Origin of the sequence: Cupriavidus sp. SIMBA_020, from assembly GCF_046535395.1 — a bacterium.
Classification (GTDB): Bacteria; Pseudomonadota; Gammaproteobacteria; order Burkholderiales; family Burkholderiaceae; genus Cupriavidus; species Cupriavidus campinensis.
In genome coordinates this window covers 453505-509959 of sequence record NZ_JAWRWU010000001.1, presented here as the reverse complement: position 1 = coordinate 509959, position 56455 = coordinate 453505, and the positions used below count along the sequence as shown (strand labels likewise).

The following is a 56455-nucleotide window of genomic DNA, read 5'->3' as shown; positions in this document are numbered from 1 at the left end:
GAAAGAAGTGCGGGACCGCATGCTGTCGGTCCTCGCCCATATCGAGGTTATCGCCCCCGGGCCGCTGCCCGACTGGCACAAGACCGCCGCCGAGGCCATGCGGAACAAGGAAGTGGTGGGGGCGGCGCCCTACGTGGCCGCCCAGGCCATGCTCACCCGTGAAGACGCGGTGCGCGGCGTGCTGCTGCGCGGCGTGGACCCGGCGGAGGAGCCAAAGGTCTCCGACGTTGGCAACCAGTTCCGCGCCGGCAGCATGAACGCCCTGGTGCCGGGCGGCTTCGGCATCGCGCTCGGCAACGAACTGGCCAACGCCATGGGCGTGCGCGTCGGCGACAAGGTGACGCTGGTGGCGCCGCAGGGCACCATCACGCCGGCCGGCGTACTGCCGCGGCTCAAGCAGTTCACGGTGGTCGGCGTGTTTTCGTCTGGCCACTACGAGTTTGACAGCGCCCTGGCCCTGATCGACATCAAGGACGCCGAGACGCTGTTCCGCCAGTCCGGTCCTACCGGCGTGCGGCTCAAACTGTCCGACATGCAGCAGGCACCCCAGGTGGCCCAGGAACTGGCCGGCACGATGAGCGGCGAACTGTACCTGCGCGACTGGTCCAAGCAGAACCGCAACTGGTTCGCTGCCGTCCAGACAGAGAAGCGCATGATGTTCATCATCCTGACGCTGATCATCGCCGTGGCGGCGTTCAACCTCGTTTCTACGTTGGTCATGACCGTCACCGACAAGCAGGCTGACATCGCCATCCTGCGCACGATGGGCGCCCAGCCGCGCTCGATCATGAAGATCTTCATCGTCCAGGGCGTGGCCATTGGTTTCATCGGCACCGTGCTCGGCGTGCTTGGCGGCACGCTGATCGCGACCAATATCGACGTGATCGTGCCCTTTATCGAGCGGGTATTGCATGTGCAGTTCCTGCCACGTGACATCTATTTCATCAGCGAACTGCCTTCGGACCCCCGCGTGAACGACATCGCCACCATCGGCATCATCTCCTTCGTGCTGGCCACCCTGGCCACGATCTATCCCAGCTGGCGCGCCGCGCGCGTGAACCCGGCGGAGGCGCTGCGCTATGAGTGACACCTCCCTGCTCCAGGAAGCCGCCGCCATGCCGGCAGTTCCCGGCCTCGCCGTGCAGTCCGGCACGCCGGTGCTGGTGGCCGAGGGCCTGTCCAAGCGTTTCCGCCAGGGCGGCCTCGATGTGGACGTCCTGCGCGGCGTGGATGTACGCGTGGACGCCGGCGAGAAGGTTGCCATCGTCGGCGCGTCAGGCTCCGGCAAGTCCACGCTGCTGCATGTGCTGGGCGGGCTGGACAACCCCGACGCCGGCCGCGTTGCACTGCTCGGCAAGCCGTTCACCTCGTTGCGCGAGAGCGAGCGGAACGCCGTCCGCAACCGCGCGCTCGGCTTCGTCTACCAGTTCCACCATCTGCTGCCCGAGTTCACCGCGCTGGACAACGTCGCCATGCCGATGCGCATCCGCGGCCTCAAGGAACGCGAGGCGCGTGCCGCCGCGCAGGCTATGCTCGAACGCGTGGGCCTGGGCGGGCGGGCGAAGCACCGTCCCGGCGAGCTGTCCGGCGGCGAGCGCCAGCGCGTGGCCATCGCCCGTGCACTGGTCGGCCAGCCGGCCTGCGTGCTGGCCGACGAGCCCACCGGCAACCTCGACGATCACACCGCCGGCGGCGTGTACGACCTGATGCTCGAGCTGTCACGCACGCTAGGCACGAGCTTCGTCATCGTCACGCATGACACGGACCTCGCTGGCCGCTGTGACCGCGTGCTGCGCCTGCGTGACGGGCACTTGCACCGCGAACGCTGATCGGTCATCGATCCCTACCCCAACCGACCTGCCGCCCCCGCCCCGCCATGTGGATCGATACCCACTGCCACCTCGACGCCAGCGAGTTCGATAGCGATCGCACGGACGTCACGCGCGCGGCGGCCGAGGCCGGCGTCTCGGGCATCGTACTGCCGGCCGTGGCGGTGTCCAACTTCGGTGCCGTGCGCGCGCTGGCGCATGCCGGCACCGAGGCGGGCGGCGGCGCCCTCTGCGTCTACGCGCTCGGCATCCATCCCCTCTGTACACCCGGCGCCGGGCAGCCGGATCTGGACGAATTGCGACGCCAGGTGGCTGCGTCGATGGACGACCCGCGCTTCGTCGCCATCGGCGAAATCGGCCTCGACTTCTTCGTCCCGGGGCTGGACGCCGCCCACCAGACGTGGCTCTACTCCGAGCAGGTGAAGATCGCGCGCGATTTCGATCTTCCGGTGCTGCTGCATGTACGCAAGTCGCAGGATCAGGTCTATGCGCAACTGCGCCGCGTGGGCGTGCGGCAGGGCATTGCACACGCCTTCAACGGCAGTCACGAGCAGGCGCGCCGCTACGTCGAGCACGGCATGAAGCTCGGTTTCGGCGGCAACCTGACCTTCTCCCGCGCCAGACAGATCCGCCGGCTCGCGGCGGAATTGCCGCTCGAGGCCATCGTGCTCGAGACCGATGCGCCTGACATCGCGCCGGCCTGGCTCTCCGACGACCAGTTCGGCGAGCAGCACAAGGCGCGCAACACGCCCGGCGAGGTGGTGGGCGTGGCACGCGTGCTCGGCGAACTGCGCGGCGTGCCGGAACCTGAGCTGGCGCAGGCCATGTGGCGCAACTCGGTGGCAGCGCTGCCGCGTCTGGCGGCGTTTGCAGACATCATGGCGCCGCGCTGAACGCGTGGCAATACGCCAGCCGCCGTTTTAACAATCTTCCACAAAAACACATCATTCGTTAACGTTTTGGCGCCATCGCGCACAGTACAAATACGCCATTGGAAAGCGTTGTCCCGGAGGTGTGATGCGAGCTGTGCTGATGGCGTTCGTCGCGGGTTGCTGGTGGCTCCAGCAGCAGGCCGGATTGCCGTCGGCGTGGCGGTGGTGGTGGCAGGCGCTGGCGGGGGCCATCGGCGTGGTGGCGTTGACATATGTCGCGCGTTGTCGTCATGGGCGCATGGTGGGCGAGGGAAGTGCGTCCGTTCTCAGGATGTGGATGTGGCGCGGGGTCGTGGTGGCGCTTGCGTGCGGGGCGGGGTTCGGGTGGGCGGCATGGCGCGCCGACAGCAGGATGGCAGACTGGCTGGACCCAGCCCTGGCGGGGCGCGACATCGAGCTACACGGCATGGTCGCCGGGCTGCCCGATGTGGCAAGCCAGGGCACGCGCTTTCTGTTCGCGGTAACCGGGTTGCATGAGGCGCGCCTGCCACCACGGCTCCTGCTGACCTGGCGGGATCCGCCGGAGGCGCTGCAGCCGGGGGAGCGCTATCGGCTGACGGTCAGGCTGCGCAGGCCACGCGGGCTGGCCAATCCACATGGATTCGACTACGCGTACTGGCTGCTGGGCGAGGGTATCGGTGCAACTGGCTATGTGCGCGCCGGCGCGCCGTCGGAGGAGGCGGGGCCGCTGCCATGGGCAATTCGCGTACAGGCGTGGCGGGCGGGCTTGCGCGACCGGCTTCGCGCGGCGCTGCCGCCGGACGCGCGCTTTGGGGCTGTGCTCGTGGCGCTGGTGATTGGCGACCAGCGCGGCATCGCCACCGAGGACTGGGAGGTGTTCCGACGGACCGGCATCGCGCATCTGGTCAGCATTTCGGGCCTGCACATCACGATGATCTCGGGCGCGGCTGGCGCCCTGGTGCTGGCGTTGTGGCGGCGGTCGTTCGGGCTGGGGCGGCGGCTGCGCCGGCCCTTGCCGCTGATCTGGCCGGCGCAGCAGGCGGCGCTCGTGGTGGCGGTACTGACTGCCTTGGGCTACGGACTGATCGCCGGGATGCAGGTGCCGGCGATGCGTACCGTGAGCATGCTGGCCGTGGCGGCGCTGGCATTGTGGAGTGGCCGGGCGCCACCGGCATCGGTCGTGCTCGCGTGGGCGGCAGGTGTGGCGGTGATGATCGACCCATGGGCCGTGATGTCGCCCGGCTTCTGGCTGTCCTTCGGCGCCGTGGCGGCGATCTTCCTTGCCGCGCGCGAGCCGGTTCGGCACGCAAGGGCGGAGGGGCGGTGGCAGAGGGCGAGGGCGGTCGTGGCGGCGGCGCTGGCGGGCGCCGCACGCACGCAGTGGGCGGTGACGGTTGGTCTCGTGCCGCTGACGCTACTGCTGTTCGGACAGGTGTCTGTAGTGTCTTGCCTTGCCAACGCTGTCGCCATTCCGGTGGTGAGCCTGCTTGTGACACCGTTGGCGCTGGCGGGCGCCGTGCTGCCGGCGATCTTGGCCGGGCCGTTGCTGGCGATTGCGCATACAGCGATGGCTTGGCTGTCCGGGGCGCTCTCCTGGCTTGCGGCGCCAGCGTGGGCCATCTGGGAGGCGGCGCAGCCGGGGCCCGTCTGGATGGTGCTGGCGTCTGCCGGGGTGGTGCTCGTGCTGATGCCGCGCAAACGGGCGGCGGATCTCCGGGCAGCAACGCCCTCAGGCGGCCCGCGGCCCGCCCGGCGGCCCATGCGTCCCTCGGTGCGTGCGCCGCCACGCTGGTGTGGGGCGTTGCTGATGATGCCGATGCTGCTGGCGGGCCGGACGCCTGTGCCGGCCGGGGAGTTCCGTGTCACGGCACTCGATGTTGGGCAGGGCACGGCGGTACTGGTCGAGACCAAGGCCCATGCACTGCTGTATGACACGGGGCCGGGATACCCGTCAGGGGCAAGTGCGGGTGGGCAGGTGATCGTGCCATGGCTGCGGGCGATGGGCGTGCGGCGGCTCGATACGCTGATGGTCAGTCACGAGGATGCGGATCATGCCGGGGGCGTGCGCGAGGTGCTGGCGGCAGTGCCGGTGGGGCGCCGGCTGACGGGGGCGCCGCTCGATCACGGGCTCCTGATTGAGGCAGCGGCGATCGAAGGTAGCGCGTTGGGCAGCGCAGTGCCGTGGCAGCCGTGTGAGGCTGGCGCGGCGTGGACGTGGAATGGCGTGCGCTTCACTATCCTGCATCCGTCGGCGTCGGACCTCGGCAGCGCGCGGTTGGCAAGCAATGCGCGCAGTTGTGTGCTGCGGGTGGCCACGGCGCACCGCAGCCTCTTGCTGACCGGGGATATCGGCGTGCGCGAGGAACTGGGTTTGGTTGCCACGGTGCCGCCGGAAGACCTGCGTGCCGATGTCCTGCTGGTGCCGCACCACGGCAGCGGCACGTCTTCAGGCGCGGCGTTCCTGCGCGCGGTGCAGCCGGAGGCGGCGGTGTTCCAGCTGGGATTCGGCAATCGCTACCGGCATCCGCGCGCCGATGTCTGGCGGCGGTATGGGCGTGAGGGCATCGCGCGGTATCGGACGGATGAAACGGGCGCGGTGTCGATCGTCACGGCGGGGTCGCTCCTGAAGATATCGTCATACCGGCAGCGAGAGCGGCGGTACTGGCGCGATGCACCGGCCGCGCCGCGCTAGGCGTCGGCGCCGGTCCCGGAGGGGTGCGAGAAAGAGGGCGTCAACTGCGCGAACCTGCGCGCGCGGCCTTTGGTGACTTGGCGGCCGGTGCCTTGGCGGTGCCGCCCGTGGCGGCCGCCACGGCTTCGCGGGACGCCGGCGCCTCCGGCGCGGCGCCGCCGATGCGGCGCTCGCGCAGGTGCGCCTTGGCACGTTGCAGGCCAGCCGCGACGGTGTCCGCGCGTTCCAGCGCCACGCCGGCGGCAAGCACGTCGCCGAGCACGAGGTGGCTGATGCGGGAGGTCATCGGCGTGTAGACCTCGCTGTCCTCCTCGACGTCGGAGAACACGCAGACGTCGGCCAGCCGGGCCAGGGGCGAGCCGCTGTGGGTCAGCGCCAGCACGCTTGCGCCGCTGGCGCGGGCGAGCGTGGCGGCGGTCAGCATGTCCCAGGTGCGGCCGCTGTTGGAGACCAGCACCGCCACGTCGCCAGGTTGCAGTAGTGCGGCGGACATGCTGAAGACGTGCGGATCGGAGTAGGCCGTGGTGGGAATGCCGAGGCGGAAAAACTTGTGCTGGATGTCGAGCGCGACGATGCCCGAGTTGCCGCAGCCGTAGAACTCGATGCGGCGCGCGCTGGCCAGTAGCCGGATGCCGTGCTCGATCTGGTCGGCCGACAGGGCGTTCCGGACGGCCATCAGCGTGGCGATGGTGCGGTCGAAGACCTTGCCGGCGATGTCGGCGGGGCGGTCGTCGGCCTCCACGTCCTGGTGGACGAACGGCGTGCCACCGCCCAGGTTCTGGGCGAACTGGAGTTTGAACTCCTTGAAGCCGTCGTAGCCCAGCGCGGCGCAGAAGCGGGCGATGGTCGGCTGCGAAACGCCGGCGCGTTCGGCCAGTTCGGGCATCGACAGGCGGATCACGCTGGCGCCGTGGCGGGTGACGTAGTCAGCCAGGCGGCGTTCGGACGGACGGAGCGTGTCGTAGACGGCAAGGATTCGGTCGCGCATGGTGGTGCGGGTCTCGGCTGGCCATCGACGTGGCCATTCTGGATTGAAAGTGTAGAGATTCTACACAGAATGAAGTGAGGATCGATCGGGAATCGGGGCTGTGCCACCTTAGGGCTTTCCCGTATTTGCTTTGACAGAGCCATATTTCTGTCAGAAAGTGGCTTCCAGCAGGCTAAGGGCCAAGGCTATAATGTAGAAAATCTACAGATCAACGGGCGTTTTTTGCCCTGCGCTCCCCACGAGGAACATGTCCGCCATGACCCAATCCGTTCATGCCGAGGTGTCGGCCGTTACGCAACGCATTGTCGAGCGCAGCCGCGCGAGCCGCGCCGCCTATCTGGCGCGCTGCGAGCGCGCGCAGCGGGAACTCGGCCCGCTGCGCGGCATGTCGTGCGCGAATCTGGCGCACGGTTACGCCGCGCTGCCGGCTGACGACAAGCTCAAGCTGCGCGTCGAGCACGCGCCGAATCTCGGCATCGTTACCGCGTACAACGACATGCTGTCGGCCCACCAGCCCTACGAGCGGTATCCGAACGTGATTCGCGAGGCGGCGCGCGCGGTGGGTGGCGTGGCCCAGGTGGCCGGCGGCGTGCCGGCGATGTGCGACGGCATCACGCAGGGCAATGCCGGCATGGAGCTGTCGCTGTTCTCGCGCGACGCCATTGCCATGGGTACGGTGGTCGCGCTCTCGCACAACACCTTCGATGCGGCGCTGATGCTCGGCGTGTGCGACAAGATCGTGCCGGGCCTGCTGATGGGGGCGCTGCAGTTCGGGCACCTGCCCATCGTCTTCGTGCCGGCCGGCCCGATGGCGACCGGCCTCTCGAACAAGGAAAAGGCGCGCGTGCGCCAGCTCTACGCCACCGGTCAGGTCGGCCGCGACGCCTTGCTGGAGGCCGAATGCGCCGCCTACCACAGCGCCGGCACCTGCACCTTCTACGGCACGGCCAACAGCAACCAGTTCCTGATGGAAATCATGGGCTTGCACGTGCCGGGCTCGGCCTTCGTGCACCCGGACAGCGGCCTGCGCGATGCGCTGACGGCGGCCGCGGCGCAGCGCGCGCTGGCGCTGATTGCGCGCGGCAACGCGTACACGCCGCTCGCCCAGATCGTGGACGAGCGCGCCATCGTCAACGCCATGGTCGGCCTGCTGGCCACGGGCGGCTCCACGAACCATACGATCCACCTCGTCGCCATGGCGCGTGCCGCTGGCATCGTCATCGACTGGAATGACTTCGACCGCCTGTCGGCGGTCACGCCGCTGCTGGCGCGCGTCTATCCGAACGGCTCGGCCGATGTGAACCACTTCCACGCGGCCGGTGGCGTGGCCTATGTGATTGGCCAGCTACTCGAGGCGGGGTTGCTGCACGAGGATGTGCAGACCGTGATGGGGCAAGGGCTGGCGCGCTACACCGAGGAGCCGGTGATGACTGACGGCACGCTGCGTTGGCGCGATGGTCCGGCCACCAGCGGCGATGCAGCCGTGCTGGCCCCGGCGTCGGCGCCGTTCTCGAAGGAGGGCGGGCTGCGCCTGATGGCCGGCAACCTCGGCCGGGGCGTGATCAAGGTGTCGGCCGTGGCCGACGAGCATCGGATCGTGGAGGCCCCGGCCCGCGTGTTCGACTCCCAGGAGGCGCTGCAAGCCGCCTTCGAGGCCGACGAACTGAATCGCGACGTGGTGGCGGTAGTCCGCTTCCAGGGGCCGAATGCCAACGGCATGCCCGAGTTGCACCGCCTCACGCCGGCGCTCGGCGCGCTGCAGGATGCCGGCCACAAGGTGGCGCTGGTGACCGATGGCCGCATGTCGGGCGCGTCAGGCAAGGTGCCGGCAGTGATCCATGTGGGGCCGGAGGCGCTTGTCGGCGGACCGCTGGCGCGGGTGCGCGACGGCGACCGGATCCGCGTAGATGCCGTATCCGGCACATTGACCCTGGTTGGCGATGCCGGCGTGCAGGCCGAATTCGCTGCGCGCATCCCGGCGACCGCGCCGGACGACGAGTTTGCGCGCTTCAGCATGGGGCGCGGCCTGTTCGGACTGTTCCGGCGCCATGCCCGGATCGCCGAGGAAGGCGGCAGTGCCCTGGACTTGTCCGAGGCCGACGCCGCGCCCGCTGTCCAAACGGCCAGCGCGGTCGCACAATAGGCAAACGCTCACCTTGCCCTGCACGCACTTAGTCGTCGTTTAATCGTCGTTTAGTCGTTTTACGATTTTCAGCAATCGCCGCGGCCCGGTATCTCCATGCCGCGGTGCACCTTCGCGCCACGTTTTTCGCGCCCGAAGGCTACCGACAAGGATGGCCCGACCATCCGACCATGATCGACGGAGCAGACATGATCTATATCCTGATGGGCGTTTCCGGCAGCGGGAAAACCACGGTCGGCCAGCTGCTGGCCAGCCAGTTGCACTGCGGCTTCCACGATGCGGACGCCTTCCACAGCGAGGCCAACAAGGCCAAGATGCACAACGGCATTCCGCTGACCGACGAGGACCGCTGGCCCTGGCTGGCCGCGATGCGCGCCGCCATCGACACCGCTCGGGCCGAGGGCCGCACCCACGTTTTCACCTGCTCGGCGCTGCGCCAGACCTACCGCGACCGCCTGACCCCGCCGGACGGCGGCGTGACCTTCGTCTTCATGAAGGGCGACGCCGGCACCATCGGCAGCCGGCTGTCGGCGCGCACGGACCATTTCTTCAATCCGGCGCTGCTGCAAAGCCAGTTCGATACCCTCGAGGAGCCGCGCGACGCGCTGGTACTGGATATCCGCCGCACGCCCGAGGCACTGGTCCAGGACATTCTGGACAAGTGCCCGCCCGAGTCGGCCGCCTGCAGCGGGAAGCCCGCCGCCTGACTTGGACTGACCGGAGCTGACCTGACACCGCCAGCCCAGCCTCGGGGCGCCGTGCCTTCGGCGGCGCCTGGCTGGCAAGCATCTTGCTAAACCGAATTCACGTGCCGGCGCGCGTGACCCTTGCGGGTTTTGCCGGCGCGGATATGCTGAAAGAGCCAACTCGACAAGGCATCGACAAACGGGCGACCGGGGAGACGGCACGGCACGGTCAGTACGAGGCCGGCGCGGGCGCCCATTTCACGAAGGAGCGGCCATCATGGCGGCGCGGTTTTTCGACGAGATGCTGGAAGGGCGGGAGGACGGCGTGGTGGCGGCCATCGAGGCCGGACAGACGCTGCCGTCCGGGGCGGTCAGGGCCCACTATCGCAATTTTGCGGACTGGATCGGGCGGCAGTCCGCATCGACAATGGACAACAAGCGCGCCGAGGCGGACCTGATCTTCCGGCGCGTGGGCATTACCTTTGCCGTCTACGGCGACAAGGACGAGTCGAACAGCGGCACCGAACGGACTATTCCGTTCGATGTGATTCCGCGCATCTTTCCGGCTAGCGAGTGGGCCACGCTAGAGCGCGGCCTGCGCCAGCGCGTGGCCGCGCTGAACCGGTTCATCCACGATATCTACCACGGCCAGGACATCATCCGCGCCGGTGTGATTCCGCCCGACCAGATCTACAACAACGCGCAGTACCGGCCGGAGATGCTCGGCATCGACGTGCCGCGCGACATCTACGCCCACGTGGCCGGCATCGACGTGGTGCGCGCCGGCGAGGGCGAGTTCTACGTGCTGGAGGACAACCTCCGGGTGCCGTCCGGCGTCTCGTACATGCTTGAAAACCGCAAGATGATGATGCGGTTGTTCCCGGAGCTGTTCGCGCGCAACCGGGTGGCGCCGGTGGCGCACTATCCCGACCTGCTGCTGGACATGCTGCGCAGCGTGTCGCCCCAGAACATCGCCGATCCCACCGTGGTCGTGCTCACGCCGGGCATGTACAACTCGGCGTATTTCGAACATGCGTTCCTGGCCCAGCAGATGGGTGTGGAACTGGTGGAGGGCAGCGACCTGTTCGTCGAGGACGAGCACCTCTACATGCGCACCACGCAGGGGCCGCAGCGCATCGACGTGATCTACCGCCGCGTGGATGACGACTTCCTTGATCCCCTCGCATTTCGTCCAGATTCGGCGCTCGGTGCGGCCGGGCTGCTGTCGGTCTACCGGGCCGGCAATGTGACGATCAGCAACGCCATTGGCACGGGCGTGGCCGACGACAAGTCGATCTACCCCTACGTGCCGGACATGATCCGCTTCTACCTGGGCGAGGAGGCCATCCTCAACAACGTGCCGACCTATATGTGCCGGCGCCCGGACGATCTCCAGTTCGTGCTCGACCATATGGCCGACCTCGTGGTCAAGGAGACCCACGGCGCGGGCGGCTACGGCATGCTGGTCGGCCCGGCGGCCACGCGTGCCGAGATCGACCAGTTCCGCGAGGTGGTGAAGTCGCGTCCCGAGCAGTACATCGCCCAGCCGACGCTGGCGCTGTCCACCTGCCCGACCTATGTGGAGTCGGGCATCGCGCCGCGCCATATCGACCTGCGGCCGTTCGTGCTGTCGGGCAAGGAGGTGCGCATGGTGCCGGGCGGGCTGACCCGCGTGGCGCTGCGCGAAGGGTCGCTGGTGGTCAACTCCTCGCAGGGGGGCGGCACCAAGGACACCTGGGTGCTGGAGCGCTGAGCCATGGAATACGCCGATCGCCGGGAGAACCCATCATGTTGAGCCGCACCGCCGACCATCTGTTCTGGATGTCCCGCTATACCGAGCGCGCCGAGAACACCGCGCGCATGCTCGACGTCAACTACCAGACTTCGCTGCTGCCGCAGTCCGCCGAAGTGGCCGAGCAGGGCTGGTGGGCGATGCTCGATATTTCCGAGCTGACCAACGCCTTCGACCACAAGTACGGCCTGCTGCACCGGGACGACGTGATCGACTTCATGGTCCGCGACATGACCAATCCGTCGTCGATCATGAGCTGCCTGCGCGCGGCGCGCGAAAACGCCCGCGCGGTGCGCGGCTCGCTGACCACGGAGGTCTGGGAGACGCTGAACACCACCTGGCTGGACGTGCAGCGCATGATCGCCGATGGCGAACTGCGCGACGACCCGTCCCGCTTCTTCGAGTGGGTCAAGTTCCGCTCGCACCTGGCGCGCGGCGTGCAGTTCGGCACCATGCTCAAGGACGATGCCTTCCACTTCATGCGGCTCGGCACGTTCCTGGAGCGGGCCGACAACACCGCGCGGATCCTCGACGTCAAGTTCCAGGCGTCCGGCCGGCGCGACGAGGACGACCTTGCCTTCCAGGGCGGCCAATTGCAGAGTCAGAATCAGGGCGGGGGCTCCCAGAGCCAGTCCCAATCCCAATCCCAGGACGGCGGCGGGCAGTCCCAGAGCCAGTTGCAGAACGACGACCTGAATCGCGAGCAGAACGATTTCTATCACTGGGCGGCCGTGCTGCGCTCGGTGTCCGGCTTCGAGGTGTATCGCAAGATCTATCGCGCCGTGATCACGCCGCAACGCGTGGCGGAGCTGTTGATCTTGCGGCCGGACATGCCGCGCTCGCTGGTCTCGAGCATGGACGAGGTGGTCGCGATTCTCGCGCTGGTGGCCAACCAGCAGTCGTCGGAGACGGAGCGGCAGGCTGGTAAACTCCACGCCGACCTGAAATACGCGCGCATCGACGACATCTTCGCCGTTGGCCTGCACGCCTACCTGACCAGCTTCCTGGAGCGCATTGGCGATCTCGGCAACGGCATCAGCCGGGACTTCCTCGTCCCGCTGGCTGCCTGACGAGGTGCCGGGCTCGCCACACCGTTGCCGGATCGGGCGGGTGGCGGGCCGGGCACCGGTCGCCGCGGCGCGTGCCCTATCGTGAAATACAAGATCCACCACAAGACGGTCTACCGTTACACCGAGCCGGTGCGCCGCAGCGTGCACGAACTGCGGCTTGTGCCGCGTACGGGGCCGCTTCAGTCCGTGCAGGACTGGACCCTGACTGCACCGGGCAACCTGTCCGAGGCCCGCGACGGCTTTGGCAACATCGTCCATAACTTCACGCTGTCCGGCCCCGCCCAGACGATTTCGATCACGGCGACTGGCGAAGTGGAGGTGATGATTTCGCCTCTTGATGAGGCGGAGTCGCCCGGCCACCATGGCTTCCACGACCTGCCGGATGCCGGCGAGTCGCGCGTATCGCCGCTGTACTTTGCGGCCGCCACGCCGCTCACGCAGGCCCCGGCCGCGCTGCGCGCGTTCGCCGCGCCGTTCCTGGCCGCCGGCCACGACGTGCCGGCGCTGCTGGCGCTGGCCGATGGCATTGCGGACCGCGTGCGCTACAGCGCCAACACCACCCACGTCGGCACCAGCGCCGCCGATGCCTTCGCGCTCGGCAGCGGCGTCTGCCAGGACCAGGCGCAGGTGATGGTGGCCGCGTGCCGCGCCTTCGGCATTCCGGCACGCTATGTCAGTGGTTACTTCTATGACCCGGCTGCAACCTCGATGGCCAGCCACGCCTGGGCCGATGTCTGCCTGGACGCCGCCAGCGCGCTCTGGTGCAGCATAGACGTGACGCACCGCTGCCTCACCGATGGCCGCCACGTACGCCTTGCCGTGGGGCGCGACTACGCCTCCGCTGCACCAATTCGGGGCATTCTGGAGGGCGGGACTGGCGAGACAATGGAAGTCGAGATCGCCATCACGCCCATTCCGCCCATGGCGCCGGTGCCGGCTGCCGACTGACCTTCCCGCGCCGCGCGCCGGCCAATCAGACGGCCGTTCCAGATGGCCGATGCCACCCGAGGCGGCTCGCGTCGCGCCGGGGCGCTAGAATGCAAGCTTGCCCTGAGCGCGCCGCCGAACCGGCGCGCGGCCCAAAACCAACAAGATTCCCATGACGTACTGTGTAGCCATGCGGCTGGATGCCGGCCTGGTATTCCTGTCGGATTCCCGTACCAACGCCGGCGTGGACGCCATTTCCACGGCCCGCAAGATGACCGTGTTCGAAGAGCCGGGCGACCGCGTGATGGTGATGATGACCGCCGGCAACCTCGCCATCAGCCAGTCCGTGCGCCAGTGCCTGGCCGAGGGCCGCGACGAGAAGCGCTCGCTCTGGACCGCGCGGGACATGTTCGAGGCCGCCACCATCGTCGGCGACGCCGTGCGCGCCGTGCACAAGCGCGACGCCCATGCGCTGCGCGATGCCGGCATCGAATTTAACGTGAGTCTGGTCTTCGGTGGCCAGATCCGTGGCGAGCGGCCGCGGCTGTTCAATATCTATGCGGCCGGCAACTTCGTCGAATCGACACCGGAAAACTGCTATTTCCAGATTGGCGAGGCCAAGTACGGCAAGCCGATCATCGACCGCGTGGTGTCGCCGTCGCTGCCGCTGGGCGAGGCCGCCAAGTGCGCGCTGATTTCGATGGATTCCACGCTGAAATCGAATATCTCCGTGGGCCTGCCGCTGGACCTGCTGGTCTATGAGGCCGACGCGCTGCGCGTGACCCGCTTTGTCAATATCGACGAACGCAACGCCTACTTCCGCATGATCCGCGACACCTGGGGCCACCGCCTGCGCCAGGTGTTTGGCGAGATCTGCAACCCCGAGTGGGATGCGGCGGAGCCGGCGGAATTCCCGCTCGCGCGCGATGAGGCGGACCGCTGGGGCCAGCCCGTGCGGGCCCGCCGCGAACACTGATCTCCCCCATTGATCGCCCCCCACTGATCGCCGCTTCCCCGGCATTCCGACCTCCCAAGACGCCGCATGCGCGACATCCTGCTGTTTTCGCACGCCAACGGCTTTCCGGTGCGCACGTATCGCAAGCTGTTCAGCGCACTGGAAGACGAATTCGATATCCGCGCCGTGGAGCGCTACGGCCATGACCCGAAGTACCCGGTCACGCGCGAGTGGCCCCATCTGGTGGAGGAATTGCTAGACGAACTGGACCGCGCCACGCGTGACGGCACCGAGCGCCCGGTGTGGCTGGTCGGCCATTCGCTGGGCGGCTTCCTGTCCCTGATGGCCTCGCTGCGCCGGCCTGCCCGGGTGCGCGGGGTGGTCATGCTCGACTCGCCGGTGATTGCCGGCTGGCGCGCCGGGCTGCTGCGGTTCTCGCAGATATTCGGTCTCGACGAGAAGCCGGGCCCGGCGGCCGTGACGAAGAACCGCCGCACCCACTGGCCGGACGCCGAGGCGGTGCGCCATCACTTCCTCTCCAAGAAGAATTTCGCCATTTGGGATCCAGAGGTCCTGAGCGACTACGCCGAGCACGGCACCGAGCCGACCGGCCGCGCCGGCGAGCGGCGGCTGCGCTTCGATCGCGAGGTGGAATACAAGATCTACCGGACCCTGCCAACCAGCCTGGGCCGCAAGGTGTCCCGGGGCGCGCCGGTGCCGGTGGGCTTCGTCGCCGGCACGCGCTCGCGCGAGGTACGCCAGTGCGGGCTGGGCGCCACGCGCCGGCTGGTGGGCGAGCACTTGCGCTTTATCGAGGGCGGCCATCTCTATCCGATGGAAAAGCCCCTCGAAACCGCTGCGCTGGTGCGTGACCTGATCGGCAAGATCCGGCAGGAATCGCGCTAGGCGACAGTTGGCTCGCAGGCAGGGCGGCGCCAACCCGCGCCCGTGCGGCGCATTGGGCGCAAGGAGGCGCAGCGCGGCGCAACCGGGTAGCACCCGGCCCGGTTTTACCCCGGCTGTCACAATTTCCGGGGCCGCGCGGGACGGCCGCTCATGTATAATCCCGATTTCCCCGGCAAGCTCGGTTTATGACCAAATTCGTCTTCGTCACCGGTGGCGTCGTCTCTTCTCTCGGCAAGGGCATCGCTGCTGCTTCGCTCGCGGCCATTCTCGAGTCGCGCGGCCTCAAAGTCACCCTCCTCAAGCTCGATCCCTACATCAACGTCGATCCCGGCACGATGAGCCCCTTCCAGCACGGCGAGGTGTTCGTGACCGAAGATGGCGCGGAAACCGACCTCGACCTGGGGCACTATGAGCGCTTCGTTTCCGCCAAGATGCGGAAATCGAACAACTTCACGACCGGCCAGATCTATGAATCGGTGATCCGCAAGGAACGCCGGGGCGAGTACCTGGGCAAGACCGTGCAGGTCATCCCCCATATCACCAACGAGATCCAGGCATTTGTGGAGCGCGGCGCGGCCGCCTCGCACGAGGGCAAGGCCGACGTGGCGCTGGTGGAGATCGGCGGCACGGTGGGGGATATCGAATCCCTGCCGTTCCTCGAGGCCGCGCGCCAGATGAGCCTGCGCATGGGCCGCAACCACTGCGCCTTCGTGCACCTGACGCTGGTGCCGTTCATCGCCAGCGCGGGCGAGCTGAAGACCAAGCCGACCCAGCACTCGGTGCAGAAGCTGCGCGAAATCGGTATTTCGCCGACGGCGCTGCTGTGCCGCGCCGATCGCCCCATTCCGGACGACGAGCGCGCCAAGATCTCGCTGTTCGCCAATATCCCGCAGGAAGCCGTGATCTCGGTCTGGGATGCCGACAGCATCTACAAGATCCCGCAGATGCTCAACGAGCAGGGCCTGGACCGCCTGATCTGCGAGGAGCTGCGCCTGGATCCGAAGCCGGCCGACCTGTCGATGTGGCAGAAGCTGGTCAACGCGCAGGAAAACCCCGAGCACGAAATCACGATCGGCATGGTTGGCAAGTACGTCGACCTGACCGAGTCGTACAAGTCGCTGATCGAGGCGCTGCGCCACGCCGGCATGCATACCGCCACGCGCGTGAACATCGAATACATCGATTCCGAGGAACTGGAATCCGGCCACCTGGAAGTGCTCCAGCCGCTGGACGCCATCCTGGTGCCGGGCGGCTTCGGCAAGCGCGGCACGGAAGGCAAGATCCGCGCGATCCAGTACGCCCGCGAGAACAAGGTGCCTTACCTGGGCATCTGCCTGGGCATGCAGCTGGCCGTGATCGAGTTTGCCCGCCACGTGGCGAACATGGCCGATGCCAACTCGACCGAATTCAACCTCGAAACCGAGCATCCGGTGGTCGCGCTGATCACCGAATGGCTGGACCGCGAAGGCAAGGTCGAGCAGCGCTCGGCCGATTCCGACCTCGGCGGCACGATGCGCCTGGGCGCCCAGCGCGTACCGGTGAAGGCCGGCACCAAGGCTGCGCAGATCTATGGCGACGAAGTGAACGAGCGCCATCGCCATCGTTACGAAGTCAACAATCACTACGTGCCGCAGCTCGAGGGCGCCGGCATGGTGATTTCGGCCCGTACCCCGACGGAAAACCTGCCGGAGATGATGGAGTTGCCCGAGAGCCTGCACCCGTGGTTCGTTGGCGTGCAGTTCCACCCGGAATTCACGTCCACGCCGCGTGACGGCCATCCGCTGTTCAAGGCCTACGTGGAAGCCGCGCTGGCCAGCCAGCAGCGCAAGGGCAAGTCCGCCTGAGCGCGCGCAGAGAAGGAGCAGCCATGAAACTGTGTGGATTCGATGTCGGCCTCGACCAGCCGTTCTTCCTGATTTCCGGGCCGTGCGTGATCGAGTCCGAGCAGATGGCGCTGGACACGGCCGGCCAGCTCAAGGAAATCACCTCGGCGCTGGGCATTCCGTTCATCTACAAGTCGTCGTTCGACAAGGCCAACCGGTCGTCGGGCAAGTCGTTCCGCGGTCTCGGCATGGAAAAGGGTCTTGAGATCCTGGCCACCGTGAAGCGCGAGATCGGCGTGCCGGTGCTCACGGACATCCACGAGATCGACGAGATCAAGCCCGTCGCCGCCGTGGTGGACGTACTCCAGACGCCGGCCTTCCTGTGCCGCCAGACGGATTTCATCCGCGCCTGCGCCCAGAGCGGCAAGCCGGTGAACATCAAGAAGGGCCAGTTCCTGGCGCCGCACGACATGAAGAACGTGATCGATAAGGCGCGTGATGCGGCCCGTGAGGCTGGTCTGCCCGATGACGTGTTCATGGCCTGCGAGCGCGGTGTCTCCTTCGGCTACAACAACCTGGTCTCGGACATGCGCTCGCTGGCGATCATGCGCGAGACCGCCGCCCCGGTGGTGTTCGACGCCACGCACTCGGTGCAGTTGCCGGGCGGGCAGGGCACGAGTTCGGGCGGCCAGCGCGAGTTCGTGCCGGTGTTGTCGCGTGCCGCCGTGGCAACCGGCGTGGCCGGGCTGTTCATGGAAACGCACCCGGACCCGAGCAAGGCGATGTCGGACGGCCCCAACGCCGTGCCGCTGTCGCGCATGAAGGAATTGCTGTCGGTCCTGAAGGATCTCGATGCGCTGGTCAAGCGTAGCGGCTTCCTCGAGGACAACTTCAGCTGGCCGGCCTGCGCCTGAGCCAGTGTTGGTCGTGACCGCCCGCGCCTGTCGCGGGCGGAATCGTTTCCGGCCCGCATGGTCCATCCTGCACCGACCGTGACGCGCCGTATCGAAAGACAATACAAAAGATTCGGAGATCGCCCATGGCCGCCGGCTATATCATCGCGTACGTCGACGTGACAGACCCCCAGCAATACGAGCAGTACAAGGTGCTTTCCACACGCGCCATGCAGGCGCACGGGGCCGAGGTGCTCGTGCGCGGCGGCAAGACCGAGCCGCTCGAGGGGGAATGGGCGCCCACGCGTGTCGTGCTGCTGAAATTCCCGAGCTATGAGGCCGCCAAGACCTTCTACGCGAGCGAGGAGTACCTGGCCGCGCGGCAGTCGCGCGAGCACGCGGCGAAGATGAACATGATCGTTGTCGAGGGCGCCTGACCATCGTCGGCAACATTTGTCACGGTTGGCGGGCATTCTTGCGCAGTCACCAGATTCAACAGTCCAGAGAGGAAATATGAGTGCAATCGTAGATATCATCGGTCGCGAGGTTCTCGACTCGCGTGGCAATCCCACGGTCGAGTGCGACGTGCTGCTGGAATCCGGTGTGATGGGCCGTGCGGCCGTGCCGTCGGGCGCGTCCACGGGTTCGCGGGAGGCCATCGAGCTGCGTGACGGCGACAAGTCGCGCTACCTGGGCAAGGGCGTGCTGAAGGCCGTCGAGCACATCAACACCGAGATCTCCGAAGCCATCATGGGCCTGGACGCCTCCGAGCAGGCGTTCCTGGACCGCACCCTGATCGAGCTGGACGGCACCGAGAACAAGGGCCGCCTGGGCGCCAACGCCATGCTGGCCGTGTCGATGGCCGTGGCCAAGGCCGCCGCCGAGGAAGCCGGCCTGCCGCTGTACCGCTACTTCGGCGGTTCGGGCGCGATGCAGATGCCGGTGCCGATGATGAACATCGTCAACGGTGGCGCGCACGCCAACAACAGCCTGGACATCCAGGAATTCATGATCATGCCGGTCTCGCAGACCAGCTTCCGTGAAGCCCTGCGCTGCGGCGCCGAGGTATTCCACGCGCTCAAGAAGATCCTGGCCGACAAGGGCATGTCCACGGCCGTGGGCGACGAAGGCGGTTTCGCGCCGAATTTCTCGTCGAACGAGGAATGCCTGAACACGGTAGTGCAGGCCATCGAGAAGGCCGGCTACAAGGCGGGCGAGGACGTGCTGCTGGCGCTGGACTGCGCCGCCAGCGAGTTCTACCACGAGGCCGAGGACGTCTACCAGCTGGAAGGCGAGGGCCTGAAGCTGTCGTCGACGCAATTCGCCGACTACCTGGCCAACCTGTGCGACAAGTTCCCGATCGTCTCGATCGAGGACGGCATGGCCGAGGGCGACTGGGAAGGCTGGAAGACGCTGACCGAGAAGCTGGGCGAGCGCGTGCAGCTGGTGGGTGACGACCTGTTCGTGACCAACACGAAGATCCTGAAGGAAGGCATCGAGAAGGGCATCGGCAACTCGATCCTGATCAAGATCAACCAGATTGGCACGCTGACCGAGACCTTCGCCGCCATCGAGATGGCCAAGCGCGCCGGCTACACGGCCGTGATCTCGCACCGCTCGGGCGAGACCGAGGACAGCACGATCGCCGACATCGCGGTGGGCACCAACGCTGGCCAGATCAAGACCGGCTCGCTGTCGCGTTCGGACCGCATCTCGAAGTACAACCAGCTGCTGCGCATCGAGGAAGACCTCGGTGACATCGCTACGTACCCGGGCAAGAGCGCGTTCTACAACCTGCGCTAAGTCCCCGAGTCTCCCCCTCCCGCCCCGGGAGCGGGGAGATCTCCCCCGCCGCGACACGTTCGTGTTGCAGAGTGTTGCGTTTTTTCAGGCCGATAATTTTGCATTCTTCGGTCGCATAAGGGATCATTGGGGTGGTCGTCAATCTGACGATATCCAATTTGCCCCGATGCGTCTGATTTCCCTGCTGCTGTTCGTGCTGCTGCTCGCCATCCAGTATCCACTCTGGCTGGGCAAGGGCGGCTGGCTGCGCGTATGGGACCTGAACCGCCAGGTGCAGGAACAGACCACCCATAATCAGGCGCTCAAGCTGCGCAATGCCAAGCTGGAAGGGGAAGTCAGCGACCTCCAGGACGGCACCGGCGCAATCGAGGAGCGTGCCCGCTACGAGCTGGGCATGGTGAAGGAGAGCGAGGTGTTCGTGCAGTTCGTGGCCCCGGCCCCGAAGGTCAGCGCCACGCCACCGTTACCGCCGCCCCCGAATTCCGTTGCCGGCAAGGGCGGTCACTGAGCCGGCCTACCACCAGTACGGGTAGCCACCCCAGCCGCCACCCCAGTATCCCGGGCTGCTCACGCCCACGCCGCCGCCCCAGCGGCCACCACCCCACCCACCGTAGTACAGACTCCAGCTCGTGTTCGGATAGGCGTATGCCCATGCCTCGGCCTGCTGTTGCCGGGCGATGGCCGCCTCCTGGTCGCGCAGGATCTGCTGGTTCAGCTGCGTCAGCGACTGGCTTTCCTCGGGCGTGATCGGGGCTGGCGGCACGCCGTTGGGCATCAGCCGGGCCGTGGCCGGCGAGCCATTGATGTCCCGTGGCACGGGAGACGCGCAGCCGGCCAGCAGCGCCACGGCCAACATCGCCACAGCGCCTGCCGGCCCGAGGCGGGAACAGAAGGGGCGGGGGCGATGATCGGCTTGCATGGCGGTTTTCCTCAGGTCATGGATTCCAGGTGGGGGCGACTTGGTGCTCTCAGTGCTGTTGGTGTGCGCCGTCGCCGGCACCGGTGGCCACGGGCGCGGTGAACAGCTGGGCGCTGTCCACGGGGTCGAATTCATAGCGCTGGCCGCAGAAATCGCAGTGGATCTCCACGTGGCCGCGCTCGGCGATGATGCTTTCCACCTCGGCCTGGCCGAGCGACTGGAGCATGCCCGCCACCTTGGCGCGCGAGCACGAGCACTGGAAATGCGGTGTCATCGGCTCGAAGACACGCAGCCCGGTGGCCTGCAGGTCTTCCCAGAACAGGCGGCGCAGCAGCGTGTCCGGCGACTCCGCCAGCAATTCCTCGTCCTTGAGCGTGGCGCCGAGCTGGCAGGCGCGGTCCCAGGTGTCCAGGTCCTGCGCGCGGCCGGCTTCGTCAAGTGGCGCGCCGGTCTCACCCACTTCCATCGTGCCGCCGTACGACGGCAGCTTCTGCAGCAGCATGCCGGCGGCCACCTGGTCGTTCGAGGCGAGCCACAGGCGCGTGTCGAGCTGCTCGGACGCCTGCATGTAATGCTCCAGCACCGCACCGATCGACGACAGCGGGCCGTGCTCGTCCGACAGCGGCACGATGCCCTGGTAGGCCTGCTGGCCCGGTAGCTTGTCTTGCGGGTCGAGCGTGATCGCGAAGCGGCCCTGGCCGTGCACGTTCACCATCTGCTTGAGCGTGGCGTCGTCGGCAATCGCGGTGTCTTCGGCGATCTTGGCCGTGGCGCGCATCGAGAGGTCCGACAGGCATTCCACCACCAGCATCCGCACCGGGCCGTCGCCATGCAGCTGCATGACCAGCGCCCCGTTGAACTTGAGATTGGCCGACAGCAGCGCCGCCGCCGCCATCATCTCGCCCAGCAGGCGCCGCACCGGCGCCGGATAGGCATGGCGGTTGAGCACCTCTTGCCAGGTGGCCTCCATGCGGACCAGTTCGCCGCGCACCGGGGCGGCGTCGAACAGGAATTTCTGGAGGGTGTCGGGATTCGAGGTTGCGGTCACGTTCGTCATCTATCTAGCGGTAAGGCACGGGTTGCGGGCGCGCGGGTGGGGCCGCGCGCCGGTATGTCATCAGTCGATGCGCTTCAGGTCGGTCTTGTACATCGCCTGGCGCTTCGCGTAGGTCTCGGCGTTGCGGTAGAGGTTGGCCACGTCGGCATCGGTCAGCTCGCGCACGACCTTGGCCGGCGCGCCCAGGATCAGCGAGCGGTCCGGGAACACCTTGCCCTCGGTCACCACGGCGCCGGCGCCGACCAGGCATTCCTTGCCGATCACGGCACGGTTCAGCACCACGGCCTGGATGCCGATCAGCGATCCTTCGCCCACCGTGCAGCCGTGCAGCATGGCCTGATGGCCGACGGAGACCTTGTCACCCAGCGTCAGCGGCGCGCCCGGATCGGTATGGAGCACGGAGCCTTCCTGGATGTTGGTGTCCTCGCCCACCACGATCGGTTCGTTGTCGCCACGGATCACCACGCCGGGCCAGGCACTCGCGCGCGCCTTGAGCGTCACGTTGCCGATGATGGTGGCTTCGGCGGCCACGTAGGCATCGCTGTGGATGGTCGGGGCGAGGTCGCCGATCTGGTAAAGCGCCATGGGGTCTCCTGTGTCCTGCCTGAGGCAGTGGGGCTGGTGAGGCAATCCGGTGTAATTGGGGATGGCCGCCGCGATTAAAAGAGCACTGAAGGACGCGCGCACCCCGGGAAGCGGGGCGTGGCGACACGCCGTGACGCTCTACAATGGCGACTCCCCGGAATTTTACGCCTATGCCAGTCACAGCACCCGCCACCGGCCTTGATTTGCCGCATGCCCGCCTGCCGCGCCACCGCGCGCTGGAAGTGCTATGCATGACCGATGCCAGGGCGAAGGCCGATGCAGCCCGGGCGCTGTTCGAGGCCATGGTGGCCGCAGAAGCGGCCGGGCAGGGCATTGGCGATGCGGATACGGCACTCGCCCCCGCTGCCGGCGTGGCTCTGCCCGGCCGGCCCGCGCGCCCGGAACTGGTGCCGCCCCAGAAGGTGGAGCGCCGCCGCTCGCTGCGCACCCCGGCGGGGCGGGCGGCGATGATTCATGCGCTGTGCCATATCGAATTCAACGCGATCAACCTCGCGCTGGACGCCGCGTGGCGCTTTGCCGGCATGCCGCCGCGCTTCTATCGCGACTGGCTCCAGGTGGCGAGCGAGGAGGCCCTGCATTTCTCGCTGCTGGCCGACCATCTGGCCACGCTGGGCGCCGAGTACGGCGACTTCCCGGCGCACAACAGCCTGTGGGAGATGTGCGACAAGACCGCCGGCGATGTGCTCGCGCGCATGGCGCTGGTGCCGCGCACGCTCGAGGCACGCGGGCTGGACGCCTCGCCGCCAGTGCGGGCCAAGCTGGCCGAGGCCGGCGACGAGGCCGCCGCCGCGATCATCGACATCATCCTGCGTGACGAAGTGGGGCACGTGGCCATCGGCAATCACTGGTACCGCTGGCTGTGCGCGCAGCGCGGGCTGGACCCCGTGCCGACCTACGCCGCGCTGGCCGACCAGTACCGCGCCCCCCGGCTGCGCGGCCCGTTCAACCTCGACGCCCGCCGCGCGGCGGGGTTCGACGAGGACGAACTGGCCTGGCTGGAAGCCTCAGCCGGCTGAGGTGGGCGCTGGCGCGCCGCCGGCCACTTTCGTTTTCTCCGTAGCCTTCTCCTGTTCCTGCAGCCGCAGCACCCGCCGCTGGATCTTGCCGGTGGTCGTCATCGGCAGTTGATCGATAAATTCAATTGCCTTGGGATACTCATAGGGGGCCAGCTGCCCCCGCACGTGCTGCTGCAACTCGGCGATCAGCGCGGCGTCGTTGTCGAACGAGCGCGCCACGGCGGGCGTGAGCACGATGAACGCCTTGACGATGGCCCCGCGCTCGGGGTCCGGCGACGGCACCACGGCGCAGTTCGACACCGCCGGGTGCTTGAGCAGGCAGTTCTCGATCTCGCTCGGCCCGATGCGGTAGCCGGACGACTTGAACACGTCGTCCGCCCGGCCCTGGTACCAGAGATAACCGTCCGCATCCATGCGGGCGAGGTCGCCCGTGCGGCACCAGCGCAGGCCGTCCAGTTCGGTGTACTTGCCCGCCGTGGCAGCCTCGTTCTTCCAGTAGCCCAGGAAGAAAACCGGGTCCGGATGCCCGTGGATGTCGGTGGCGCAGACCGCCACCTCGCCGTCCTCGTCCGGCGGGCAGAGGCGGCCCTCGTCGTCGATCACCGCTACGCGGTGGCCCGGGTAGGGGCGGCCCATCGAGCCCGGCCGCGCCGGCCAGCCGAGCCGGTTGTCGTCGTACTGCGCGGTGCAGTTGCCGACGATGTAGTTGATCTCGGTCTGGCCGAACATCTCGTTGACGATGACCCCGAGGGCGTCGCGGCACCACGAGAACACGGTCTCGCCCACGGCTTCGCCGGCGCTCATGATGGCGCGCAGCTTGAGCCGGTAGCGCGCGGACGGGTCCGGGCACGCCTTCATCATCTGCTTGAGCGCCGTGGGGAACAGGAAGGTGTTGGTCACGCTATAGCGTTCGAGCAATTCGAAGGCACGTTCGGCGGAGAACCGGCCCTGATAGCCGACGATGGGCTTGCCGAAGTACAGCGCCGGCATCAGCGCATCCCACAGGCCGCCGGTCCAGGCCCAGTCGGCGGGGCTCCAGAACACGTCGTCGTCCTGCGGATACCAGTTCTGCGAGCAGACGAAGCCGGTCAGGTTGCCGAGCAGTGCCCGGTGCGGAATCAGCGCGCCCTTGGGCGGCCCGGTGGTGCCGCTGGTGTAGATCAGCACGGCGGCCTCGTCGGCCTTGGTCTGCTCGGCGGTGAAGGTGGGTAGCTGGGCGGCCAGCAGGGCGTCCCAGTCCAGGTCGCCCCGGCCGGTGGCGGCGCCGGCGCCGATTACGGTGCGCAGGGTGGGGCAGTCCGGGCGGGCGGCGAGCAGGTTGTCGATGGCGGTCTCGTCGGCAATCGCCACGCGGGTTTCGCTGTGGTCGATGCGGTACGAGAGCGCTTCCGGGCCGAACAGCATAGACAGCGGCATGGCCACGGCGCCCAACTGGTAGACCGCCATGCCGGCAATGACGGTTTCGATGCGCTGGGGCATGACGATGGCCACGCGGTCGCCCCGGCCCACGCCCAGCTCGCGCAGCGCGCGGGAGAGTCGGTTGGCCTCGGCCTGGATATGGGCGTAGGTGTAGGCGTCGCGGCGCCCGTCCTCGTGCTCGGTGTAGACCGCCACGCGGTCCATGGTGGCCGGATCTCGGGCCCAGCGGCCGCAGCAGACGTCGGCCAGGTTGAAGTGCTCGGGCACGTTCCAGTGGAACGCGTCATGTAGCGCGCGATAGTCGTCGCGGCGCGTGGCCGGCAAGGCGGTCATCCGGTTGTCTCCGATGTTTTTGCGGCGTCAGGCCGGGCGGATCGCTATAATCGGCCAGGCGAACGATCGTTCTATTTTTATCCAGGCTGCCGCGTGGCCCCCCTCCGCCCCGTGCCCGAGAAGACCTGGCAATACAAGAGACAGAAGGGTAGAGACACCATGACCATCACGGAAACCTCGCGTTCCGAATTTATCACGCTGCGCGGCCTGCGCACGCACGTTCGCCATTGGGGCACGCCCGGCGCGCCCAAGCTGTTCATGCTGCACGGCTGGATGGACGTGGCCGCGTCGTTCCAGTTCCTTGTCGATGCGCTGGAGCGCGACTGGCACGTGATTGCCATGGACTGGCGCGGGTTTGGCGAGACCGACCTGCCGACGCGCTATCCGGGCACCACGTCGTACTGGTTCCCGGACTACGTGGCCGACCTCGAGGCGCTGCTCGACCATTACCAGCCCGAAGGACAGGTGGATCTGGTGGGCCACAGCATGGGTGCCAACGTGGTCTGCATCTATGCAGGGGTGCGCCCGCAGCGGGTGCGGCGCGTGGTGGATCTGGAGGGCTTCGGCCTGACCCGCACCCGGCCAGACCAGGCGCCGGGCCGGCTGGCGCGCTGGCTGGACGAACTGCGCACACAGCCGGAACTGCGCACCTACGAGAGCGAGGCCGCCGTGGCGGCGCGTCTGCAGAAGACCAATCCGCGCCTGCCCGACGACCGCGCCGCCTTCCTGGCCGCGCACTGGTCGCGCCGCAACGCCGAGGGCCGGTGGGAGATCCTGGGCGACGCGGCCCACAAGATGACCAATCCCACGCTATACCGGATCGACGAAATCATGGCGATCTGGGCCAAGGTGGAAGCGCCGGTGCTGCACGTGGAGGCGCGCGACTCCGCCACCCTCCAGCACATCGCCCACAAGCAGCCGCTGGACGAATTCCGAGAGCGCTTCCGTGCCTTCCCGGACTTCCGCGAAGTGACCGTGGACGACGCCGGACACATGCTCCACCACGACCAGCCGCAGGTGGTGGCGCGGCTGATCGAGGCATTTCTCACTGAATGACGAGTTGGGATGGCGCCTCACGCGTGCGTGAGCTTCTCCTTGAGCGCGGCGTTGTTGCTGGTGTGCACATGCACCAGCGACTTCTGCGGGTTGGCGTAGTGGTACGCCTTGCGCAGCGCGAGCGCGGCCTCATGGAAGCCGGAGAGGATCAGCTTTTGCTTGTTCGGATAGAAGCAGATGTCGCCGGCGGCGAAGATGCCGCGGCGCGAGCTTTCATAAGTGGTGGTATCCACCACGATGCGGCCCGCGCGCATGTCCATGTCCCACTGGGCGATCGGCCCCGGCTCGGACACCAGCCCGTACAGGGCCACAAGTTCGTCGGCGGGCAGCGTCTGCTCGCCGTCGCGGGTCTTGATCGTCGCGGCGGTCAGCTTGCCGGCGTCATCGGTCTGCAGGCCGCCGAGCATGCCCACGACGAAGTCCATCTCGCCGGCCGCCACGGCCGCGCGCATCGACGCCACGGTGTGGTCGGCGGCGCGGAAGCCCTCGCGCCGGTGCAGCAGCGTCACGCGCCCGGCCACCTTGCGCAGCGCGAGCGCCCAGTCGAGCGCCGAATCGCCGCCGCCCGCCACGATCACACGGCGGCCGGCAAAGCGCGAGGTGTCGCGCACGGCGTAGTGCAGATGCCGGTCTTCGAGCGCGGCGGCCTCGGGCAGCGCCACGCGTTGCGGCGCGAAGGCCCCGGCGCCGGCGCAGATCAGCACTGCCGCCACGTCGAAGCGTTTGCCGGCGTCGGTGGTGACCAGCAGGCGCGGATGGCCGTCCGCGCCGGCGTGCTCGCTGACGCTGTCGGCCCGCTGGCTGAAGTGCATCGGGAACGCGAACGGTGCGCATTGCTCCATGAGCCGGTCTACGAGGTCCTGCGCCAGGCAGCCTGGCACGGCCGGAATGTCGTAGATCGGCTTCTCCGGGTACAGCTCGGTGCACTGGCCGCCGGGCCGGTCGAGCACGTCGATCAGCTCGCATTTGAGCCCCAGCACGCCGGCCTGGAACGCGGCGAACAGGCCAACCGGCCCGGCGCCGACGATCAGCACATCGGTCTGCGTGGTTTCCTGGGGGGCGAGCGGGGCGGACGTGGCGGGCGTGGAAGACATGATCGAGGCAGGTGCGCGGCGGGCGCCAGGTGGCGCGCGGCGCATGGGGGAGCGGAACAAGGCCCCATCATACCTTGCGTGCCATGGGAATCCGGGCACGCCACCGTTGGCGGCAGGGCTAAAAGACCCTGCCAGGAGTAGAATGATCGCCATGCAAAACCCGCACACAATCAACGCCGATCTGCACTGCCATTCCACCGTGTCCGACGGGATGCTCGCGCCACGTGACGTGGCCGCGCGCGCCCATGCCGGCGGCGTGGCCTTCTGGGCGTTGACGGACCATGACGAGGTGGGCGGCCAGCGCGAGGCGCGGGACGCCGCCGAGGCGCTGGGCATGCGCTACGTGCCCGGCGTGGAGATTTCGGTCACCTGGGCCGGCCAGACCGTGCACATCGTGGGGCTCCAGATCGATCCGTTCCATCCGGGCCTGATCGACGGCCTGGCCCGGACCCGCGACGGCCGCGCCCGCCGCGCCCAGGATATCGGCGAGGCGCTGGCCAAGGTCGGCATCCAGGATGCCTACGCCGGCGCGCTGCGCTATGTCGGCAATCCGGACCTGATCTCGCGTACCCATTTCGCGCGTTGGCTGGTGGATGAAGGCTATTGCGCGACCATCAGCGACGTATTCAGCGAATATCTGTCGGATGGCCGCCCCGGCTTCGTGCCGCACCGCTGGTCGAGGCTGGCGGAGGCGATCGGCTGGATCCGCGACGCCGGCGGCATTGCCGTGATGGCCCACCCGGGCCGCTACAACTACACGGCTACCCAGCACGACGCGCTGTTCGACGAATTCACCCAACTGGGGGGCCGCGCCGTGGAGGTCGTGACCGGCAGTCACACGCCCGACCAGTTCCGCCGCTATGCCGATGTGGCGCGCCACTACGGCCTGATGGCCTCGCGCGGATCAGATTTTCATGGCCCCGGCGAGGGCCGGGTCGATATCGGCACGCTGCCGCCGCTGCCGTCGGACGTCACCCCGGTCTGGCACGACTGGTAGCCGCCCGCTCGCTCAGCCCCCGCCCCCGACGATCCCTGAATGTCCCAGTACTTCGAGATTCATCCGCTCAACCCGCAGCCGCGCCTGATCAAGCAGGCCGCGCAGATCCTGCGCCAGGGCGGGCTGATCGCGCTGCCGACCGACTCCAGCTACGCGCTGGCCTGCCCGCTCGACGACAAGACGGCCGTGGAGCGCCTGCGCCGGCTGCGCGGCATCGACGACAAGCACCATCTGACCCTGATGTGCAGCGACCTGTCCGAGCTGGGCAACTTCGCGCGCGTGGATAACCGCCAGTACCGCTGGATCAAGGGCGCCACGCCGGGGCCGTACGTGTTCATTCTCGAGGCGACCAAGGAAGTGCCGCGCCGGCTCTCGCACCCGGCCCGCAAGACCATCGGCGTGCGCGTGCCGGACCATGTCGTGCCGCTGGCGCTGCTGGCCGAACTGGGCCAGCCGATGATTTCCGCCACCCTCCAGATGCCCGGCGACGACGAACCCATGAACGATCCGGCTGAAATCCGCGCCCGGCTGGAGAAGCAGCTGGACCTGGTGGTGGACGGCGGCCCGGCGCCCGCGCAGCCGACCACGGTAATCGACCTGAGCGGCGGCGAGCCGGAACTGGTGCGGCTGGGCCGGGGCGATGTGGAGCGCTTCGGACTGTCCGCCACGCTTTGAAAATCGGCCACGCTTTGACACAAACCGGACAGCCTGCGGGCGCCATTGCACGGATAGAATAGGGCACATGGATACCTCGCTCATCCAGACCGTTGCGGTCTACGCCCTGCCAGTCCTGTTCGCCATCACGCTGCACGAGGCCGCTCACGGCTATGTGGCGCGCTTTTTCGGTGACGACACGGCTTACCGGCTCGGCCGCGTCAGCCTGAACCCGATCCGGCATATCGACCCGATCGGCACGGTGGCGGTGCCGCTGCTGCTCTATTTCCTCACTGCCGGGCAGTTCGTGTTCGGCTTCGCCAAGCCGGTTCCCGTGGTATTCGGCCACCTGCGCAACCCGCGCTGGCATGGCATGTGGGTGGCGCTGGCCGGCCCGGGCAGCAATCTGGCGCAGGCGTTCATCTGGGCGCTGGTGGTGATCGGGCTGGCCTGGGCGCAGGTCCAGGAGCCGTTCTGGGGCCAGATGGCGCGCGCCGGGGTGATCGTGAACGTGGTCGTGGCCGCCTTCAACCTGTTTCCGATCCCGCCGCTGGATGGCGGGCGCGTGCTGACCGCCTTCCTGCCGCAGCGCATGGCGGCCGCCATCAGCCGCATCGAGCCGTACGGCATCTTCGTGGTGCTGGCACTGGTGGCGGCGGGCGTGATCACGCGGGTCTGGATGCAGCCGGTGATGAGCCTGCTGCTGTCGGTGGTCGAGCTGATGCTCCGGCCCATCATCCTGTTACTGCAATAGCCGCCATGACGCTCGCGCATGCGCCACTGGGCGCACCTTCGTCATGGGTGACCCGCTGGGCCCACCTGATCCGGCCGGGCGGCCGTGTGCTCGACCTGGCCTGCGGCAACGGGCGCCACGCAGCCTGGCTGGCGGGGCAGGGGTTTGCCGTGCTGGCCGTGGACCGTGACGCCGAGGCCGTGGCGGGGCTGCCCGCCGGCGTGTCCGGCCGGGTGGCCGATCTCGAGCAGGGCGGCTGGCCGCTGGCGGACGTGACCGACATGACGGACGGGGCGCCGCTGGACGCCATTGTGGTCACCAACTACCTGCACCGGCCCCTCTGGCCGCACCTGCTGGCGGCGCTGGCGCCGGCCGGGGTGCTGATCTATGAAACATTTGCAATTGGTAACGAAACCGTTGGCAAGCCGTCCCGGCCAGACTTCCTGCTGAAACCGGGCGAACTGCTCGATGTGGCGCGCGGCGCCCTGCGGGTGGTGGGGTACGAGGACGGCGTGGTGGAAGTGCCGAAAACGGCGTTCGTCCAGCGGATATGTGCTGTGCGCGAGCCTGCGGGCGGCGCGCCGGGCACCGCGCCACCACGCTACGGGCTGCCGGCGCGGCCCTAGGCTGGCCGGTCGGGCGGTGTGCCCGGCCCCATGTCAGCGCGCAGGGCGCTTCACACGTTGAAAATCCTGATGTTTTCCCTCACCCCGGGGGAGTCCGGAGCGGCTGACGGTTCCGGTACAATCCCGGATATTCGATTTCCCGAGTTTCCTTAAGCTATGACACAGATTACCGGCAGCATCGTGGCCATCGTCACCCCGATGCATGAGGATGGCAGCCTGGACTACCCCGCGCTGCGCGCCCTCATCGACTGGCATGCGGCGGAAGGCACCGATGGCATCGTGATCGTGGGCACCACGGGCGAGTCCCCGACCGTCAACGTGGAAGAGCATTGCGAGCTGATCCGCGTGGCCGTGGAGCAGTCCAACAAGCGTATCCCGATCATCGCCGGTACGGGCGGCAATTCCACCAGCGAAGCCATCGAACTGACCGCCTTCGCCAAGAAGGTGGGCGCCGATGCCTCGCTGCAGGTAGTGCCGTACTACAACAAGCCGACGCAGGAAGGCATGTACCGCCATTTCCGCACGATCGCGGAAGCGGTGGACCTGCCGGTGCTGCTGTACAACGTGCCGGGCCGCACCGTGGCCGACATGACCAACGACACCATCCTGCGCCTGGCGCAGGTGCCTGGCATCGTTGGCGTGAAGGAGGCCACGGGCAACATCGACCGGGCCGCGCAACTGATCAAGGATGCGCCGGAACACTTCGCGATCTACAGCGGCGACGATCCCACCGCGGTGGCGCTGATCCTGCTGGGCGGCCACGGCAATATTTCCGTGACGGCCAACGTGGCGCCGCGCAAGATGCACGAGATGTGCGTGGCGGCACGCAACGGCGATGTGGTGACCGCACGCCGCCTGCACATGGAAATGATCGAGCTGAACCGCGCGATGTTCGTCGAGGCCAACCCGATCCCCGTCAAGTGGGCGCTGCAACAGATGGGCAAGATGGCCGGCGGTATCCGCCTGCCGCTGACCCCGCTGGCCGAAGCGCAGCACGAGACCGTGCGCCGCGCGCTGGCCAACGCCGGCCTGCTCGCCTGACCATAACCTTACCGGCTGAACCTTGGCGTATCGCCGCCTTCTTGAAACCAGGATTACGTGTCAATGAAACAGAAGCTTAACCGTCGCGGCGCGACGCAAGTCCGCCGTGCCGCCATGGTCGCGCCCGTGCTGGCCCTGACCCTGATCGCCGGCTGCAGCAGCATCAACGAGGCCATGCAGCCGGACAAGATCGACTACAAGTCCCAGGGCAAGAAGACGGCATCGCTGGATATTCCGCCGGACCTGACCAAGCTCGACGGCGAGCGCCGCTACACGGTGCCCGATGCCTCCGGCACGTCCACGCTCTCGAACTACACCCAGGCCAACGCCGGCCGTGCCCGCGAGGCCAGCCCGACCGACAATGTGCTGCCGGGCGCCCAGGGCGTGCGCATGGAGCGCGATGGCAACCAGCGCTGGCTCGTGATCAGCAACGGCATGCGTGCCGACCAGCTCTGGCAGACCCTGCGCGGCTTCTGGCAGGAGAGCGGCTTCCTGCTGGTGCAGGACTCGCCCGAGACCGGCATCATGGAAACGGACTGGGCCGAGAACCGCGCCAAGATTCCGCAGGACATCATCCGCAACACCATCGGCAAGGTGTTCGACGGCCTGTACTCGACCTCCGAGCGCGACAAGTTCCGCACGCGTGTGGAACGTTCGCAGAACGGCCAGCTCGAGGTGTTCATCAGCCATCGCGGCGCGCAGGAGCAGCTGACCGGCGTGGACAAGACCAGCACGGTCTGGACCCCGCGCCCGGCCGATCCTGAGCTGGAAGCCGAATTCCTGTCTCGCCTGGCGCAGCGCCTGGGCGTGCAGAAGGAACAGGCCGACCGCATGGCCAAGAACCCGACGCCGGCCGGCATCGGCACGAATGACGCTGCCGCGACCACGGCGGGAGCCGCCGCGCCCGCGGTGGGTACCGCCGCCGCCACGGGTATCGGCGCCGCCGCAGCCACCGGCGCACCGTCGGCCGACAGCAGCAAGTCGTTCCTGTCGCAGGTCAACGGCGCTCCGGCACTGCAACTGCCGGAGCCGTTCGACCGCGCCTGGCGCTCGGTCGGCCTGTCGCTGGATCGCGTGAACTTCACGGTGGAAGACCGTGACCGTGCCCAGGGCCTGTACTACGTGCGCTATGTGGATCCGCGTACCAGCGTGGACGATCGCGGCTTCTTCTCCAAGCTGTTTACGAAGCCGAACGACGGCAAGACGGCCAAGAAGTACCGCGTGGCGCTCAAGGGCAACGGCACCGGCACCACGGTGACGATTCTGAACGACGCTGGCCAGCCTGAGAACACCGAGATCGGCAAGAAGATCCTGTCGCTGCTGGACGAGCAACTGCACTGATGGGTCTTTGTCGCAGTCAGACGGTCCCGACGGCTCCGGCCGTCGGGAGCCACCCCGAGCGAGCGCATCGATGATGCGCTTTGCTTTTTTGGGCAGTGGCAGCGAGGGTAACTCGCTGCTGATCGAGGCTGTCGACGGCACCACGGTGACCCGTGTGCTGCTCGACTGCGGGTTCGGCATCCGCGAGACGGCGCGCCGGCTCGAGCGGCTCGGCGTTACGCCGGACCAGCTCGACGCCGTGCTGGTCACGCACGAGCATGGCGACCACGTGGGCTCGGCCTACGCTTTCGCCGCGCGCCACAAGCTTCCCGTTCATACCAGTCACGGTACCTGGCTCGCCACCGCGCACATGCGCGGCGCCGATGCGGCGGATGTACGCGTGTGCTGCGCCGACCACGCGTTCTCGGTAGGTGGCCTGCGGATTCTGCCGTACACGGTGCCGCACGATGCCCGCGAGCCGCTCCAGTTCGTGCTGACCGATGGCAACGCGCGGCTTGGTGTGCTGACGGATGCCGGCATGGAAACGCCGTACGTCACGGCGCGGCTGGCCGGGGTGGATGCGCTTGTCCTGGAGTGCAACCACGACCGCGAGATGCTGCAGAATTCGGCGTATCCGTACTCTCTGAAACGTCGTATCGGCGGGGATTTCGGGCATCTGGCCAATGAAGTGGCGGCAGCGATCCTGTCGCAGGTGGCGCATGCGGGTCTGTCACGCGTTGTGGCTGCCCATTTGAGTAAGCAGAACAACACGCGGGCGCTCGCCTCGGGGGCGCTTGCGGCTGTGTTGGGGGTGATGCCGGAGGAGATCCTGATAGCGGATCAGGAGGAGGGGCTGGGATGGCAACCGGTCCGTGGCATGTGATTCAAGATTATCTGATGCCGGAACGGTGCTGAAGCCGAGAGGATGCGCCCGACTACCGGGCGCGCCGCGAGTAAATCGCGGGCGATAAAAAAGCCGACCCGAAGGTCGGCTTTTTTATCGGAGTAATCCGATTACTGCTTGGCAGCCGGGGCCGAAGCGTCAGCGGCCGGAGCCGAAGCGTCAGCAGCCGGGGCAGCGGCCGGAGCCGATGCGTCAGCAGCCGGAGCAGCAGCGGCCGGAGCCGAAGCGTCAGCAGCCGGAGCCGTGGCAGCCGGAGCAGCCGTGTCAGCGGCCGGGGCGGCAGCTTCTTCCTTCTTGCCGCAAGCGGCCAGGGCAACAGCTGCCAGCAGGGATGCGATCAGGAGAGACTTCTTCATTTTTCGTCCTTTAACTTTTAATTACTGAAAACAGGCGATGAATAATTACCGGTAATTATCGCTCTTGAACTGCAAATTTGAGGCTCTCCCGGGTGCCGACAATGCAGTGGTACACAGTACTAGCCAGCGGGCGATTATATCCGCGTTTCCCCTGCTTGTGTACAGTCGAAATTTGCTGGTTCTCTTTGTTACGCATTATTACACCCGTACAGGCGCAATCTGCAACCAGCCTTCGAGCGTCCAATCGTGGAATGTGTCCATCAAGTCAGGCAGCGCGGCACATGCACTGACCTCCTCAGCCGTCAGATAACGGTGGTCCGCCAGCCGACGCAGCCATTTCGCCAGGTTTGCCGGCGGTTCGTAGGCCTCGCCGTTGAGGAAGAAATGCGTGCGGTCATAGAGCGCGATGGAACCTGGAGCAAGGACCACGCCATGCGCCTGGGCCAGCTTCGTGTACTTGCGCAGCGGAATCTCCTCGACCTCGGCGAACATTACGGATTGCTTCGGCTCGGACAGGTGCGAGCCGAGGAATTCGGACACCATCGCGCCGTTCCATTTCATCGCCTGGAGCCGCTCGGCTACCGCGCGCGCCAGTCCGGCCGGCATCTGGGCCGGATGCGCCGTGGCGGTCTCGCCGGCGTCCGCATAGCGGCCGTCGAGGCCCTCTTTGCCTTCCACGGTCTCCGACAGCCATGCGAGGAAGTGGCCGGCCAGCTCCCGGTAGGCAGGGGCGCGGAAGCCGATGGATGCGGTCATGCACTCGCCCTCGGCCACGCCGTCGTGCGCGTACTGTGGCGGCAGATACAGCATGTCGCCGGGTTCCAGCACCCATTCCTCCTCGGCCGTGAAGTCCGACAGGATCTTCAGCGGCATGTCGGGAATCAGGTCGAGCCTGGTTTGTGACGAAATGCGCCAGCGGCGTCGGCCCGATACTTGCAACAGGAAGACATCATAGGAATCGAAGTGCGGACCCACCCCACCGCCGTCGGTGGCGTAGCTGATCATCACGTCGTCGAGCCGCGCGTCGGGCACGAAACGGAACTGGCTCATCAGGTCGGCCGCGGCCTGGTCGTGCAGGTTGACGCCCTGCACCAGGAGCGTCCACTTGCCGGTCTTGCGCGACGGGAGGTTGTCCTCGGCAAACGGGCCGTGCTCGAGCTTCCAGCGGTTGCGAAAGTACGACACCAGGCGAGACTCTACGTCCTCGCGGTCGGCCAGATCAAAAAGCGCTTCACGCGACACAGGCGGCACGATTCCGGGCACGGCCTGTCGAATCAGCAAAGGTTTGCGGTGCCAGATCTCGCGCATGAACACGGCGGGTGTCATGCCCCCAAGCAGCGTGAGCGGCGCGTCGGGATCGATGGGGCCCGCAGGCAAGGCCTGCGCGTATAATGCGGAATCGCTCATGGAGTCAAGAATTGAAAATCGCTAAGAACACGGTGGTGTCCGTGGTGTACAAGCTGTCGGACGCGCAGGGTAATCTGATCGAAGAGTCGGATGAGCCCATGGTCTATTTGCACGGCGGGTATGATGGCACGTTCCCGAAGATCGAGGAAGCGTTGGACGGCCACGACGCCGGCTTTGAGACCCAGCTGCAGCTGGAACCCGATGAGGCGTTCGGCGACTACGACGCCGACCTCGTGAAGGTGGAGCCGCGCAATCGCTTTCCGGAGCCGCTGGAAGTCGGCATGCAGTTCGAGGGTGTGCCCGAGGACGGCGACGACGAAGACTCCATCATCTACACGATCACTGACGTGGCCGAAGACAAGGTGGTGCTTGACGGCAACCATCCGCTCGCCGGCATGGCGCTGCGTTTCTGGCTGAAGGTGTCGGAAGTGCGCGAGGCGACCAGCGAGGAAGTCGAGCACGGCCACGCCCACGGTGCCTCGGGCATCGAAGTGGTGGATGAGGACGAGGACGGCGACGACAGCCCTCGCACGCTCCACTGATCTTCCCAAACAATTGAGCGATGCGTGAGCCCGTCCGCAAGGCGGGCCGCAGTGCTGCGATGGGGTCGTCGCAGGAAAACGAAAAAGCCGGCACTTGCCGGCTTTTTCTTTGGTCCCGGTGCTCGTAGTTCCCTTGTTTTCCGTTTCCGCCGAGCTGCCGCTCAGTTGCCCTTCACCCCGTCCCGCAGCTTGACCTGGAATACCGCCCGCGACCCCGGCGACACGGTCAACTCGGTCCAGCGCGACGGCGATCCCACCGGCAGGGCCACCCGCGTGACATTTGACATGGCCTTGCCCGCCGCGTCCCGCAGTGGCTTGTCCACGCTGAAACCGCTGTCGCTCGCATGGACGAGCAACACCTGGCCCTTGTACTTGCCGGCCAGCTCGCGCAGCTGACGCTTGAACTCCAGATAGCCATCACGCGTGCCGCGCCGCAGGAAGCCGTCGAACAGTGTCGGCTTGCCGCGCTTCTCCCAGCCATTGCCGAACATTGGGTCGGCATGGCCCACCACGACCACGCCGTCGAGGTCGCGCTGCTCGGCCAGCGAGAACGCGCGGGAGAGCCATTGTCGATTGGCTTCGCGCCGGTCTTCGAATTCGCCGTTGCGGCCACCCTCGGTGCGGTAATGGTTGTTGTCGCCGGGCAGGTTCATGCCGACGATCAGCACGTTGCCCAGCACCATGCGGGCATTTTCCCGATAGCTGCGGAACATGGCCTGATCCGACTGCCGTGTGACCGGCAGCGTACGGCGCCCGAGCGTGGCGTCCACCGGGAAGTACAGTTCCCGCAACCGGTTCAGCCGCTCCACCGCGTCGAACTCGCCGTTCACCGGTTTCTGGCACTCAGCCCAGTCGTTCTCGCCCGGCACATAGAGCAGCGGAAGTGGCGCCTCGTCCAGCACGCGCTGGCGCACGTTCAGCACGGCATCGCCACACGATTCGGTATCCCCCTTGATGCCGCCAGCATGGACGATCAGCGCCATCTGCTGGTTCGCCATGAGATCGAACAGTGCGGCCGTGTCGGCTTCGGCCGCCGGCCATTGCGGCACATCGGCGATCAGGGCGATCCGCACGGGCTGCACCGCCGCCGACGGGGGTGGCGCGACGCGTCCGGTCCGTGCCGCGTGCGCGAGCCCGGGCGCGGCAAATGCCGTCCAGCAAACCGCGGCCACCGCCATGTGCCGCCACGCCCGCCGATGTGCCGTCATACGGAGTGTTTGCTCTCCGCCAGCGCCTTGAGCCGGTACAGCGCGTCGAGTGCGTCGCGCGGCGTCAGGCTGTCCGGGTCGATGTCGGCCAGCGCGTCGAGCGCCTCCAGGGCGGCTGCATTGACCGCCGAGTGCGCGGCGCCTCCTTCCCCATCCGCTGCATCCTCGTCTGGCGGCGCAGCGGGCGCGGCGAACAGGTCTAGCTGCGGCGTGGGCGTGGCATCGGCGGATTGCTGTTCCAGCCAGGCCAGATGCTTGCGCGCGGCACGGATCACGGGCTGCGGCACCCCGGCCAGCTGAGCCACCTGCAAGCCATAGCTCTGGCTCGCCGGTCCGTCCTGCACGGCGTGCAGGAATACGATGCCGTCGCCGTGTTCCACGGCGGACAGATGCACGTTGGCCGCCTGCGCGAACTCCTGCGGCAGCTGCGTCAGCTCGAAATAGTGTGTGGCAAACAGCGTATGGCTGCGGTTGTGCGAGAGCAGGTGACGGGCGATGGCCCAGGCCAGCGCCAGCCCGTCGAACGTCGAGGTGCCCCGGCCGATCTCATCCATCAGCACCAGGCTGGACGGCGTGGCGTGGTGCAGGATCCCGGCCGCCTCGGTCATTTCCACCATGAACGTGGAGCGGCCACCGGCCAGATCATCCGCCGCGCCGATCCGCGTGAAGATGCGGTCGACCGGGCCGATCACGGCGCGCCGCGCCGGCACCCAGGCACCCACGCACGCCAGCAGCACGATCAGTGCGGTCTGGCGCATGAACGTCGACTTACCGCCCATGTTCGGGCCGGTGATCAGCAGGAGTTTGCGCGCCTCGGTCAACTGGCAATCGTTGGGGATGAATTCGGTCGAATCGGCGGCCAACTGGCCCTCGACCACCGGGTGGCGGCCCTGCACGATGTCGATCACGTTCTCGCTCACGCGCTCGGGCTGGACCCAGTCGAGCGTGCGGGCCCGTTCGGCAAGCGCCGCCAGGACATCGAGCCGACCCAGCGCGCCGGCCACGCGCTGCAAGGCGGCGATATGGGGCAGCAGGGCCTGTAGCAGCGCCTCGTAGAGAATCTTTTCACGTGCCAGTGCGCGGTCCTGTGCGGACAGCGCCTTGTCCTCGAAGGACTTCAGCTCCGGCGTGATATAGCGCTCGGCGTTCTTGAGCGTCTGGCGCCGGCGGTAGTCGTCGGGCACTTTGTCCGCCTGGCCATTCGTTACCTCTATATAGAAGCCATGCACGCGGTTGTATTCCACGCGCAGGTTGGCGATGCCCGTACGCGAGCGCTCGCGTGCCTCAAGGTCGATCAGGAACTGGCCACAGTTCTCGGAAATGTCTCGTAGTTCGTCCAGATCGGCATCGTAGCCGCGTGCGATCACGCCACCATCGCGCAGCACCGTGGACGGCTCCTCGGCGACGGCGCGCACCAGCAGGTCAAGGCAGTCCTCGGGAATTTCCAGGTCGTCGAGGGTCTGCGCCAGCAGCGGGGCGTCGTCGGCCAGCGTCACGGTGGCGCGCACGTCGGGCAGCGCGCGCAGGGTGTCGCGCAGCGACGACAGGTCGCGGGGCCGTGCGGTCAGTAGGGCGAGGCGCGACGTGATGCGCTCGACGTCAGCCAGCCGGCGCAGGTTGGCACGCAGTGCATCCGGGTCCTGGGCGATCAGCGCGCCGATGGCCTGCTGGCGCGCACGCGGCAGCGCGGGGTCGCGCAACGGGTGATGAAGCCAGTGGCGCAGCGCCCGGCTGCCCATCGCCGTGGCGCAGGTGTCCAGCAGCGAGAACAGCGTCGGCGACTCGCCGCCGCGCAGCGTTTCCGTCAGCTCCAGGTTGCGTCGCGTGGCCGAATCGAGGCCGACAAATTCCGACTCCCGCTCGACGGTCACGCCCTGCACGTGACGCAGCGACTGGCCCTGGGTGGCCGCCGCGTAGTTCAGCAGCGCGCCGGCCGCGCCCAACGCCGCGCCGAGTCCCGCGCAGCCGAACGGCTCCAGGCTCGCCACGCCGATCTGCTCGCGCAGCCGGCGCGTGCCGGCGTCCTGGTCGAAATGCCATTCCGGCAGCCGCGTCCGCGCGCAGGTCAGCGCCGGCAGGTCGATGCCATCGGCAAACAGCAGTTCGGCGGGGCGGATCCGTTCGAGTTCGCGGCCCAGTTGCGCCGCCTCGCACTCCATCAGCCGCAACTCGCCGCTGGCGAGGTTCAGCCAGGCGAGGCCGGTCTTGCTGATGCCGCGCCGCGTGGTCTGCTGGTGCACTGCCATCAGGAACGTGTCGACCTTGTCCGGCAGCAGCGCGGCGTCGGTCAGCGTGCCGGGGGTGACGATGCGGACCACCTTGCGCTCCACCGGGCCCTTGCTCGCGGCCGGATCGCCGATCTGCTCGCAGATCGCCACCGACTCGCCCAGCTTGACGAGCTTGATCAGGTACTGGTCGACCGAATGGAACGGGATGCCGGCCATGCGGATCGGCACGCCGCCGGACTGTCCGCGCGACGTCAGCGTGATGTCCAGCAGCCGCGCGGCCTTCTCGGCGTCGTCATGGAACAGCTCGTAGAAGTCGCCCATCCGATAGAACAGCAGCGTGTCCGGATGATCCGCCTTGATGCGGAGGTACTGCTGCATCATCGGCGTGTGCTTCTCGGGTGCGCCGCGCTTCGCGGCGGACTTGGTGTCCGGCGCGGCGGTGGTGTCTCCAGGCGCCGCCTCGGCGGACGTCTCTGGCGTGGCAGGCACGTCAGGGATGGGGCCGAGGGCGTCCCCGGCATCACGATCGGCGGAAAGGGCTTCTACGGACATGCATTCCTCTCGGGCGGCCACGGGCGGCCGCCGGTATATCGATTGCCGTCAGGCGGATTGCCTCCGCCACGGCACAAAGCGGCATTTTACTGCCTGCCCGTGCCCGCACCTTGAGGCAAATTCTGAAAATGCGTGAGAAATGTTCTCAGCGCTGGCCTTCTTGTCGGAAATCACGCCGCGCTCAGCGCGGCAGCATCCGGTGCGTGTGCGCATAGGCGCGCAGGATCTCGTTGATGCGCGTCTGCCAGCCGTCGCCGGTGGCTTTGAACGCCTCCACCACGTCTCGGTCCGCGCGCATGTTCAGCGTGACCTTGCGGGCCTCCGGCGGCAGGGCGGGGCGCCCGCGGCGCGGGGCCGGGCGCAGTTGCTCCAGCTGCGCGTCGGTCAGCGGCGGGTTGTCGGGGTCGCTGAGCGCGCCTTGCGTGATCGCGGCGTCCTCGGCATCGTCAGGAATGTGGATCGTTTGCTTTGTCGACATAGTTCAAGACCTCACGGCGGTTTGCCCTGCGCAGGCTGATCACCCGCATCACATTGCCGCGCATCGTGTAGACCATCACGTAGACCCGTGGACCAATCGGCCCCACCACAATCGTGCGGGCCTCGTTGTAGTCGTGGCGGGTGTCGTTGATGAACTGCGCGGCGTCCAGGTCGAGCATCGCTGCCACCTCCAGCGACACGCCGTGCTTGAAACGGTTGGCGAGATCCTTGGCGGCATCGAACTCGATCGAGACGGAATTAGTGTATGGACAACAATGAAAGGGGTCAACATATTTTTTGCCCATGCATAAAATTTGAGAGTTGTCTGGTGCAGCTCATCGTAGGAGCAGGGCTACCCAGGGTCTTTGGGACGATTCTGAAAAAATGCCGGCGCGCCTGACGAGAATTGTCAGGCGGCGGATGTGTCACGCAGCAAACTGTCACCCAGACCGGTTTGATGAACGGAAACGCGCCAAATCCTGTCACTTTTTGGGGCTTTCGCGCCTGGCACGCAGTTTGGATAGGGGTAGGCGACCAACCCTGCCGGAATCGCCTCATGCCCAACCCTTCAACGGACACCACCCGCCTGCTGCAGCGGCTGCGGCGGGGTTTTACGCTGATCGAAATGATGATCGTCGTGGCCGTCATCGGCATCCTTGCCGCGCTGGCGATACCGGCCTACCAGCACTACATCGTCAAGACGCAGATTTCGCGCGGGTTCTGGGAGGCCTCGAACTACAAGACGGCGGTGGAGGAGCGCCTTCACAACGGCGTGTTCGTGTTCCCGGACCCGGCGGGCACGCTTGGTTATGTGCGCTCGACGCTGACGGCTGCAGACGACACCTTCGCGTTCAATGCCGATGGGTCGGGCGCGATCGTCGTGCTGCTCAATGGTGATGTCCATCCTGTGGTGCGTGGCGCGCGCATCACGGTGGGCCGGCTCACGAGCGGCGGATGGACCTGTGCCGTGCGCGGCGATGGCCTCACGTCGATGGTGCTGCCGCCTGGTTGCACGCTCGACGGTTAACGAAAAACAGGCGCCTGGAGGCGCCTGTTGCAGGGAGAAGCGAGCCGCGTGGGTCGGTTAGATCGCGGCGGACGGCTTGGCGTTGTCCAGCGAGTATGGCGACAACAGCCGCACCATCTGCGCGAATGCCTTCGGGTTGCCGGCGAGCACTTCGCCCTGTTCCATCTGGCGCGACTCACCTGCGTAGTTGCCCACCAGGCCACCAGCCTCGGTGATCAGCAGCATGCCGGCGGCCATGTCCCACGGCTTCAGGCCGCGTTCGAAGAAGCCGTCCAGGCGGCCGCAGGCCACGTAGGCCAGGTCCAGCGCGGCGGCGCCCGGGCGACGCAGGCCGGCGCAGCTGCGCGTCATCAGCGCGAACATTTCGAGGTACTCGTCCATGCCTTCCAGGTCGCGGAAGGGGAAGCCGGTGCCGATCAGGCAGTCGGCCAGCTTGTCGCGGCGCGTCACGCGGATGCGGCGGTTGTTCAGGAACGCGCCGGCGCCCTTGCTGGCCGTGAACAGTTCATCGCGCGTGGGGTCGTAGACCACGGCCTGCACGGGCACGCCCTTGTGCAGCTGGCCGATCGAGACCGCATACTGCGGGAAACCGTGGATGAAGTTGGTAGTGCCGTCGAGCGGGTCGATGACCCACGTGTATTCGGCTTCCGGATCGCCATCGACCCAGGACTGGCCGGACTCTTCCGCTAGAATGGCGTGCTCGGGATAGGCGGTGCGGATGATCTCGATGATCGCGGCTTCGGCGCTGCGATCCACCTCGGTCACGAAATCGTTGTGTTGCTTGCGTGAAACGCGTACCAGATCGACGTCCATGGACGCGCGGTTGATGATGGAACCCGCCTTGCGGGCCGCCTTGACGGCGATATTGAGCATCGGATGCATGAATCTCTCCAGGCGGCGGGGCAGGGGCGCGCACCGGCACGCCAGGCCTTGCGGCGGCGCGTGCGGGGGCCCAGGAACCGGCCGAACAACACAACGAATTGTAGAAGAACGAGGCACGCCGCCCGGACAACCGGCGCCGCACCCACAAATTTGAAGGCTGCATTGTATAGGAAGCCGGCCCACCGCACGAGCCCGGCTACCTGAACTCCACTGAATGAACAAAGACTCCGCTCCGGAAACCGATAAGACCCTGCCAGCCGGGCCGATGCCTGAAAGTGATGCATTGACCATTTTTAACCGTGTCCGCGTGGTGCTCGTCGAAACCAGCCACCCCGGCAATGTCGGATCGGTCGCGCGGGCGATGAAGACCATGGGCTTTGGCGCCGGGGCCTGCAGCCTTGTGCTGGTGAGCCCGCGTGAGCCGGATGTGCTGCATCACCCGGATGCCGTGGCGATGGCCAGTGGCGCCGACGATGTGCTCGCGGGCGCACAAATTGTTCCGGATATTGAAACCGCGCTGGCTGGCGCGGCCTATACCGTGGCGATGACCGCCCGCCAGCGCGAATTCGGCCCGCCGCGCCTGCTGCCGCGCGACGCTGCGGCGCGCGGGTATGACGTGCTGGCTGCGGCACCCGATGCCGTGATCGCCTTCGTGTTCGGCAACGAGCGTTATGGCCTGCCCAACGACGCGGTGGAGCGCTGTGCCGCCGTGACGCACATTCCGGCGAATCCGGCCTACGCCTCGCTGAATCTTGCGCAGGCGGTCCAGCTCATCACCTATGAGATGCGCCTGGCGCTGCTGGCGGCGCCCGAGGCCCGCCCGGACGCCTCGCGCGATATCGGCTATGCTGGGGAGCCCGCCACGGCCGAGCAGATCGAATCGATGTTCGGCCACCTCCGGGCGGGCCTGGCGGCCATCGGCTTTCTCGATCCGACCAATCCGCGCAAGCTGATGCCGCGTCTGCGGCGCCTGTTCGCGCGGGCGGGGCTGGAGCGCGAGGAGGTCAATATCCTGCGTGGCATTGCCAAACGGATGATGATCGCGGCGGGGGACAAATCGGACAAGATCGAAACGTCCCAAACGTCCCCAACGTCCCAAACGCCCGGCGAGACTGACAAGGAACGGTAAGACTGTGACGACGATCGCGGCAGTGTTTTTCCCTGCATCCCCGGTGGCCTCGCCGGCACGATGTTGAACCCAGGCCCCGCGCAAAGTCCCTGACGACGTCGGGGGCGGCGCCCGTGGCCGGGCGGCAGGCTCACAAATCTCTTACACTCCCTGCTCGCGCGCCTGGACGTCCCCCGAGTCCTGTCCCTTGATACCAAAAAAAGCGCTCCGGCCGAACACGGCGCCGGCGGCCGCTCACGACACGATAAAGATGTTCACTCGCCTGAAGGAAGATATCGACACGATCATGCTGCGCGATCCCGCCGCGCGCAGCCGTCTGGAAGTGCTGACCTGCTATCCCGGGCTGCACGCCGTGATATTCCACCGCGTGGCCAACTGGTGCTGGCGCGGCGGCCTGCACTGGCTGGGCCGGTGGATCTCGCACTGGTCGCGCTTTTTTACCGGCATCGAGATCCATCCGGCGGTCAAGCTGGGCCGGCGGGTGTTTATCGATCACGGCATGGGCGTGGTGATTGGCGAGACTGCCGAGATTGGCGACGACTGCACGATCTACCAGGGCGTGACGCTGGGCGGCACCTCACTGTACAAGGGCCAGAAGCGGCATCCGACGCTGGGCGCGGGCGTGGTGGTCAGCGCCGGGGCCAAGGTGCTGGGTGGGTTCGTCGTGGGCGATGGCGCGCGCGTGGGCTCGAACGCCGTGGTGCTGAAGCCGGTGCCGCCGGGCGCCACGGCCGTGGGTATTCCCGCACGCATCATCATGCCCGACGCGCCGGCGCAGCAGCAGGGCGCCAGGCAGGAGTTCTCGGCCTACGGCATCACGCCGAACGCGGATGACCCGGTGTCGCTGGCACTCAAGAGCCTGATCGATAATGCTGCCAAGCAGCATGACCGCATCGAGGCGGTGCTGGCCGCGCTCGACCGCCTTGGCGAGCATCTCGAAAACACGCCCAACGACCGCTTCGACGCGAGCGAACTGCGCAAGATGATGAAGTAGGCGAGGGTGCCTCGGTCGAACTAGTTCGAATTAGTCGACTTGGGGCAGTACCGTGAAGCCATCCGCGCCCAGCTGCAGCACGGCCGCGCGCGGATGGCGGCCGTCGAGATCCCAGTCGGTCAGCACCCAGCGCACGGTCTCGCCGTGGGCATGGCGAGCGGGCCGGTGGGTATGGCCGTGGATGAGCGTGGTGGCGCCGTGGGCGTCCAGCAGCGCGGCGACGGCGGCGGGCGTGGCATCGCCGTAGGTGGGCGGGGTGGCGGCCGGATTGGCCAGTTGCCGTGCGCGGCCTGCTTCGCTGTCCGCGCGCAGCCGTTGCGCCACGGCCATGCGCGCCGAGAGCGGCAGCGCCAGGAACAGCCGCTGCACCCAGCGCTTGCGCGTCCAGTGGCGAAAGCGCATGTAGCGCGCGTCATCGGTGCAGAGCATGTCGCCGTGGCTCAGCACCACGCGCTGCCCGGCACATTCGATCAGCGTGGGATCTGGCAGCAGCGTGGCGCCGGCCGCAGCCGCGAAGCGCGTGCCGATCAGGAAATCGCGGTTGCCGTGCATCAGGTACACGGGCACGCCGGCGTCGGCCAGGCGCCGCAATGACGCGGCCACATCGGCGGCGAACGGCGAGGCCGTTTCTTCGTCGCCGACCCAGAATTCAAAGAAATCGCCAAGGATGAACAGCGCGCGCGCATCTTGCGCGGCGCGGTCCAGCACGCGCCGGAACGCGGCCAGCGTGCGGGGCATGCCCGGCGTGAGATGGAGGTCGGAAATGAACCACGCCGGCGCCGGCACCTGCAAGGGCAGGGGCGCGGCCGCCGGCGGGCGGGGCGTGGCGATCATGCGCGTCGAGGGTTCGGGATCATGCCGCCAGCTGAGGGCTTCAATTGCAACAGGACTGGTGCAAAGACGCTTATTCGACCACGACGGCCTTTTCGATCACCACGTCATCCACCGGTACATCCTGGTGGAAGCCCGAGCTGCCCGTGCGCACGGCCTTGATCTGGTCGACCACTTCGGTGCCTTCCACGACCTTGCCGAACACGGCGTAGCCGAAGCCTTGCGGCGTGGGCGAGCTGAAGTTCAGGAAGTCATTGTCCACCACGTTGATGAAGAACTGGGCCGTGGCCGAGTGCGGGGCGTTGGTGCGGGCCATTGCCACGGTGTACTTGTCGTTCTTCAGGCCATTGCCGGCTTCGTTCTCGATCGGCGCGTCGGTGTCCTTCTGCTTCATGCCGGGTTCGAAACCGCCGCCCTGGATCATGAAGTTCTTGATCACGCGGTGGAAAACCGTGTTGTCGTAGTGGCCCTTGCGCACGTACGACAGGAAGTTTTCGACCGATTTCGGCGCCTTTTCGGCGTCGAGTTCGATGGTGATGACACCCTGGTTGGTGTGCAGTTGTACCTTGGACATGGCGTTACCTCTGTTCTGTGGCGGTTGGTGTTCGGGGTGTTACTTGACGACAGTGACCGATTCGATCACAACCGGCGCGGCCGGCACGTTGCGCATGGCGCCGTAGGCCGTGGTGGGCACCGACTTGATCTTGTCGATCGTGTCCATGCCTTCCACCACCTTGCCGAAGACGGCGTAGCCGTTGCCATCGGGCTGCGGGTAGTCGAGGTTCGGATTATCCACCACATTGACAAAGAACTGCGCGGTGGCCGAGTTCGGGTTGGACGTGCGGGCCATGGCCACGGTGCCGGCCTTGTTCTTCAGGCCGTTCTGCGATTCGAGCGGAATCGGCGCGCGCGTCGGCTTCTCTTTCATGTCGCGGTCGAAGCCGCCGCCCTGGACCATGAAGCCGCTGATCACGCGGTGGAAGATCGTGCCGGCGTAGAAGCCGCTTTTCACGTATTCCATGAAATTGGCGACGGTCTTGGGCGCGGCGTCCGGGTACACCTCGAGGGTGAACTTGCCGGCGCTCGTGACGAACTGCACGCGCTCGGTCTTGGGCGTGGCGGCGGCCGGGCTGGCGCCCTGGGCCATCGCGGCCAGTGGAGACAGGGCGGCGGCGGCCATCAGGCCAGCCAGGACGATGCGGCGGGAAACGGTCATGTTCTGGACTCCGTGAGGCAGGATAAGGGGCTGGCGGCGCTTCACGATCGTTCGGAAACGGTCGGGGGCACCCGCAAGCCTGCTAGGGATGGATGATCAGTGTGCCGCCGGGGCACTGGCCGGCGCGGGTTTGGCGGACGGCGTGCCGGCGCCGCCGGACGGGGCGGGCGCGGCGGCGGCCGGGCGTACCTGCTGCAGCGCAGCGGCAGCGCGGGTGTCCTTGGGATTGCGCTTCACGGCCTGGCTGTAGGCCTGTTCGGCCAGCCGGCGGTACACATCGCCCAGATTGCTGTAGGCGATGGCGTAGTCGGGGCGCGCATCCAGCGCGGCCAGCAGTTCGGCCTCGGCGCGCTTCAGGTCGCCGCGCTTGGCGTAGAGCAGGGCGAGGTTGTTGTGCGGCTCGGGCAGTTCGGGGAAGTCCTGGGCCATTTCCGAGAAAGCCTTGATGGCGTCGTCCTCGCGCCCGGCCTGGGCCAGGGACCACGCACGCTGGAAGCGCGCCTGCGCATTGCGCGGGTTCGCGGCCAGCACGCGGTCGAAGTCCTGCACGGCGTCGTCGTAGCGCTTGTCCTTGACGGCTTTTTCCGCCGGGACCATGCCGGGGTCCGCCGAGCGCGGGCCGCTGCCGGGGGCCGGCGGCGGCGTCAGCGACATCGGGCCGCTCTGCGCAAGCGCCGGGGCGGCGAGCAGGGCGCCGGCCATGGCCAGTACGCCCGCCACGGCGCGGAAGGGGCCGGCACGGCGGCCGGCGGCAGGGGCGGGGCAGGAAGGCATGGTCGGGGTGGGCAGAAGCAGGCTCATGTAAGGGCGGTCCGTTATACTCCGCGGCATTCTAGCAAAGCGGCAGGGCGTGCAGCACAGGCCGCAGGGCCTTCCGGTAAGATATGGGGCCCGCACGCCGTGGCCCGCATCCCGGGGCGCGTCTGCCAAACGGCGTCCCGCGGTGCCGGTGCGTCCTCCTTCACTCTTCGATCGCTTCATGCAGCAACTGAACATCTACAACACGCTCGCGCGTGAAAAGCAGCCTTTCGTGCCAATCGAACCGGGCAAGGTCCGCATGTATGTGTGCGGCATGACCGTGTACGACTATTGTCACGTCGGCCACGCGCGCGTGATGGTGGTGTTCGACATGGTGCACCGCTGGCTGCGCGCCGCTGGCTATGACGTGACGTACGTGCAGAACATCACGGACATCGACGACAAGATCATCCGCCGCGCGGCCGAGAATGGCGAGACCATCGGCCAGCTCACCACGCGCTTCATCCAGTACATGCACGAGGATGCCGCTGCGCTGGGCATCATCCGCCCCGATCACGAACCCCGCGCCACCGACTACGTGCCGCAGATGCTGAACCTGATCGAGAAGCTCGAGGCCAACGGCCTGGCCTACCAGGCGACCGATGGCGACGTGAACTACTCGGTGCGCAAGTTCCAGGGCTACGGCAAGCTGTCCGGCAAGTCGCTGGAAGACCTGCGCGCCGGCGAGCGGGTGACCGCCAACGACGCCAAGCAGGACCCGCTCGACTTCGTGCTGTGGAAGTCCGCCAAGCCGACCGAGCCGCCCGAGACCAAGTGGGACTCGAAGTGGGGCAGCGGCCGGCCGGGCTGGCATATCGAGTGCTCGGCCATGAGCTGCACGCTGCTGGGCGAGCATTTCGACATCCACGGCGGCGGCGCCGACCTCCAGTTCCCGCACCACGAGAACGAGATCGCCCAGTCCGAGGGCGCGAGCGGCAAGCCGTTTGTCAATATGTGGATGCACAACGGCTTCGTGCGCGTGAACGATGAGAAGATGTCGAAGTCGCTCGGCAACTTCTTCACGATCCGCGAGGTGCTCAAGGCTTACGACCCGGAAGTCGTGCGCTTCTTCATCCTCCGCGCCCACTACCGCAGCCCGCTGAACTACAGCGATGCCCACCTGGACGACGCCCGCCACGCGCTGACGCGCCTGTACACGGCGCTCAAGGAAACGCAGCCCGGCGGCTGCGCGGTGGACTGGGAAGAGCCGCACGCCAAGCGCTTCGCCGAGGCGATGAACGACGACTTCAACACGCCGATTGCGATGGCGGTGCTGTTTGACCTCGCCAGCGAGGTCAATCGCACCGGCTCGGCCCAGATGGCGCGCCAGCTCAAGTCGCTGGCGGGTACGCTGGGCCTGCTCGAACGCGATCCGCATACCTTCCTGCAGGGCGGCAAGGTGGCCGATGGCCCCACCGCCGAGCACATCGAGGCCCGCATCGCCGCACGCAAGGCTGCCAAGGCCGCGCGCAATTTCGCCGAGGCGGATGGCATTCGTGCCGAACTGCTCGCGGCCGGCGTGGTGCTCGAAGACAAGCCGGGCGGTGCCACCGAGTGGAGGCGTGCTTGAACGCTGCCGCGCGCAAGCCGAAGGTGGCCGGGAAGCCGGCTGCCAAGGTGGCCGGCAAGGTGGCGCCCAAGCCGGCGGGGAAGGCCGCCAAGCCGGCACTTCCCGAAGCCAAGGCGGTACCGCTGCCGGTGGAGACGGTCGTCGATGCGGTGCGCCCCGCCTATTGGGACGAGGCCTGCGCCGACCTGATGCGCCGCGACCGCATCCTCAAGAAGATGATTCCGACGTACGGCCCCGCGCACCTGATCTCGCGCGGTGATCCGTTCGTTACATTGGCGCGATCGGTGGTCGGCCAGCAAATCTCGGTGAAGGCCGCGCAGTCGGTCTGGGAGCGGCTGGTCACGATGTGTCCGAAGCTCACGCCGGCCCAGTTCCTGAAGTCCGGCGCCGAGCAGCTGGCCACCTGTGGCCTTTCTCGCCGCAAAGCCGAATACATCATCGATCTGGCTGAACATTTCAAGGCCGGGCGCGTCCATGTGAAAGAGTGGGCGGCGATGGACGACGAGGCGGTGATCGCCGAACTGATCCAGATCCGCGGCATTGGCCGCTGGACGGCCGAGATGTTCCTGATGTTCAATCTGATGCGGCCTAACGTGCTGCCGCTCGACGACGTCGGGCTGATCAACGCGATCTCCGCCAATTACTTTAGTGGAGAACCCGTCACCCGCAGCGAGGCGCGCGAAGTGGCGGCCAACTGGGAGCCGTGGCGCACGGTGGCCACGTGGTACATGTGGCGCAGCCTTGACCCCGTACCGGTGACTTACTAGGAACCAGGCAGTCCATCAACAGGCAGTGACGGCGTTGATTCTGCGCATAAGTGCTTGAAAATCAACATATCGGGCGGTCGAAACCGGGATTTTTTCCGGTAGAATGCGCCCCTTCACAGACAGGTCCGTGTTTCTATGAAAACCACCTTCCTGGATTTTGAACAGCCGATTGCCGAGCTCGAGGCAAAAATCGAAGAACTGCGCTTTGTGCAGGACGACTCGGCTGTCGATATTTCCGAAGAGATTTCGCGGCTGGCCGGCAAGAGCCAGCAGCTGACCAAAGATATTTACGCCAACCTGACCCCGTGGCAGGTTGCGCAGATCGCCCGCCATCCGCAGCGTCCGTACACGCTGGACTACGTGCGGGAGATCTTCACCGACTTCCATGAATTGCACGGCGACCGCGCTTTCGCGGACGACCTGTCCATCGTCGGCGGCCTGGCCCGCTTCAATGGCCAGGCGTGCATGGTGATTGGCCACCAGAAGGGCCGCGACACGAAGGAGCGCGCGCTGCGCAACTTCGGCATGTCCAAGCCCGAGGGCTACCGCAAGGCCAAGCGTCTGATGGAGCTGGCGGACAAGTTCGGCCTGCCGATCTTCACCTTCGTCGATACGCCGGGTGCGTTCCCGGGCATCGACGCCGAGGAGCGCGGTCAGTCGGAAGCCATCGGCCATAACCTGTTCGTGATGGCCGGGCTGAAGGTGCCGCTGATCGCCACGATCATCGGCGAGGGCGGCTCGGGCGGCGCGCTGGCGATTGCCGTGGGCGACGTGGTGCAGATGCTGCAATTCGCCACCTACGCGGTGATCTCGCCGGAAGGCTGCGCCTCGATCCTCTGGAAGACCGCCGAGAAGGCACCAGAAGCCGCCGAGGCACTGGGCCTGACCGCGCACCGCCTGAAGGCGCTGGGCCTGATCGACAAGATCGTGAACGAGCCGCTGGGCGGCGCGCACCGCGATCCGAAGAACATGGCGACGATGCTCAAGCGCTCGCTGGCGGAATCGCTGCGCCAGTTCCAGGGCATGAGTATCAAGGAACTGCAGGCACGCCGGCACGAACGGCTGATGGCCTATGGCAAGTTCAAGGAAACCGGCGTCCAGGAATGACGGGCGCGCCGGTGTGGTGCCGTTGACCGCACCCCTGACCGACAAGGTCGCACAGGCTCTCCAGGCCGGTGCGGCCTTTGTTGTTTCTGGCGGGGCGGCGCCGGTCACGGTGGCCGTGGCGCTCTCGGGCGGGCGCGATTCGGTCGCCTTGCTCCATGCCACGTGCGCCGCGGTGGCCCAAGGTACGGCGCTGGCCCCGGCCGTGCGCGTGGTGGCGCTGCACGTCCATCACGGCCTGCAGGCGCCGGCCGACGAGTGGGAGCGCTTCTGCGCGGCGCTGTGCGGCGAGGCGCAGGTGCCGCTGGCCACCGAGCGCGTGACCGTGCAGGCGCTGGCGGGCGAGGGTATCGAGGCCGCCGCGCGCCGTGCCCGCTACGCCGCGCTCGGGCGCATGTGCCGGGCGCAGGGCGCCGCGTTGCTGCTGTTCGCCCATCATCGCGACGATCAGGTGGAAACCGTGTTGATGCGGCTGTTCCGGGGCGCCGGCGTGGCCGGCATGGCCGGCATGCCCGCGCGGCGCCCGCTGGACGCGCAGGGCGACGTGCAACTGCTGCGGCCCTGGCTCGAGGTCTCCCGCGACGAGATCGATGCCTATTGCGCCGCGCACGGGCTGTCATGGATCGAAGACCCTTCAAATGCCGATACCCGCTTCGCCCGCAATGCCCTGCGCGCGCAACTGCCGGCGCTGCGCGAGGCCTTCCCCGCGCTGTACGAGAACGTGATCCAGGCCGCCTCGCATTTCGGCCAGGCGGCGGCCATGCTCGACGGGCTCGCGGCGGGCGAGCTGGCCCGTCTCGTCTCACCGGGACGCGATGCGGACACCCTTGCCGAACTCGATCTGGCTGGCCTGCGTGCCTTGCCATCCGGCCATGCCGACGCCGTGCTGCGCCATTGGCTGCGCGACCTCGGTGCACAACCGCCTTCCACGGCGCGGCTGGCCGCGATGCGGGCGCAGCTGATCGAGCGTGACGGCGGCGAGCCCGCCATTGCGCATGACGGCCTGGTGCTGCGGCGCTTCCGAGACAAGGCGCTGGCCTGCCGGGCGGTGCCGGACACCGCGCCGGCAGCGTTCGATTTCGTCTGGCGCGGCGAGGATCGCATCGTCGTGCCGGCATGGCGGGGTGCGCTGCGATTCACGCGCGACGACACCTTTGGCGTGCCGGAAGCGGTGCTCCAGGGGCCGCTGCGGCTTGCGGCCCGGCAGGGCGGCGAACGGATTGTGCTGCGGCCCGGCGGCCCGGCGCGCGCGCTCAAGCAGGCGTACCAGGAGGCGGCTGTGCCGGCGTGGCGGCGTGCCTGGCTGCCGCTGTTGTGGAGCGGCGCGCAGGTTGTGCTGGCGGCCGGGCTCGGCATGCATCGCCGCTGGCCCGCCGATGCGCCCCATGCGCCACGCTGGCGCGTGGAGTGGGTGGAACTCGACTAGGGCACCCCTCGGGAGCTGGGGCTGCGCCCCGCCACAGCCTTGCCTGATAGTCGGCGATCGTGTATTTTCAAGGGCTTTGCACAATCGCTGGCGTCGACAAGAAGATGGCTCTCATCGTTCACAAATACGGCGGCACTTCGATGGGTTCCACGGAACGCATCAAGAATGTCGCCAAGCGCGTGGCCAAGTGGCACCGCGCCGGTCACCGCGTTGTCGTGGTGCCTTCGGCCATGTCGGGCGAGACCAATCGCCTGCTCGGCCTTGCCAAGGAAATTTCCGCGCAGCCGGACCCGCGTGAACTGGACATGCTGGCCTCCACCGGCGAGCAGGCCAGCGTGGCCCTGCTGGCCATCGCGCTGCACGGCGAAGGCATCAACGCGGTCAGCTACACGGGCTGGCAGGTGCCGGTGAAGACCGATTCGGCCTACACCAAGGCGCGGATCGAGTCGATCGACGACGAGCGCATCCTGGGTGACCTGGACGCCGGTCGCGTGGTCGTGATTACGGGCTTCCAGGGCATCGACGACAGCGGCAACGTCACCACGCTGGGCCGTGGTGGCTCCGATACCTCGGCCGTGGCCATCGCCGCCGCCATCGAGGCGGACGAGTGCCTGATCTATACCGACGTGGACGGCGTGTACACGACCGATCCGCGCGTGGTCGAGGACGCCCGCCGCCTGGACCAGATCACCTTCGAGGAAATGCTGGAAATGGCCAGCCTGGGTTCGAAGGTGCTGCAGATCCGCTCGGTGGAGTTCGCCGGCAAGTACCGCGTGAAGACGCGCGTGCTCTCGTCGCTGACCGACCCCCTGATGCCGCTCGAGCAGGAAATGCACTCGGGCACGCTGATTACTTTTGAGGAAGAGTCTGACATGGAAGCAGCCGTCATCTCCGGCATCGCCTTTGCCCGTGACGAAGCCAAGATCACCGTTCTGGGCGTGCCGGACAAGCCGGGCATCGCCTACCAGATCCTGGGCCCGATCGCCGACGCCAATATCGACGTCGACATGATCATCCAGAACCAGTCCGTGGACGGCAAGACCGACTTCACGTTCACGGTGCCGCGTGGCGAATACCAGCGCGCGCTGACCATCCTGACCGACAGCGTGAAGGGCCATATTGGCGCCGCCAGCGTGTCCGGCGACCCGAAGGTGTCGAAGGTGTCGGTGGTGGGCGTGGGCATGCGCTCGCACGTGGGCATCGCCAGCAAGATGTTCCGCACGCTCTCGGAAGAGGGCATCAACATCCAGATGATCTCCACGTCGGAAATCAAGATCTCGGTGCTGATCGACGAGAAGTACATGGAGCTGGCCGTGCGCGCGCTCCACAAGGTGTTCGAACTGGATCAGGCGTGATCTGGTGAGTGTTGTGTCTGGTGGGGTAGGTGTCGCGTTTTTTACGCGATTGGTCATGGAAATGTCATTGACCAGTTGATTCGACCCCGCTAGAATACGCGCTTCGTTGTGTGGCCTCCCTCGCACAACGCAAGTTTGGGAGACGTGGCCGAGAGGTCGAAGGCACTCCCCTGCTAAGGGAGCATCCGGGCCAAAACCTGGATCGAGGGTTCGAATCCCTCCGTCTCCGCCAGAAGACAGCCCGGCCCCTGCGGGGGCCGGGTTCTGGTTTCAATAAGGGCTCTTACGCTCTGACCACCGTACCACGCGACGTACCAGACGGCGTCCCATGCATGGAAAGGTGGCTCACATGAAGTCTCGTCGAATCCCCTCGTATTGACACTGACCCCGGATGGCAATTCCCAGCGTCCGCTATACGGTTCGCAAGGAAATGTTGCCGTTCTGGAGCAGGCCCAAGGTCATTTGCGTGAGTCTACGCACGGCCGAACCGGCGCGTCGTCGGCAATCGGCGGCCGCTATGTCAACTATCACGTTTCTCAAGACGCGAAGCCTCCTCAAAACCCGGGGCGGTTCATGTTGCGCGGTGGTGGAATCTGCGGGCGGAAAACTTGAGGCTGAGAAGGACGGAGACCAGGATCACCGAGCCGACGATCGCCAGCGACCACTGCACAGGCATGTGGAACCACGGAGCCGCGAGCATTTTCCCGCCAATGAATACCAGCACCAGCGCCAATCCATATTTGAGAAGATGGAAGCGCTCCGACATATCAGCGAGCAGGAAGTAAAGTGCCCGCAGCCCCATGATGGCGAAGATGTTGGACGTGAAGACAATGAAGGGGTCGGTAGTCACCGCGAAGATGGCCGGGATACTGTCGACGGCGAACACGAGATCGCTTGCTTCGATCATCATCAGTACCAGGAACATCGGCGTCGCCCAACGCACGCCATCAATCCGCACAAAGAACTTCTCGCTGTGGAAATCGGGTGTCACACGCATGTGGCCCCTCAGCCAGCGCAACAACGCATTCTTCTCCAGATCGGGCTGCTTTTCGGCAAAAATGAGCATCTTGATGCCAGTCACGATCAGGAAGGCCCCAAAAATATATAGGACCCAGGCGAACTCGCTTACCAGCCACACGCCTGCCAAGATCATGCCGGCTCGCATCACGATGGCCCCCAGCACGCCGTACAGCAGTACCCGCCGCTGCAATTCCGGTGGTACGGCAAAGTAGCTGAAGATCATCACAAAAATAAACATATTGTCGATCGACAGCGATTGTTCGATCAGGTAACCGGTGATGAACTCCATCGCCTTGCTGTTGGCGATTTCGCGGCTGGCATTGATATCGAGATACCACCAGAGGAGGCCTGCGAAAGTGCAGGCCATCGTGACCCATGCCGCGACCCAAGCGGCGGCTTCCTTGACCGAGACACGGTGCGCCTTGTTCCCGCCGAAAACGAACAGGTCCAGCGCCAGCATCGACAGCACGAAGGCGATAAAGCCAGCCCACATTGCAGCGTTTGCGAAAGAGTCCATTGTCATGACAGTAGCTGAAAGCGATGCGAGTCCGGCTCTCCGATACGCCGGAGAACGGCGGATTGACGATGGTGACGAAGCGGCTGGCCAGACCCGCTCATACGGGCGTTCCGTTCATCGACATAAGAGTCACGCTTGACTTGCGAGAAGCAATGCCAGGCCGGCACCCACTCCTGCCGGAATGCCAATGCGCTCGATCATGCGCGCGGGGGCGCCGCCGATCACCTCGACCGGTACCGGGCAACTCTCCAGCAGCTGGTTGGTAAGCGAGTGCTCCACCGCGCGTACGAACGCGCTTTTGCGTGCGGTGCCGATGAGAACGCGATCGCAATGCAGTTGCCTCGCCATCTCTGCGATGCAACGTGCCTTGTCGCCAATCCGGAAGTGCGCAAGATTCGGGACGCCGGCGGCATCGAGCATACGCCGCGCCTCGGCAAGCTCCTCATCGGCCCGCTCGCGGTGGAAGTCGGCACGCAGCTGGGGAGCGGTGTAGCGATTCACGTAGTGTGAGAAAGGCGGCTGCACGTTCAGCAAATGGATTCGCTGTGCATCCCCCTGGCGGAATTCGGCGATGGCATGCCGCACCGCAAGCAGCGCGCTGGCTGAACCGTCGCAAGGCAAAAGGAGCGTAGCCATGTCGATATCTCCCGAAAGGGATGGGTGATGCACTCGCCCGTGCCGTTGAAAAAAAAGGTACGGTGGCAGGTTCGCGAGTGCGGACCCAATCCAACGACCGCCGAATCCTGGGCACCACTGCAGGTGACATTTGCAATCTAGGATGCGAAACTGCCGGCGAAAAGCAGATTGTTTGGATACCATCATTCGAAAAAATGGGAGGGTTTGCCTGCTCGGCCAGGCTGCGACAAGGGGCGATCCTCATGAACTACAAGCATCTCCACTATTTCTATCAGGTGGCCAAACTTGGGGGCGTGATCCGAGCCAGCGAATGTCTGCACCTGTCGCCGCAGACGATCAGCAGCCAGATCCAGTCCCTCGAAGAGGCGCTCGGCATGCCGCTGTTGGTCAGGAGCGGACGTGGTCTGGCGCTTACCGATACAGGACGCATGGTGTTTGGCTACGCTGAGGCCCTCTTCTCCATTGGCGCGGAACTTGAGGAGGCCGTGCGTGAGTATCCCCACAAAGGCAAGCTGCTCGAATTCCGCGTGGGCGTTGCCGACGCCGTTCCGAAGACGATTGCCTGTCGGCTGATCGAGCCGGCCTCGCAGTTGCCGGAACCCGTTCGCATTATCTGTCGCGAGTGGAAGCTCGACATGCTGCTTGCCGAGTTGGCGCTTCACCGCCTCGACCTCATCATCGCGGATGCACCGATTCCCTCCGCCGTCAGCGTGCGCGCTTTCAACCACCGGCTGGGTGGTTGCGGGATCAGCTTTTTCGCCGCGCCAGCGCTGCGCGAGTTTTGCAACAGGCCCTTCCCGGCGTGCCTCGACGGGGCGCCCATGCTCATGCCCGCCGAGGAGTCCGCGGTTGGCCAGCGCCTGCGACACTGGTTGCAAGCGCGGGCGCTGCGCCCGCAGGTCGTCGGCGAATTTGACGACAGCGCCCTCGCCAAGGAGTTTGGGCGGCGCGGGATGGGCATCTTTATCGGGCTCACTGTCTTGGAGCGGGACATCGAGAAACAATTCGGCGTGCGTGCGCTCGGGGCGGCCCCCGACGTGGCGGAAGAGTTCTTCGCAATCTCGGTAGAACGCCGCATTACGCATCCTTGCGTGACGGCGATTACCGAGGCCGCGCGCAACGAGCTATTTGCACCGGCATCGCGCGAGCGACCGCGCCGAGCCGGAGCCTGAGGCATTTCGCTATCTGGTTCCTGGCGAACAAGCCGCGCGAAACGCACACAAAAGCACGTGGAAGGG

Annotated in this window: 53 protein-coding genes, 1 tRNA gene and 1 pseudogene (1 of these 55 cut by a window edge); 36 read left to right on the top strand and 19 right to left on the bottom strand. The window is 66.8% G+C overall.

Features of this window, described 5'->3' with window-relative positions:
* From SB751_RS02360 to SB751_RS02345, 4 genes are all read left to right on the top strand, one after another.
* Positions 1 to 1087, top strand: partial view of a lipoprotein-releasing ABC transporter permease subunit gene (locus SB751_RS02360; RefSeq protein WP_144196068.1) — the 3' portion only. 164 nt of this gene lie to the left of the window's left edge; 1087 of the gene's 1251 nt are visible here — the last part of the coding sequence; the start codon falls outside the window, past its left edge; its stop codon occupies positions 1085 to 1087.
* Between the two features lie 28 nt (positions 1088 to 1115).
* Positions 1116 to 1829 carry a lipoprotein-releasing ABC transporter ATP-binding protein LolD gene (lolD, locus tag SB751_RS02355; protein ID WP_244845015.1) on the top strand — a complete coding sequence of 238 codons (714 nt, stop codon included), beginning with the start codon at positions 1116 to 1118 and terminating at the stop codon, positions 1827 to 1829.
* 47 nt (positions 1830 to 1876) lie between these two features.
* Entirely contained in the window at positions 1877 to 2722 is an 846-nt protein-coding gene (locus SB751_RS02350; RefSeq protein WP_144196064.1) for a TatD family hydrolase, read from the top strand.
* Positions 2723 to 2846: 124 nt separating this feature from the next.
* Positions 2847 to 5414: a DNA internalization-related competence protein ComEC/Rec2 gene (locus SB751_RS02345; RefSeq protein WP_211943932.1), complete on the top strand. Its 2568-nt coding sequence runs from the start codon at positions 2847 to 2849 to the stop codon at positions 5412 to 5414.
* A 40-nt stretch (positions 5415 to 5454) separates the two neighbouring features.
* Here the strand turns inward: SB751_RS02345 and SB751_RS02340 are convergent, their stop codons facing one another.
* Positions 5455 to 6402, bottom strand: coding sequence for a MurR/RpiR family transcriptional regulator (locus SB751_RS02340; protein ID WP_246118899.1), 948 nt, complete (start codon positions 6400 to 6402; stop codon positions 5455 to 5457).
* A 256-nt stretch (positions 6403 to 6658) separates the two neighbouring features.
* On the opposite strand from SB751_RS02340, the gene edd reads away from it, so the two are divergent.
* The 12 genes and pseudogenes from edd to ftsB all read left to right on the top strand — a co-directional run bounded on the left by edd (position 6659) and on the right by ftsB (position 19908).
* Entirely contained in the window at positions 6659 to 8545 is a 1887-nt protein-coding gene (edd, locus tag SB751_RS02335; RefSeq protein WP_211942918.1) for a phosphogluconate dehydratase, read from the top strand.
* A 188-nt stretch (positions 8546 to 8733) separates the two neighbouring features.
* Complete coding sequence (locus tag SB751_RS02330) at positions 8734 to 9252, top strand: gluconokinase (RefSeq protein ID WP_092292614.1); 519 nt, start codon at positions 8734 to 8736, stop codon at positions 9250 to 9252.
* 256 nt (positions 9253 to 9508) lie between these two features.
* Complete coding sequence (locus SB751_RS02325; RefSeq protein WP_144196058.1) at positions 9509 to 10984, top strand: circularly permuted type 2 ATP-grasp protein; 1476 nt, start codon at positions 9509 to 9511, stop codon at positions 10982 to 10984.
* A 32-nt stretch (positions 10985 to 11016) separates the two neighbouring features.
* A pseudogene (locus SB751_RS02320) lies at positions 11017 to 12093 on the top strand (alpha-E domain-containing protein); the annotation flags it as partial.
* A gap of 81 nt (positions 12094 to 12174) precedes the next feature.
* Positions 12175 to 13041: a transglutaminase N-terminal domain-containing protein gene (locus tag SB751_RS02315; RefSeq protein ID WP_144196054.1), complete on the top strand. Its 867-nt coding sequence runs from the start codon at positions 12175 to 12177 to the stop codon at positions 13039 to 13041.
* Between the two features lie 151 nt (positions 13042 to 13192).
* Complete coding sequence (locus SB751_RS02310) at positions 13193 to 13996, top strand: peptidase (protein ID WP_186296751.1); 804 nt, start codon at positions 13193 to 13195, stop codon at positions 13994 to 13996.
* 66 nt (positions 13997 to 14062) lie between these two features.
* Complete coding sequence (locus tag SB751_RS02305) at positions 14063 to 14881, top strand: alpha/beta fold hydrolase (protein WP_144196053.1); 819 nt, start codon at positions 14063 to 14065, stop codon at positions 14879 to 14881.
* A gap of 185 nt (positions 14882 to 15066) precedes the next feature.
* The gene (locus SB751_RS02300) at positions 15067 to 16725 is read left to right on the top strand and encodes a CTP synthase (RefSeq protein ID WP_144196052.1); all 1659 of its coding nucleotides are present in this window, start codon (positions 15067 to 15069) and stop codon (positions 16723 to 16725) included.
* A gap of 23 nt (positions 16726 to 16748) precedes the next feature.
* Positions 16749 to 17618, top strand: a complete 870-nt coding sequence (gene kdsA, locus SB751_RS02295) for a 3-deoxy-8-phosphooctulonate synthase (RefSeq protein WP_144196050.1) — start codon at positions 16749 to 16751, stop codon at positions 17616 to 17618.
* Between the two features lie 125 nt (positions 17619 to 17743).
* On the top strand, positions 17744 to 18034 hold the full coding sequence (locus SB751_RS02290) for a DUF1330 domain-containing protein (RefSeq protein ID WP_144196048.1): 291 nt from the start codon (positions 17744 to 17746) through the stop codon (positions 18032 to 18034).
* Positions 18035 to 18110: 76 nt separating this feature from the next.
* A complete protein-coding gene (eno, locus tag SB751_RS02285) occupies positions 18111 to 19400 on the top strand; it encodes a phosphopyruvate hydratase (protein ID WP_144196046.1) in 1290 nt (429 codons plus the stop codon).
* A gap of 166 nt (positions 19401 to 19566) precedes the next feature.
* Positions 19567 to 19908: a cell division protein FtsB gene (ftsB, locus tag SB751_RS02280; protein WP_092292635.1), complete on the top strand. Its 342-nt coding sequence runs from the start codon at positions 19567 to 19569 to the stop codon at positions 19906 to 19908.
* A 6-nt stretch (positions 19909 to 19914) separates the two neighbouring features.
* Here the strand turns inward: ftsB and SB751_RS02275 are convergent, their stop codons facing one another.
* From SB751_RS02275 to SB751_RS02265, 3 genes are all read right to left on the bottom strand, one after another.
* Entirely contained in the window at positions 19915 to 20256 is a 342-nt protein-coding gene (locus SB751_RS02275) for a hypothetical protein (protein ID WP_377731488.1), read from the bottom strand.
* A 112-nt stretch (positions 20257 to 20368) separates the two neighbouring features.
* Positions 20369 to 21376 carry an Hsp33 family molecular chaperone HslO gene (locus tag SB751_RS02270; RefSeq protein ID WP_186296750.1) on the bottom strand — a complete coding sequence of 336 codons (1008 nt, stop codon included), beginning with the start codon at positions 21374 to 21376 and terminating at the stop codon, positions 20369 to 20371.
* 60 nt (positions 21377 to 21436) lie between these two features.
* Complete coding sequence (locus tag SB751_RS02265; protein ID WP_144196042.1) at positions 21437 to 21961, bottom strand: gamma carbonic anhydrase family protein; 525 nt, start codon at positions 21959 to 21961, stop codon at positions 21437 to 21439.
* 170 nt (positions 21962 to 22131) lie between these two features.
* Between SB751_RS02265 and SB751_RS02260 the strand changes: the two genes are divergently transcribed.
* Complete coding sequence (locus SB751_RS02260; RefSeq protein ID WP_144196040.1) at positions 22132 to 22998, top strand: ferritin-like domain-containing protein; 867 nt, start codon at positions 22132 to 22134, stop codon at positions 22996 to 22998.
* On the opposite strand, the gene SB751_RS02255 is transcribed toward SB751_RS02260, so the two are convergent.
* Entirely contained in the window at positions 22987 to 24750 is a 1764-nt protein-coding gene (locus tag SB751_RS02255) for an acyl-CoA synthetase (protein WP_410747756.1), read from the bottom strand. The genes SB751_RS02260 and SB751_RS02255 overlap by 12 nt on opposite strands.
* A gap of 159 nt (positions 24751 to 24909) precedes the next feature.
* On the opposite strand from SB751_RS02255, the gene SB751_RS02250 reads away from it, so the two are divergent.
* A complete protein-coding gene (locus SB751_RS02250; protein ID WP_144196036.1) occupies positions 24910 to 25806 on the top strand; it encodes an alpha/beta fold hydrolase in 897 nt (298 codons plus the stop codon).
* Between the two features lie 17 nt (positions 25807 to 25823).
* Here SB751_RS02250 and SB751_RS02245 read toward each other — a convergent pair whose 3' ends face one another.
* Positions 25824 to 26900, bottom strand: a complete 1077-nt coding sequence (locus tag SB751_RS02245; RefSeq protein WP_144196034.1) for an NAD(P)/FAD-dependent oxidoreductase — start codon at positions 26898 to 26900, stop codon at positions 25824 to 25826.
* A 151-nt stretch (positions 26901 to 27051) separates the two neighbouring features.
* Between SB751_RS02245 and SB751_RS02240 the strand changes: the two genes are divergently transcribed.
* The 7 genes from SB751_RS02240 (at position 27052) to SB751_RS02210 (ending at position 33154) form a co-directional block, all read left to right on the top strand.
* On the top strand, positions 27052 to 27897 hold the full coding sequence (locus SB751_RS02240) for a 3',5'-nucleoside bisphosphate phosphatase (protein ID WP_144196304.1): 846 nt from the start codon (positions 27052 to 27054) through the stop codon (positions 27895 to 27897).
* A gap of 39 nt (positions 27898 to 27936) precedes the next feature.
* Complete coding sequence (locus SB751_RS02235) at positions 27937 to 28572, top strand: L-threonylcarbamoyladenylate synthase (protein ID WP_144196032.1); 636 nt, start codon at positions 27937 to 27939, stop codon at positions 28570 to 28572.
* A 67-nt stretch (positions 28573 to 28639) separates the two neighbouring features.
* Complete coding sequence (locus SB751_RS02230; RefSeq protein WP_144196030.1) at positions 28640 to 29305, top strand: site-2 protease family protein; 666 nt, start codon at positions 28640 to 28642, stop codon at positions 29303 to 29305.
* Positions 29306 to 29310: 5 nt separating this feature from the next.
* Positions 29311 to 29910 (top strand): class I SAM-dependent methyltransferase, encoded by a 600-nt coding sequence (locus tag SB751_RS02225; RefSeq protein WP_144196028.1) that lies wholly within the window; start codon positions 29311 to 29313, stop codon positions 29908 to 29910.
* Between the two features lie 156 nt (positions 29911 to 30066).
* The gene (dapA, locus tag SB751_RS02220) at positions 30067 to 30951 is read left to right on the top strand and encodes a 4-hydroxy-tetrahydrodipicolinate synthase (RefSeq protein WP_144196026.1); all 885 of its coding nucleotides are present in this window, start codon (positions 30067 to 30069) and stop codon (positions 30949 to 30951) included.
* Positions 30952 to 31014: 63 nt separating this feature from the next.
* Positions 31015 to 32292, top strand: coding sequence for an outer membrane protein assembly factor BamC (gene bamC / locus SB751_RS02215; RefSeq protein ID WP_144196024.1), 1278 nt, complete (start codon positions 31015 to 31017; stop codon positions 32290 to 32292).
* A gap of 70 nt (positions 32293 to 32362) precedes the next feature.
* On the top strand, positions 32363 to 33154 hold the full coding sequence (locus SB751_RS02210) for an MBL fold metallo-hydrolase (protein WP_144196021.1): 792 nt from the start codon (positions 32363 to 32365) through the stop codon (positions 33152 to 33154).
* Between the two features lie 131 nt (positions 33155 to 33285).
* Here the strand turns inward: SB751_RS02210 and SB751_RS02205 are convergent, their stop codons facing one another.
* Positions 33286 to 33531, bottom strand: a complete 246-nt coding sequence (locus tag SB751_RS02205; protein ID WP_144196019.1) for a hypothetical protein — start codon at positions 33529 to 33531, stop codon at positions 33286 to 33288.
* A gap of 198 nt (positions 33532 to 33729) precedes the next feature.
* Positions 33730 to 34938, bottom strand: coding sequence for a JmjC domain-containing protein (locus tag SB751_RS02200; RefSeq protein WP_410747755.1), 1209 nt, complete (start codon positions 34936 to 34938; stop codon positions 33730 to 33732).
* Positions 34939 to 34949: 11 nt separating this feature from the next.
* Between SB751_RS02200 and SB751_RS02195 the strand changes: the two genes are divergently transcribed.
* A complete protein-coding gene (locus SB751_RS02195; protein WP_144196017.1) occupies positions 34950 to 35480 on the top strand; it encodes a peptidylprolyl isomerase in 531 nt (176 codons plus the stop codon).
* A gap of 161 nt (positions 35481 to 35641) precedes the next feature.
* On the opposite strand, the gene SB751_RS02190 is transcribed toward SB751_RS02195, so the two are convergent.
* From SB751_RS02190 to SB751_RS02175, 4 genes are all read right to left on the bottom strand, one after another.
* On the bottom strand, positions 35642 to 36688 hold the full coding sequence (locus tag SB751_RS02190; RefSeq protein WP_377731470.1) for a hypothetical protein: 1047 nt from the start codon (positions 36686 to 36688) through the stop codon (positions 35642 to 35644).
* Complete coding sequence (gene mutS, locus SB751_RS02185) at positions 36685 to 39297, bottom strand: DNA mismatch repair protein MutS (RefSeq protein WP_144196299.1); 2613 nt, start codon at positions 39295 to 39297, stop codon at positions 36685 to 36687. The genes SB751_RS02190 and mutS overlap by 4 nt, the downstream gene beginning before the upstream one ends.
* 352 nt (positions 39298 to 39649) lie before the next feature.
* On the bottom strand, positions 39650 to 39946 hold the full coding sequence (locus SB751_RS02180) for a BrnA antitoxin family protein (protein WP_144196015.1): 297 nt from the start codon (positions 39944 to 39946) through the stop codon (positions 39650 to 39652).
* Positions 39915 to 40250 carry a BrnT family toxin gene (locus tag SB751_RS02175; RefSeq protein WP_144196013.1) on the bottom strand — a complete coding sequence of 112 codons (336 nt, stop codon included), beginning with the start codon at positions 40248 to 40250 and terminating at the stop codon, positions 39915 to 39917. The genes SB751_RS02180 and SB751_RS02175 overlap by 32 nt, the downstream gene beginning before the upstream one ends.
* Before the next feature lie 251 nt (positions 40251 to 40501).
* On the opposite strand from SB751_RS02175, the gene SB751_RS02170 reads away from it, so the two are divergent.
* Positions 40502 to 40972 (top strand): pilin, encoded by a 471-nt coding sequence (locus SB751_RS02170; protein ID WP_186296747.1) that lies wholly within the window; start codon positions 40502 to 40504, stop codon positions 40970 to 40972.
* 57 nt (positions 40973 to 41029) lie between these two features.
* Here SB751_RS02170 and SB751_RS02165 read toward each other — a convergent pair whose 3' ends face one another.
* Positions 41030 to 41854, bottom strand: coding sequence for an inositol monophosphatase family protein (locus tag SB751_RS02165; RefSeq protein WP_149136310.1), 825 nt, complete (start codon positions 41852 to 41854; stop codon positions 41030 to 41032).
* A gap of 265 nt (positions 41855 to 42119) precedes the next feature.
* Here SB751_RS02165 and SB751_RS02160 point away from each other — a divergent pair, with 265 nt between their 5' ends.
* A complete protein-coding gene (locus SB751_RS02160) occupies positions 42120 to 42983 on the top strand; it encodes an RNA methyltransferase (RefSeq protein WP_144196297.1) in 864 nt (287 codons plus the stop codon).
* Between the two features lie 250 nt (positions 42984 to 43233).
* Entirely contained in the window at positions 43234 to 43977 is a 744-nt protein-coding gene (cysE, locus tag SB751_RS02155) for a serine O-acetyltransferase (protein WP_144196007.1), read from the top strand.
* Between the two features lie 30 nt (positions 43978 to 44007).
* On the opposite strand, the gene SB751_RS02150 is transcribed toward cysE, so the two are convergent.
* From SB751_RS02150 to SB751_RS02135, 4 genes are all read right to left on the bottom strand, one after another.
* Positions 44008 to 44811, bottom strand: coding sequence for a UDP-2,3-diacylglucosamine diphosphatase (locus tag SB751_RS02150; RefSeq protein ID WP_144196005.1), 804 nt, complete (start codon positions 44809 to 44811; stop codon positions 44008 to 44010).
* 70 nt (positions 44812 to 44881) lie between these two features.
* Positions 44882 to 45382 (bottom strand): peptidylprolyl isomerase, encoded by a 501-nt coding sequence (locus tag SB751_RS02145; RefSeq protein WP_144196003.1) that lies wholly within the window; start codon positions 45380 to 45382, stop codon positions 44882 to 44884.
* Positions 45383 to 45421: 39 nt separating this feature from the next.
* The gene (locus SB751_RS02140; protein WP_144196001.1) at positions 45422 to 46024 is read right to left on the bottom strand and encodes a peptidylprolyl isomerase; all 603 of its coding nucleotides are present in this window, start codon (positions 46022 to 46024) and stop codon (positions 45422 to 45424) included.
* 96 nt (positions 46025 to 46120) lie between these two features.
* Positions 46121 to 46825, bottom strand: coding sequence for a tetratricopeptide repeat protein (locus tag SB751_RS02135; RefSeq protein WP_144196000.1), 705 nt, complete (start codon positions 46823 to 46825; stop codon positions 46121 to 46123).
* Between the two features lie 178 nt (positions 46826 to 47003).
* Between SB751_RS02135 and cysS the strand changes: the two genes are divergently transcribed.
* The 6 genes from cysS to SB751_RS02105 all read left to right on the top strand — a co-directional run bounded on the left by cysS (position 47004) and on the right by SB751_RS02105 (position 53276).
* The gene (gene cysS / locus SB751_RS02130) at positions 47004 to 48392 is read left to right on the top strand and encodes a cysteine--tRNA ligase (RefSeq protein WP_410747754.1); all 1389 of its coding nucleotides are present in this window, start codon (positions 47004 to 47006) and stop codon (positions 48390 to 48392) included.
* Positions 48377 to 49159 (top strand): DNA-3-methyladenine glycosylase family protein, encoded by a 783-nt coding sequence (locus SB751_RS02125; protein ID WP_410747753.1) that lies wholly within the window; start codon positions 48377 to 48379, stop codon positions 49157 to 49159. The genes cysS and SB751_RS02125 overlap by 16 nt, the downstream gene beginning before the upstream one ends.
* Before the next feature lie 135 nt (positions 49160 to 49294).
* Positions 49295 to 50266, top strand: coding sequence for an acetyl-CoA carboxylase carboxyltransferase subunit alpha (locus SB751_RS02120; RefSeq protein WP_144195997.1), 972 nt, complete (start codon positions 49295 to 49297; stop codon positions 50264 to 50266).
* Entirely contained in the window at positions 50232 to 51689 is a 1458-nt protein-coding gene (gene tilS, locus SB751_RS02115; RefSeq protein ID WP_211942925.1) for a tRNA lysidine(34) synthetase TilS, read from the top strand. The genes SB751_RS02120 and tilS overlap by 35 nt, the downstream gene beginning before the upstream one ends.
* A 104-nt stretch (positions 51690 to 51793) precedes the next feature.
* On the top strand, positions 51794 to 53044 hold the full coding sequence (locus SB751_RS02110) for an aspartate kinase (protein WP_092292692.1): 1251 nt from the start codon (positions 51794 to 51796) through the stop codon (positions 53042 to 53044).
* A 138-nt stretch (positions 53045 to 53182) separates the two neighbouring features.
* Positions 53183 to 53276 (top strand) — tRNA-Ser (locus SB751_RS02105).
* 339 nt (positions 53277 to 53615) lie between these two features.
* Here SB751_RS02105 and SB751_RS02100 read toward each other — a convergent pair.
* On the bottom strand, positions 53616 to 54587 hold the full coding sequence (locus tag SB751_RS02100) for a TerC family protein (RefSeq protein WP_280527755.1): 972 nt from the start codon (positions 54585 to 54587) through the stop codon (positions 53616 to 53618).
* Between the two features lie 123 nt (positions 54588 to 54710).
* On the bottom strand, positions 54711 to 55217 hold the full coding sequence (locus tag SB751_RS02095; RefSeq protein WP_144195992.1) for a universal stress protein: 507 nt from the start codon (positions 55215 to 55217) through the stop codon (positions 54711 to 54713).
* A gap of 242 nt (positions 55218 to 55459) precedes the next feature.
* On the opposite strand from SB751_RS02095, the gene nhaR reads away from it, so the two are divergent.
* Complete coding sequence (gene nhaR / locus SB751_RS02090) at positions 55460 to 56389, top strand: transcriptional activator NhaR (protein ID WP_144195990.1); 930 nt, start codon at positions 55460 to 55462, stop codon at positions 56387 to 56389.
* The last annotated feature ends 66 nt before the right edge of the window (positions 56390 to 56455 follow it).

Coding starts and splice junctions, on each gene's coding strand:
- SB751_RS02205 (WP_144196019.1), bottom strand. CDS start 33,531: ATGAAGAAGTCTCTCCTGATCGCATCCCTGCTGGCAGCTGTTGCCCTG.
- SB751_RS02300 (WP_144196052.1), top strand. CDS start 15,067: ATGACCAAATTCGTCTTCGTCACCGGTGGCGTCGTCTCTTCTCTCGGC.
- SB751_RS02275 (WP_377731488.1), bottom strand. CDS start 20,256: ATGTTGGCCGTGGCGCTGCTGGCCGGCTGCGCGTCTCCCGTGCCACGG.
- SB751_RS02135 (WP_144196000.1), bottom strand. CDS start 46,825: ATGAGCCTGCTTCTGCCCACCCCGACCATGCCTTCCTGCCCCGCCCCT.
- tilS (WP_211942925.1), top strand. CDS start 50,232: ATGGCAAGTTCAAGGAAACCGGCGTCCAGGAATGACGGGCGCGCCGGT.
- SB751_RS02340 (WP_246118899.1), bottom strand. CDS start 6,402: ATGCGCGACCGAATCCTTGCCGTCTACGACACGCTCCGTCCGTCCGAA.
- SB751_RS02150 (WP_144196005.1), bottom strand. CDS start 44,811: ATGATCGCCACGCCCCGCCCGCCGGCGGCCGCGCCCCTGCCCTTGCAG.
- SB751_RS02200 (WP_410747755.1), bottom strand. CDS start 34,938: ATGAGCGATTCCGCATTATACGCGCAGGCCTTGCCTGCGGGCCCCATC.
- SB751_RS02350 (WP_144196064.1), top strand. CDS start 1,877: ATGTGGATCGATACCCACTGCCACCTCGACGCCAGCGAGTTCGATAGC.
- SB751_RS02305 (WP_144196053.1), top strand. CDS start 14,063: ATGCGCGACATCCTGCTGTTTTCGCACGCCAACGGCTTTCCGGTGCGC.
- dapA (WP_144196026.1), top strand. CDS start 30,067: ATGACACAGATTACCGGCAGCATCGTGGCCATCGTCACCCCGATGCAT.
- SB751_RS02265 (WP_144196042.1), bottom strand. CDS start 21,961: ATGGCGCTTTACCAGATCGGCGACCTCGCCCCGACCATCCACAGCGAT.
- SB751_RS02290 (WP_144196048.1), top strand. CDS start 17,744: ATGGCCGCCGGCTATATCATCGCGTACGTCGACGTGACAGACCCCCAG.
- SB751_RS02260 (WP_144196040.1), top strand. CDS start 22,132: ATGCCAGTCACAGCACCCGCCACCGGCCTTGATTTGCCGCATGCCCGC.
- SB751_RS02230 (WP_144196030.1), top strand. CDS start 28,640: ATGGATACCTCGCTCATCCAGACCGTTGCGGTCTACGCCCTGCCAGTC.
- SB751_RS02140 (WP_144196001.1), bottom strand. CDS start 46,024: ATGACCGTTTCCCGCCGCATCGTCCTGGCTGGCCTGATGGCCGCCGCC.
- SB751_RS02120 (WP_144195997.1), top strand. CDS start 49,295: ATGAAAACCACCTTCCTGGATTTTGAACAGCCGATTGCCGAGCTCGAG.
- SB751_RS02145 (WP_144196003.1), bottom strand. CDS start 45,382: ATGTCCAAGGTACAACTGCACACCAACCAGGGTGTCATCACCATCGAA.
- SB751_RS02250 (WP_144196036.1), top strand. CDS start 24,910: ATGACCATCACGGAAACCTCGCGTTCCGAATTTATCACGCTGCGCGGC.
- SB751_RS02180 (WP_144196015.1), bottom strand. CDS start 39,946: ATGTCGACAAAGCAAACGATCCACATTCCTGACGATGCCGAGGACGCC.
- SB751_RS02225 (WP_144196028.1), top strand. CDS start 29,311: ATGACGCTCGCGCATGCGCCACTGGGCGCACCTTCGTCATGGGTGACC.
- SB751_RS02095 (WP_144195992.1), bottom strand. CDS start 55,217: ATGGCTACGCTCCTTTTGCCTTGCGACGGTTCAGCCAGCGCGCTGCTT.
- SB751_RS02325 (WP_144196058.1), top strand. CDS start 9,509: ATGGCGGCGCGGTTTTTCGACGAGATGCTGGAAGGGCGGGAGGACGGC.
- SB751_RS02170 (WP_186296747.1), top strand. CDS start 40,502: ATGCCCAACCCTTCAACGGACACCACCCGCCTGCTGCAGCGGCTGCGG.
- eno (WP_144196046.1), top strand. CDS start 18,111: ATGAGTGCAATCGTAGATATCATCGGTCGCGAGGTTCTCGACTCGCGT.
- SB751_RS02235 (WP_144196032.1), top strand. CDS start 27,937: ATGTCCCAGTACTTCGAGATTCATCCGCTCAACCCGCAGCCGCGCCTG.
- SB751_RS02110 (WP_092292692.1), top strand. CDS start 51,794: ATGGCTCTCATCGTTCACAAATACGGCGGCACTTCGATGGGTTCCACG.
- kdsA (WP_144196050.1), top strand. CDS start 16,749: ATGAAACTGTGTGGATTCGATGTCGGCCTCGACCAGCCGTTCTTCCTG.
- SB751_RS02240 (WP_144196304.1), top strand. CDS start 27,052: ATGCAAAACCCGCACACAATCAACGCCGATCTGCACTGCCATTCCACC.
- SB751_RS02160 (WP_144196297.1), top strand. CDS start 42,120: ATGCCTGAAAGTGATGCATTGACCATTTTTAACCGTGTCCGCGTGGTG.
- SB751_RS02100 (WP_280527755.1), bottom strand. CDS start 54,587: ATGACAATGGACTCTTTCGCAAACGCTGCAATGTGGGCTGGCTTTATC.
- nhaR (WP_144195990.1), top strand. CDS start 55,460: ATGAACTACAAGCATCTCCACTATTTCTATCAGGTGGCCAAACTTGGG.
- cysS (WP_410747754.1), top strand. CDS start 47,004: ATGCAGCAACTGAACATCTACAACACGCTCGCGCGTGAAAAGCAGCCT.
- SB751_RS02345 (WP_211943932.1), top strand. CDS start 2,847: ATGCGAGCTGTGCTGATGGCGTTCGTCGCGGGTTGCTGGTGGCTCCAG.
- bamC (WP_144196024.1), top strand. CDS start 31,015: ATGAAACAGAAGCTTAACCGTCGCGGCGCGACGCAAGTCCGCCGTGCC.
- SB751_RS02330 (WP_092292614.1), top strand. CDS start 8,734: ATGATCTATATCCTGATGGGCGTTTCCGGCAGCGGGAAAACCACGGTC.
- lolD (WP_244845015.1), top strand. CDS start 1,116: ATGCCGGCAGTTCCCGGCCTCGCCGTGCAGTCCGGCACGCCGGTGCTG.
- SB751_RS02310 (WP_186296751.1), top strand. CDS start 13,193: ATGACGTACTGTGTAGCCATGCGGCTGGATGCCGGCCTGGTATTCCTG.
- SB751_RS02165 (WP_149136310.1), bottom strand. CDS start 41,854: ATGCATCCGATGCTCAATATCGCCGTCAAGGCGGCCCGCAAGGCGGGT.
- SB751_RS02190 (WP_377731470.1), bottom strand. CDS start 36,688: ATGACGGCACATCGGCGGGCGTGGCGGCACATGGCGGTGGCCGCGGTT.
- ftsB (WP_092292635.1), top strand. CDS start 19,567: ATGCGTCTGATTTCCCTGCTGCTGTTCGTGCTGCTGCTCGCCATCCAG.
- SB751_RS02210 (WP_144196021.1), top strand. CDS start 32,363: ATGATGCGCTTTGCTTTTTTGGGCAGTGGCAGCGAGGGTAACTCGCTG.
- SB751_RS02270 (WP_186296750.1), bottom strand. CDS start 21,376: ATGACGAACGTGACCGCAACCTCGAATCCCGACACCCTCCAGAAATTC.
- mutS (WP_144196299.1), bottom strand. CDS start 39,297: ATGATGCAGCAGTACCTCCGCATCAAGGCGGATCATCCGGACACGCTG.
- SB751_RS02175 (WP_144196013.1), bottom strand. CDS start 40,250: ATGGGCAAAAAATATGTTGACCCCTTTCATTGTTGTCCATACACTAAT.
- edd (WP_211942918.1), top strand. CDS start 6,659: ATGACCCAATCCGTTCATGCCGAGGTGTCGGCCGTTACGCAACGCATT.
- SB751_RS02245 (WP_144196034.1), bottom strand. CDS start 26,900: ATGTCTTCCACGCCCGCCACGTCCGCCCCGCTCGCCCCCCAGGAAACC.
- SB751_RS02255 (WP_410747756.1), bottom strand. CDS start 24,750: ATGACCGCCTTGCCGGCCACGCGCCGCGACGACTATCGCGCGCTACAT.
- cysE (WP_144196007.1), top strand. CDS start 43,234: ATGTTCACTCGCCTGAAGGAAGATATCGACACGATCATGCTGCGCGAT.